The sequence below is a fragment of the Pseudoxanthomonas sp. SORGH_AS_0997 genome (assembly GCF_031453535.1).
Taxonomy (GTDB): Bacteria; Pseudomonadota; Gammaproteobacteria; order Xanthomonadales; family Xanthomonadaceae; genus Pseudoxanthomonas_A; species Pseudoxanthomonas_A winnipegensis.
This window is the reverse complement of record NZ_JAVIZI010000001.1, coordinates 1-57,671: the sequence shown is the minus strand read 5'-3', so window position 1 is coordinate 57,671 and position 57,671 is coordinate 1. Positions and strand designations below refer to the sequence as shown.

Annotated in this window: 44 protein-coding genes and 2 pseudogenes (1 of these 46 running past the window's edge); 19 read left to right on the top strand and 27 right to left on the bottom strand. The window is 70.5% G+C overall.

From position 1 onward, the window contains the following. The 4 genes from QE438_RS00230 to QE438_RS00215 form a co-directional block, all read left to right on the top strand. Positions 1-177, top strand: the 3' portion of a protein-coding gene (locus tag QE438_RS00230; RefSeq protein ID WP_130515732.1) for a hypothetical protein. The gene continues 99 nt to the left of window position 1, outside the view; the window shows 177 of its 276 coding nt (coding positions 100-276); its start codon lies off the left edge, out of view; the stop codon is at positions 175-177. A 58-nt stretch (positions 178-235) separates the two neighbouring features. After that, on the top strand, positions 236-943 hold the full coding sequence (locus QE438_RS00225) for a fumarylacetoacetate hydrolase family protein (RefSeq protein WP_306993345.1): 708 nt from the start codon (positions 236-238) through the stop codon (positions 941-943). Between the two features lie 67 nt (positions 944-1,010). Next, positions 1,011-1,415, top strand: coding sequence for a large-conductance mechanosensitive channel protein MscL (mscL, locus tag QE438_RS00220; RefSeq protein WP_306993347.1), 405 nt, complete (start codon positions 1,011-1,013; stop codon positions 1,413-1,415). A gap of 73 nt (positions 1,416-1,488) precedes the next feature. Then, positions 1,489-2,898 (top strand): M28 family peptidase, encoded by a 1,410-nt coding sequence (locus tag QE438_RS00215; RefSeq protein WP_306993349.1) that lies wholly within the window; start codon positions 1,489-1,491, stop codon positions 2,896-2,898. Between the two features lie 333 nt (positions 2,899-3,231). On the opposite strand, the gene QE438_RS00210 is transcribed toward QE438_RS00215, so the two are convergent. The 3 genes from QE438_RS00210 to cysD form a co-directional block, all read right to left on the bottom strand. Then, on the bottom strand, positions 3,232-4,086 hold the full coding sequence (locus QE438_RS00210) for a TrmH family RNA methyltransferase (RefSeq protein ID WP_286576735.1): 855 nt from the start codon (positions 4,084-4,086) through the stop codon (positions 3,232-3,234). 362 nt (positions 4,087-4,448) lie between these two features. Beyond that, on the bottom strand, positions 4,449-6,434 hold the full coding sequence (gene cysN / locus QE438_RS00205) for a sulfate adenylyltransferase subunit CysN (protein WP_306993352.1): 1,986 nt from the start codon (positions 6,432-6,434) through the stop codon (positions 4,449-4,451). Further along, positions 6,434-7,345: a sulfate adenylyltransferase subunit CysD gene (cysD, locus tag QE438_RS00200; protein ID WP_131660127.1), complete on the bottom strand. Its 912-nt coding sequence runs from the start codon at positions 7,343-7,345 to the stop codon at positions 6,434-6,436. The genes cysN and cysD overlap by 1 nt, the downstream gene beginning before the upstream one ends. A 191-nt stretch (positions 7,346-7,536) precedes the next feature. Between cysD and QE438_RS00195 the strand changes: the two genes are divergently transcribed. From QE438_RS00195 to QE438_RS00175, 5 genes are all read left to right on the top strand, one after another. Further along, positions 7,537-9,399, top strand: a complete 1,863-nt coding sequence (locus QE438_RS00195; protein ID WP_306993355.1) for an assimilatory sulfite reductase (NADPH) flavoprotein subunit — start codon at positions 7,537-7,539, stop codon at positions 9,397-9,399. Between the two features lie 93 nt (positions 9,400-9,492). Then, on the top strand, positions 9,493-11,205 hold the full coding sequence (cysI, locus tag QE438_RS00190) for an assimilatory sulfite reductase (NADPH) hemoprotein subunit (RefSeq protein ID WP_306993357.1): 1,713 nt from the start codon (positions 9,493-9,495) through the stop codon (positions 11,203-11,205). After that, positions 11,202-11,939, top strand: coding sequence for a phosphoadenylyl-sulfate reductase (locus tag QE438_RS00185; protein WP_131660130.1), 738 nt, complete (start codon positions 11,202-11,204; stop codon positions 11,937-11,939). Before cysI ends, QE438_RS00185 begins: the two co-directional genes overlap by 4 nt. A gap of 554 nt (positions 11,940-12,493) precedes the next feature. After that, positions 12,494-13,885, top strand: coding sequence for an APC family permease (locus tag QE438_RS00180; RefSeq protein ID WP_306993359.1), 1,392 nt, complete (start codon positions 12,494-12,496; stop codon positions 13,883-13,885). Positions 13,886-13,959: 74 nt separating this feature from the next. Beyond that, the gene (locus tag QE438_RS00175; RefSeq protein ID WP_306993361.1) at positions 13,960-15,579 is read left to right on the top strand and encodes an AMP-binding protein; all 1,620 of its coding nucleotides are present in this window, start codon (positions 13,960-13,962) and stop codon (positions 15,577-15,579) included. 164 nt (positions 15,580-15,743) lie between these two features. Here QE438_RS00175 and QE438_RS00170 read toward each other — a convergent pair whose 3' ends face one another. The 6 genes from QE438_RS00170 to QE438_RS00145 all read right to left on the bottom strand — a co-directional run bounded on the left by QE438_RS00170 (position 15,744) and on the right by QE438_RS00145 (position 22,936). Beyond that, positions 15,744-16,094, bottom strand: a complete 351-nt coding sequence (locus QE438_RS00170; RefSeq protein WP_130533551.1) for a hypothetical protein — start codon at positions 16,092-16,094, stop codon at positions 15,744-15,746. Positions 16,095-16,147: 53 nt separating this feature from the next. Continuing rightward, a complete protein-coding gene (locus tag QE438_RS00165) occupies positions 16,148-16,621 on the bottom strand; it encodes a copper chaperone PCu(A)C (protein WP_306993363.1) in 474 nt (157 codons plus the stop codon). 75 nt (positions 16,622-16,696) lie between these two features. Beyond that, on the bottom strand, positions 16,697-18,169 hold the full coding sequence (locus tag QE438_RS00160; protein ID WP_306993365.1) for a PepSY domain-containing protein: 1,473 nt from the start codon (positions 18,167-18,169) through the stop codon (positions 16,697-16,699). Continuing rightward, positions 18,169-20,091: a TonB-dependent receptor gene (locus QE438_RS00155; RefSeq protein ID WP_306996206.1), complete on the bottom strand. Its 1,923-nt coding sequence runs from the start codon at positions 20,089-20,091 to the stop codon at positions 18,169-18,171. Before QE438_RS00155 ends, QE438_RS00160 begins: the two co-directional genes overlap by 1 nt. A gap of 198 nt (positions 20,092-20,289) precedes the next feature. Then, on the bottom strand, positions 20,290-22,398 hold the full coding sequence (locus QE438_RS00150; protein WP_306993367.1) for a TonB-dependent copper receptor: 2,109 nt from the start codon (positions 22,396-22,398) through the stop codon (positions 20,290-20,292). A 67-nt stretch (positions 22,399-22,465) separates the two neighbouring features. Continuing rightward, the gene (locus QE438_RS00145; protein WP_306993369.1) at positions 22,466-22,936 is read right to left on the bottom strand and encodes a DUF2946 family protein; all 471 of its coding nucleotides are present in this window, start codon (positions 22,934-22,936) and stop codon (positions 22,466-22,468) included. Between the two features lie 168 nt (positions 22,937-23,104). Here QE438_RS00145 and QE438_RS00140 point away from each other — a divergent pair, with 168 nt between their 5' ends. Continuing rightward, on the top strand, positions 23,105-24,325 hold the full coding sequence (locus tag QE438_RS00140) for a GAF domain-containing sensor histidine kinase (protein WP_306993370.1): 1,221 nt from the start codon (positions 23,105-23,107) through the stop codon (positions 24,323-24,325). A gap of 64 nt (positions 24,326-24,389) precedes the next feature. Here QE438_RS00140 and QE438_RS00135 read toward each other — a convergent pair whose 3' ends face one another. Beyond that, positions 24,390-24,755 carry a DUF4242 domain-containing protein gene (locus tag QE438_RS00135; protein ID WP_306993372.1) on the bottom strand — a complete coding sequence of 122 codons (366 nt, stop codon included), beginning with the start codon at positions 24,753-24,755 and terminating at the stop codon, positions 24,390-24,392. Positions 24,756-24,856: 101 nt separating this feature from the next. Then, positions 24,857-25,840 carry a LysR family transcriptional regulator gene (locus tag QE438_RS00130; RefSeq protein WP_131660140.1) on the bottom strand — a complete coding sequence of 328 codons (984 nt, stop codon included), beginning with the start codon at positions 25,838-25,840 and terminating at the stop codon, positions 24,857-24,859. Positions 25,841-26,011: 171 nt separating this feature from the next. Here QE438_RS00130 and cysG point away from each other — a divergent pair, with 171 nt between their 5' ends. Both cysG and cysK read left to right on the top strand, forming a co-directional pair. Further along, positions 26,012-27,466 (top strand): siroheme synthase CysG, encoded by a 1,455-nt coding sequence (gene cysG, locus QE438_RS00125; RefSeq protein WP_306993374.1) that lies wholly within the window; start codon positions 26,012-26,014, stop codon positions 27,464-27,466. A 33-nt stretch (positions 27,467-27,499) separates the two neighbouring features. Then, positions 27,500-28,459 carry a cysteine synthase A gene (cysK, locus tag QE438_RS00120; protein ID WP_306993376.1) on the top strand — a complete coding sequence of 320 codons (960 nt, stop codon included), beginning with the start codon at positions 27,500-27,502 and terminating at the stop codon, positions 28,457-28,459. Between the two features lie 495 nt (positions 28,460-28,954). Here cysK and QE438_RS00115 read toward each other — a convergent pair whose 3' ends face one another. The 7 genes from QE438_RS00115 to QE438_RS00085 all read right to left on the bottom strand — a co-directional run bounded on the left by QE438_RS00115 (position 28,955) and on the right by QE438_RS00085 (position 39,235). Further along, positions 28,955-29,875, bottom strand: a complete 921-nt coding sequence (locus QE438_RS00115; RefSeq protein ID WP_306993379.1) for a glycerophosphodiester phosphodiesterase family protein — start codon at positions 29,873-29,875, stop codon at positions 28,955-28,957. After that, positions 29,809-30,900: a purine nucleoside permease gene (locus QE438_RS00110; protein ID WP_309731137.1), complete on the bottom strand. Its 1,092-nt coding sequence runs from the start codon at positions 30,898-30,900 to the stop codon at positions 29,809-29,811. The genes QE438_RS00115 and QE438_RS00110 overlap by 67 nt, the downstream gene beginning before the upstream one ends. Positions 30,901-31,161: 261 nt before the next feature. Beyond that, a complete protein-coding gene (locus QE438_RS00105; RefSeq protein ID WP_130530890.1) occupies positions 31,162-33,528 on the bottom strand; it encodes a TonB-dependent receptor in 2,367 nt (788 codons plus the stop codon). Positions 33,529-33,644: 116 nt separating this feature from the next. Continuing rightward, positions 33,645-34,784 (bottom strand): nucleoside hydrolase, encoded by a 1,140-nt coding sequence (locus QE438_RS00100; protein ID WP_306993383.1) that lies wholly within the window; start codon positions 34,782-34,784, stop codon positions 33,645-33,647. After that, positions 34,781-36,211, bottom strand: a complete 1,431-nt coding sequence (locus tag QE438_RS00095; RefSeq protein WP_306996208.1) for an adenosine deaminase — start codon at positions 36,209-36,211, stop codon at positions 34,781-34,783. Before QE438_RS00095 ends, QE438_RS00100 begins: the two co-directional genes overlap by 4 nt. 173 nt (positions 36,212-36,384) lie before the next feature. Then, positions 36,385-37,686, bottom strand: a complete 1,302-nt coding sequence (locus QE438_RS00090) for an NCS2 family permease (RefSeq protein WP_130515683.1) — start codon at positions 37,684-37,686, stop codon at positions 36,385-36,387. Positions 37,687-38,215: 529 nt separating this feature from the next. After that, a complete protein-coding gene (locus QE438_RS00085) occupies positions 38,216-39,235 on the bottom strand; it encodes a 3',5'-cyclic-nucleotide phosphodiesterase (RefSeq protein WP_306993386.1) in 1,020 nt (339 codons plus the stop codon). A 99-nt stretch (positions 39,236-39,334) separates the two neighbouring features. Between QE438_RS00085 and QE438_RS00080 the strand changes: the two genes are divergently transcribed. Both QE438_RS00080 and coaE read left to right on the top strand, forming a co-directional pair. Further along, complete coding sequence (locus QE438_RS00080; RefSeq protein ID WP_306996210.1) at positions 39,335-39,838, top strand: isoprenylcysteine carboxylmethyltransferase family protein; 504 nt, start codon at positions 39,335-39,337, stop codon at positions 39,836-39,838. A gap of 147 nt (positions 39,839-39,985) precedes the next feature. Continuing rightward, positions 39,986-40,597, top strand: coding sequence for a dephospho-CoA kinase (gene coaE / locus QE438_RS00075; RefSeq protein WP_306993388.1), 612 nt, complete (start codon positions 39,986-39,988; stop codon positions 40,595-40,597). 16 nt (positions 40,598-40,613) lie between these two features. Here coaE and QE438_RS00070 read toward each other — a convergent pair whose 3' ends face one another. Further along, on the bottom strand, positions 40,614-41,573 hold the full coding sequence (locus tag QE438_RS00070; protein ID WP_306993390.1) for a Nudix family hydrolase: 960 nt from the start codon (positions 41,571-41,573) through the stop codon (positions 40,614-40,616). A 366-nt stretch (positions 41,574-41,939) separates the two neighbouring features. After that, the gene (locus QE438_RS00065; protein WP_130523262.1) at positions 41,940-42,923 is read right to left on the bottom strand and encodes a YafY family protein; all 984 of its coding nucleotides are present in this window, start codon (positions 42,921-42,923) and stop codon (positions 41,940-41,942) included. Positions 42,924-43,044: 121 nt separating this feature from the next. On the opposite strand from QE438_RS00065, the gene QE438_RS00060 reads away from it, so the two are divergent. After that, entirely contained in the window at positions 43,045-43,659 is a 615-nt protein-coding gene (locus QE438_RS00060) for a hypothetical protein (protein ID WP_306993394.1), read from the top strand. Positions 43,660-43,820: 161 nt separating this feature from the next. After that, positions 43,821-44,573 carry a DUF481 domain-containing protein gene (locus tag QE438_RS00055; protein WP_130515669.1) on the top strand — a complete coding sequence of 251 codons (753 nt, stop codon included), beginning with the start codon at positions 43,821-43,823 and terminating at the stop codon, positions 44,571-44,573. A gap of 447 nt (positions 44,574-45,020) precedes the next feature. Here the strand turns inward: QE438_RS00055 and hemC are convergent, their stop codons facing one another. The 5 genes from hemC to QE438_RS00030 form a co-directional block, all read right to left on the bottom strand. Continuing rightward, on the bottom strand, positions 45,021-45,941 hold the full coding sequence (gene hemC, locus QE438_RS00050) for a hydroxymethylbilane synthase (protein WP_130523260.1): 921 nt from the start codon (positions 45,939-45,941) through the stop codon (positions 45,021-45,023). A gap of 264 nt (positions 45,942-46,205) precedes the next feature. Beyond that, entirely contained in the window at positions 46,206-46,946 is a 741-nt protein-coding gene (locus QE438_RS00045; protein WP_306993397.1) for a LytTR family DNA-binding domain-containing protein, read from the bottom strand. Between the two features lie 7 nt (positions 46,947-46,953). Next, the gene (locus tag QE438_RS00040) at positions 46,954-48,006 is read right to left on the bottom strand and encodes a histidine kinase (RefSeq protein WP_306993398.1); all 1,053 of its coding nucleotides are present in this window, start codon (positions 48,004-48,006) and stop codon (positions 46,954-46,956) included. Positions 48,007-48,009: 3 nt separating this feature from the next. Further along, positions 48,010-48,678 (bottom strand): alpha/beta hydrolase, encoded by a 669-nt coding sequence (locus QE438_RS00035; protein ID WP_306993401.1) that lies wholly within the window; start codon positions 48,676-48,678, stop codon positions 48,010-48,012. A 42-nt stretch (positions 48,679-48,720) separates the two neighbouring features. Next, the gene (locus QE438_RS00030; protein WP_130515663.1) at positions 48,721-48,912 is read right to left on the bottom strand and encodes a rubredoxin; all 192 of its coding nucleotides are present in this window, start codon (positions 48,910-48,912) and stop codon (positions 48,721-48,723) included. A 64-nt stretch (positions 48,913-48,976) separates the two neighbouring features. On the opposite strand from QE438_RS00030, the gene thiE reads away from it, so the two are divergent. Then, positions 48,977-49,606: a thiamine phosphate synthase gene (gene thiE / locus QE438_RS00025; protein ID WP_306993404.1), complete on the top strand. Its 630-nt coding sequence runs from the start codon at positions 48,977-48,979 to the stop codon at positions 49,604-49,606. A 23-nt stretch (positions 49,607-49,629) separates the two neighbouring features. On the opposite strand, the gene QE438_RS00020 is transcribed toward thiE, so the two are convergent. Further along, positions 49,630-50,895 (bottom strand): dipeptidase, encoded by a 1,266-nt coding sequence (locus QE438_RS00020; protein WP_235873149.1) that lies wholly within the window; start codon positions 50,893-50,895, stop codon positions 49,630-49,632. A gap of 117 nt (positions 50,896-51,012) precedes the next feature. After that, positions 51,013-54,189, bottom strand: coding sequence for a TonB-dependent receptor (locus QE438_RS00015; protein WP_306993406.1), 3,177 nt, complete (start codon positions 54,187-54,189; stop codon positions 51,013-51,015). Between the two features lie 312 nt (positions 54,190-54,501). Here QE438_RS00015 and hemL point away from each other — a divergent pair. Beyond that, positions 54,502-55,795 (top strand): annotated as a pseudogene (hemL, locus tag QE438_RS00010) (glutamate-1-semialdehyde 2,1-aminomutase). Between the two features lie 175 nt (positions 55,796-55,970). Continuing rightward, a pseudogene (locus QE438_RS00005) lies at positions 55,971-57,671 on the top strand (helix-turn-helix transcriptional regulator); the annotation flags it as partial.

Genomic DNA, 57,671 nt, shown 5'->3' with positions numbered 1-57,671 from the left:
GGGCTGGCGGTGCTGGCGGTACTGGTGTTCTTCGGCCTGTTCGTCGGCGCGGCCATGCTCGCCGCCGGCATGGCCTATCGCCTGCTGCGCCCCCGGGCGCGCGCCAACGCGCAGCAGCGCGTGGTGGAAGGCGAATACCAGGTCGTACGCAAGCAGGCCCTGCCCCTCTCGCACTGAAGGCGCGTCAAGCGCCTTACACTCGCGTTCCTCTTTAGCGTGATCGAGGAACGCCCAGATGTCCGATGTGATTCCCGCGCCCGAGCAGGCGCGCGTGCCGGTACGCGGCGGCGGCACCTTCCCGGTGCACCGCATCTACTGCGTCGGCCGCAACTTCGCCGACCATGCGCGCGAGATGGGCGCCACCGCGCCGGCCTCGAAGGCCGAACGCGGCCAGCCGGTCTTCTTCTCCAAGCCGGCCGATGCCATCGTCACCGGCGATCGCACCATCCCCTACCCGCCCGGCACGGCCGACCTGCACCATGAGGTCGAGCTGGTCGTCGCGCTGGGCCAGGACGCGCCGGCCGGCGTGCTCGAAGGCGAGGCCGGCAACGCGCTGATCTACGGCTATGCCGTGGGCCTGGATCTGACCCGCCGCGATCTGCAGGCCGCGGCCAAGAAGGCCGGCCTGCCCTGGGACACCGGCAAGGCCTTCGATCACTCCGCGCCGATCAGCCAGATCGTGCCCGCTGCGCAGGTCGGGGCGCTGCAGGACGCCGTGATCGCGCTGACCGTCAACGATCAGGTTCGCCAGCGCGGCACGCTGCACGACATGATCTGGAACGTGCCGGAGATCCTGCACGAGCTGTCCAGGCTCTATGCGCTCAAGGCGGGCGACCTGGTCTTCATGGGCACCCCCTCCGGCGTCGGCGCGCTGCAGCGTGGGGACACGTTCGTGGCCACGCTGGAGGGCGTGGGCGAACTGCGCGGCGCGATCGGCGTTTGACTCCGCGCGCACGTGGGGTCCGGTAACGTTGCCGGACCTTCCCCCGAGCCTTCAGGAGAGACGAGAGATGGGCATGCTCAGCGAATTCAAGACCTTCGCCATGCGCGGCAACGTGGTGGATCTGGCGGTCGGTGTGGTGATCGGTGCGGCCTTCGGCAAGATCGTCACCTCGCTGGTGGACAAGATCATCATGCCGCCCATCGGCCTGCTGATCGGCGGCATCGATTTCTCCAGGCTCGCCTGGGTGCTCAAGCCGGCCACCATCGGTGCCGACGGCAAGGAGATCCCCGCGGTGGTGATCGGCTACGGCGATTTCCTCAATACGCTGGTGCAGTTCATCATCGTGGCGTTCGCGATCTTCCTGGTGGTCAAGGCGATCAACCGCCTGGCGCCGAAGAAGGAAGCCGGGCCGGCCGCCACGCCGGAAGACGTGCTGCTGCTGCGCGAGATCCGCGACTCGCTCAAGAGGTAAGCCTCGGGCGGTGGCGAGCGAGGCAAACGGCGGCTGTTAAGCTCGCCGCTTCCCCACTCGCGAGCCTGCCTGCATGCGTCGTTCGATCCTGTCCTGCGCCCTCTTGCTGTGCGCCTCGTTTCCGCTGCAGGCCGCCGGCCCGACCACGATCCCCGAGGCGGCACTCAAGCGCGCCGACGCGCTGCGCCAGCAGGCGCTGGCCGACGATACCGGCTGGAAGGTCGTCGAATCGCTGACCACCGAGGTCGGCCCGCGTCTGGCCGGCAGCGAGGCCGATGCGCGTGCGGTGGCCTGGGCGCAGGCCAAGTTCAAGCAGCTCGGCTTCGACAAGGTGTGGACCGAGCCGGTGACCTTCCCCAAATGGGAGCGCCGCAGTGAGCATGCCCAGGTGCTGGGCGCCAACGCGCAGCCGCTGGTGGTGACCGCGCTGGGCGGCAGCGCCGGCGGCACGGTGGAAGGCGAGATCGTGCGCTTCGCCGACCTGGACGCGCTGCAGGCCGCGCCGGCCGGCTCGCTGGCCGGCAAGATCGCCTTCGTCGACTTCCAGATGCACAAGAAGCAGGACGGTGGCGATTACCGCTATGGCGGCGGGATCCGCGGACGCGGCCCGTCGGAGGCGATCAAGAAGGGCGCGATCGGCTTTCTGATGCGCTCGGCCGGCACCACGCCGCATCGCGTGGTCAACACCGGCATCACCCGCTACGAGGAAGGGCTGACACCGATCCCGGCGGCGGCGGTGTCGATTCCCGACGCCGACCAGTTGGCGCGCCTGGTCGCGCGCGGCCCGGTCAAAGTCCGCCTGGCGCTGGACTGCGGCTGGGACGGCCAGGCCACCAGCTACAACGTGATCGGCCAGATCACCGGGCGCAGCAAGCCCGGCGAGATCGTGCTGACCGGTGGGCATCTGGATTCGTGGGACCTGGGCACGGGCGCCATCGACGATGCGGCCGGCATCGGCATTTCCATGGCGGCCGCCAAACTCGCCGGCCAGCTGCGTCCGGCGCGCACGATCCGCGTGGTCGCCTTCGCCAACGAGGAGCAGGGCCTGTACGGCGGCCGCGCCTACGCGCAGGCGCACGCCAAGGAGATCGCCCAGCACGTCATCGCCGCCGAGAGCGACTTCGGCGCCGATCACATCTATGGCTTCAGCAGCAATGCCGACGCCCATGCCAAGGGCGCGATCGAGACGATCGCCGCCGCGCTCAAGCCGCTGGACGTGGCCTATCTGCCCGGCCAGGGCGATCCGGAGTCGGACATCGGCCCGATGGCCCAGCTCGGCATGCGCTGGGCGTGGCTGGGCCATGACGGCACCGACTACTTCGACCTGCACCACAACGCGGACGACACGCTGGACAAGATCGACCCGAAGGTCCTGGCGCAGAACGTCGCGGCCTATGCGGTGTTCCTGTACCTGGCGGCGGAAGCGAAGGGCGATTTCGGCAGCGCGCCGGTGTCGGCAGGGGCGAACAAGGAAGCGCAGTGAGTCGCGGGTTCGCTACTTGCCGTCGCGCTCGACTGCGCAGACCCAAAGCCGCCGATAGTTCCCTACCGTCGTTCCCGCGCACGCGGGAACCCAGGGACTTTCGCTTTTCGCGGTAAGCAGCGCTCGTCCCCGCGAACGCGAGGACGAGCGATAGACCCTGTGGGAGCCGCCATGGCGGCGATGAGGCTTTCCCGGTAAGGCCACTCGCCGCCATGGCGGCTCCCACCAGGCGTTATCTCGGCGGGCTTGCTGACCCGCCTCGTCAAGCGGGCCGAAGTCGATCCACACCAAGCAAGACTGACGGCATGCGTCCTATGACCGCCCGCCCGCGTATCAACCGCCTCGCGCGCGCCCGCTCGCCCATTGCGCCAGCAGCACGGCGGTGGCGGCGGCGACGTTGAGGCTCTCCACGCGGCCGGTGCCGGGGATGGACAGGGCCAGGTCGCAGGCCTTGGCCAGGCCGCGGTCCATGCCCTCGCCTTCGGCGCCCATTACATAGACCAGCCGCTGCGGCAGCCGCGCGGCGAACAGGTCGTCGCCGCCGTGCACCAGCGTGGCGGCCAGGCCGAAGCCGGCGGCGCGCAGCGGTGCGAACGCGTCCGCGGGGGCACCGGCCTGCACCAGGGTCACCGCCTCGGCACCGCCTTCGGCCACGCGCGCGGCGGCGCCGGACAGCGCCAGCGGCGAATCCTGCGGCAGCAGCACGCCGGCCACGCCGAAGTGCGCGGCCGACCGCAGGATCGCGCCGAAGTTGTGCGGATTGCCCACCCCGTCCAGCCACAGCGCGAGCGCCGGGCCAGCCGGCAGCGCCTCGAGCCAGGCGTCAAGCGACAGCGGCGCGCGCCGCAGCACGTCGGCCACGACGCCTTCGTGATGGCTGCTGGCGGCGAGCCGGTCCAGGTCGCCCTCTTCGACCACGCGATAGCCCACGCGGTTGGCCACGCACCAGGCCAGGATCGGCTTGAGCGCCGGCACGCGCGCCTGGGTCAGGTAGAGCTTGCGCAGCGCCTCGGGCCGCGCGTCGAACAGCGCGCGCACCGCGTTGAGGCCGTACAGGCGCACTTCCTCGCCGCGGCGGACGGGGCGTGCGGGCGCCTGCGGCGCCTCGGGCGGCGCGCGTTCGCCGTCGGGCGCCTTGCGGGCGACCGGCGGACGGCGCGGGGGGAGCTTCTGCCAGGGGCCGGTCATGCGTGCACCAGCGGGAAAGCGGAGAGGAAAGACTTCATGGGACGTCCGCCGGCGCGCGGCGGTGAGGGCAGATGGATGCGTACCTTACCCGAAGCGTCGGCACAGGCCGCTTCGCACAGCGGAGCGGCGACCCATGGGAGGGTTGGTCGATGCGCGTGCACGGGTCGGCGTGGCACCACCTGTAGAGCGGAGCTTGCTCCGCTGGAGCCTTCCCTACGAACCGAACGAAGAGCAGCGGAGCTTGCTCCGCTAAAGCCTTTCCCACAAACCGAACGGAGAGCAGCGGAGCAAGCTCCGCTCTACAGGGAGGCCGCGAATTGAGATGGGAGACAGTGGCCCCCACGCCCACAGAGGCAGTCCAGTCAGGCGAGGCCGAGGTGGGCCAGGACGCGCTCGGCCATCTGGTCGGTGGATTCCTCGGCGGCGTGCAGGTGCAGTTCCGGTGCCTCGGGGGCCTCGTAGGGCGAGTCGATGCCGGTGAAGTTGGGGATCTTGCCGGCGCGCGCCTTGGCGTACAGACCCTTGACGTCGCGCGCTTCGGCCACGGCCAGCGGCACATCGACGAAGACCTCGACGAACTCGCCCGGCGCGAAGCGTTCGCGCGCCATGCGCCGCTCGGCGCGGAACGGCGAGATGAAGCTCACCAGCACGATCAGCCCGGCGTCGGCCATCAGCCGCGCGACCTCGGCCACGCGCCGGATGTTCTCCACGCGGTCCTCGTCGGTGAAGCCCAGGTCGCGATTCAGGCCATGGCGCACGTTGTCGCCGTCGAGCAGGAAGGTGTGGTGGCCCGAGGCGTGCAGCCGCTTCTCCACGCGGTTGGCGATGGTGGACTTGCCGGCGCCGGACAGGCCGGTGAACCACAGCACGCGCGGGGTCTGGCCCTTGATCCGCGCCCGCGCGGCCTTGTCCACGTCCAGATGCTGCCAGTGCACGTTGCCGGCGCGGCGCAGGGCGAAGTCCAGCGTACCAGCGCCGACGGTGGCGTTGGTCTGGCGGTCGATCAGGATGAAGCCGCCCAGCGCGCGGTTGCGCGCATAGGGCTCGAAGGCGATCGGCGCGTCCAGCGACAGGTTGCACACACCGACTTCATTGAGTTCCAGGCGCTTGGCGGCCAGCGCCTCCTGGGTGTTCACGTCGATGCGGTGCTTGATCTCGCTGACGCTGGCCGGCACGGTGCGCGCGCCGATCTGCAGCCAATAAGGGCGGCCCGGCAGCAGCGGCGCATCGTCCATCCACAGCAGGTGGGCGGCGAACTGGTCGGACACCTCCGGCGGATCGCCCGCGGCGGCGATCACATCGCCGCGGCTAATGTCGATCTCGTCGGCAAGGGTCAGCGTCACCGCCTGGCCGGCGCGGGCGAACGGCACGTCGCCGTTGGCATCCAGCACCCTGGCCACGGTCGAACGGCGCGCCGAGGGCAGCACCACCACCGCATCTCCCGGGCGCACCTCGCCGGCGGCGAGGGTGCCGGCGAAGCCGCGGAAGTTCGCGTTCGGGCGGTTGACGTACTGCACCGGTAGGCGCAGGCCGAGCGTCTCCGTCGTGTCGTCCAGCGTCAGCGTGTCCAGGTGTTCCAACAGACTGGGACCGGCATACCACGGCGTGCGCGAGGAACGGCCGGAAAGGTTGTCGCCCTCCAGCGCCGAGAGCGGGATCGCCTGCACCTGCGCGATGCCGAGCTGCGCGGCCAGCGCGCGGTAGTCGCGCACGATGGCGTCGAACACGGCCTGGTCGAAGTCGACCAGATCCATCTTGTTCACCGCCAGCACCACGTGCCGCAGGCCCAGCAGCGAGACGATGTAGCTGTGCCGGCGCGTCTGGGTCTGCAGGCCCTTGCGCGCGTCGACCAGCACCACGGCCACGTCAGCGGTGGAGGCGCCGGTGGCCATGTTGCGCGTGTACTGTGCGTGGCCCGGGCAGTCGGCCACGATGTACTTGCGCCGCTCGGTATCGAAGTAGCGGTAGGCCACATCGATGGTGATGCCCTGCTCGCGCTCGGCAGCCAGGCCGTCGAGCAGCAAGGCGTAGTCGATGCGCGCGCCCTGCGTGCCGTGGCGGCGGCTGTCGCTTTCCAGCGCGGCCAGCTGATCGTCGAACAGCCGCTTGCTGTCGTGCAGCAGCCGCCCGATCAGCGTGCTCTTGCCATCGTCCACGCTGCCGCAGGTAATGAAGCGCAGCAGCGGCTTGGATTCGTGCTGCTGCAGGTAGGCTTTGACGGCTGCGCCGTCGGGATTGGGGATTGGGGATTCGGGATCGGCGACAGCGGCGCCTCCCGTTGCCGCATCCGCCAGCAGGCCCCGCTTCTGCGAATCCCCAATCCCCAATCCCGAATCCCTGCCTTCCATCAGAAATATCCTTCCAACTTCTTCTGCTCCATCGACGCGCCCGGATCCTGGTCGATCACGCGGCCCTGGCGCTCGGAACTGGTGGCCACCAGCATCTCGGCGATGATCTTCTCCAGGGTGTCGGCCTGCGACTCGATCGCGCCGGTCAGCGGGTAGCAGCCCAGCGTGCGGAAGCGCACCGACTTCAGCTGCGGCACCTCGCCCTCGCGCAGCGGCAGGCGTTCGTCGTCGACCATGATCAGCGCCCCGTCGCGTTCAACGACCGGGCGCTCGGCGGCGAAGTACAGCGGCACCACCGGGATGCGCTCGCGGTAGATGTAGAGCCAGATGTCCAGCTCGGTCCAGTTGCTCAGGGGAAAGGCGCGCACGCTCTCGCCGGGATGGATGCGGGCGTTATAGAGGTTCCACAGCTCGGGGCGCTGGTGCTTCGGGTCCCAACGGTGCTTGTCGTTGCGGAAGGAGAACACGCGTTCCTTGGCCCGTGCCTTCTCCTCGTCGCGCCGCGCGCCGCCGATGGCCGCGTCGAACTTGTACTGGTCCAGCGCCTGCTTCAGGCCCTGGGTCTTCATGATGTCGGTATGGACCGTGGCGCCGTGGCTGAAGGGACCGACGTTCTGCGCCACGCCATCCGGGTTGATGTGCACGCGCAGCTCGACGCCGGTTTCGGCGGCGCGACGGTCGCGGAAGGCGATCATCTCGCGGAATTTCCAGCGCGTGTCCACGTGCAGCAGCGGGATCGGTGGCACCGCCGGGGCGAAGGCCTTGAGCAGCAGGTGCAGCAGCACCGAGGAATCCTTGCCGACCGAATACAGCATCACCGGGTTGCGGAACGCGGCGGCCACCTCGCGCAGGATGTGGATGCTCTCGGCCTCCAGGCGGTCGAGATGGGACAGGGTCGGCACAGCGCTCATCGGCTCGGGTGGAGAGGAACGGGGCCCGGACGCAGCGGGGACCGGGCTCGGACGGTGGGCCGGCAGTATTGGCACCGCTTATTCCCGGACGAAATAAGCACGGAGCATAAGCCCATAACCCCGCATCCTTTCAGCCCTGTGACAGCGGCGCCTAGCATCGACGCTCCCACACGCCGCTCTACGGAATCGCGATGTCCGCTGTACCCCCCGCGCTGGCTGCCGGCCCCTTGCCCGACGACCGCAAGGCGCTGCTGGCACGGGTGGTCGAGGGCCTGGACAGCGCCTCGCTGTGGTGGCTGTCCGGATTCACCGCCGGCCTGGCCCAGGCCGCGCACCCTGCGCCGCACCTGGCCCTGCTGCAGGGCACGGCCGCTAGCGTCGCGGCGCCCGCCACGGGCAGCGGCGAACGGGCCACCGTGCTGTACGGCAGCCAGACCGGCAATGCCAAGCGCGCGGCCGAGGCCCTGGCCGCCACGCTGGAGGGCGCCGGCCTGGCCGTGCGCCTGGTGCGCACCGACGCCTATGCCACCCGCGAACTGGCCGGCGAGCGCCTGCTCTACCTGGTGATCAGCACCCAGGGCGAGGGCGACCCGCCGGACGATGCGATCGGATTCAGCGAATTCCTGCTCGGCCGCCGTGCGCCCAAGCTGCCAGAGCTGAAGTTCGCCGTGCTCGGCCTGGGCGACTCGAGCTATGCCGACTTCTGCGGCATCTCCCGGCGCCTGGACGCGCGCTTGGCCGAGCTGGGCGCTACCCGCCTGCTGCCGGCCGGCGAGGCCGACCTGGACATCGACACCGTCGCCCAGCCCTGGCGCGAGCAGGCCCTGGAGCAGGCCCGCAAGGTCCTCAAGAGCGCCCCGGCTGCGCCCAGCGCCAAGGTCACCCCGCTGCGCCCGGCGCCGGCGACGCAGGCGGTCTCGCACAGCGCACCTTTCCAGGCCGAGGTGCTGGCCAACCAGCCCATCGCCGGCCGCGATTTCAAGGGCCCGGCCTTCGGCCGCCACGGCGCGCCGGACAAGCAGGTGCGCCACATCGAGCTGTCGCTGGAAGGCAGCGGCCTGAGCTACGAGCCCGGCGATGCGCTGGGCATCGTCCACCGCAATCCCGACGCGCTGGTCGAGCCGCTGCTGGCGGCGCTCAAGCTGGACGGCGACGCTGCCCACCATGTCGATGGCACCCAGCGCAGCGTGCGCGAGTGGCTGGCGGGGCATCGTGAGCTGAGCAAGCTCTCGCGCCCGTTCCTGGCCGCGCATGCGCGCCTGGCCGGCGCGCGCGAACTGGAAGACCTGCTCGCCCCCGGCAACGCCGACCTGTCCGCCCTGCTCTCCAGCCACCAGGTGATCGACGTGCTGCGCCGCTGGCCGGTAGACTGGAACGTGGGCGAGCTGCTGGCCGCGCTGCGGCCGCTGGCGCCGCGCCTGTATTCCATCGCCTCCAGCCGCAAGCGCGTGGGCGAGGAGGTCCACCTGACCGTGGACGTGCTGGGCTACCACGCGCACGGCCACGCGCACAGCGGCTCGGCCAGCGGCTTCCTGGCCGGGCTGGCCGAGGGCGACCGCGCGCCGGTCTACATCGAAGCCAACGACCGCTTCCGCGTGCCGGCCGACAGTGCGCGCGACATCCTCATGGTCGGCCCCGGCACCGGCGTGGCGCCGTTCCGCGCCTTCGTGCAGGAGCGGGCCGAGACCGGTGCGAGCGGGCGCAACTGGCTGTTCTTCGGCGCGCAGCACTTCAACAGCGGCTTCCTCTACCAGAGCGAATGGCAGGACGCGCTCAAGCGCGGCGAGCTGGACCGGCTGGACCTGGCGTTCTCGCGCGACCAGGCCGACAAGCTGTACGTGCAGCACCGGCTGCGCGAGCGCGGCCGCGAGGTCTTCGACTGGCTGCAGTCCGGCGCGCACTTCTACGTGTGCGGTTCGATCGCCATGGGCAAGGACGTGCACGCCGCCCTGACCGACATCGTCGCCGAACACGGCGCCCTGGACGCCGATGCCGCGCACGACTACCTCACCACGCTGCAGACGGAGGGGCGATATGCGCGCGATGTCTATTGAGGCGGGGATTGGGGATTCGGGATTGGGAATGCGATGTCCGCAGCCCGCACGCCTTCGCCCTTGCCAATCCCCAATCCCGAATCCCGAATCCCCATGCATTCAGTAGAAGACATCAAGGCCGAGAGCCGCCGCCTGCGCGGCAGCCTGCTCGAGAGCCTGGCCGACCCGGTCACCGGCGCGCTGCGCGAGGACGACCAGACGCTGATCAAGTACCACGGCAGCTACCAGCAGGACGACCGCGACCTGCGCGACGAGCGCCGGCGGCAGAAGCTCGAGCCGGCCTACCAGTTCATGATCCGCACGCGCACGCCCGGCGGCGTGGTCACGCCCGCGCAGTGGCTGCAGCTGGACGCCATCGCGACCCGCTACGGCAACCACTCGCTGCGCGTGACCACGCGCCAGGCCTTCCAGTTCCATGGCGTCATCAAGCGCGAGCTGAAGGCCACGATGCAGGCCATCAACGCCGCGCTGATCGACACGCTGGCGGCCTGCGGCGACGTCAACCGCAACGTGCAGGTCGCGGCCAACCCGCTGCTGTCCGAGGCGCACGCCACGCTCTACGCCGATGCCGCGGCGACCTCCGAGCACCTGCTGCCCAACACCCGCGCCTATTACGAGATCTGGCTGGACGAGGAGAAGGTGGCCGGCGCCGGCGAGGAAGAAGAGCCGATCTACGGCGACAAGTACCTGCCGCGCAAGTTCAAGATCGGGTTCGCGCTGCCGCCGATCAACGATGTGGACGTGTTCGCCAACGATCTGGGCTTCATCGGTGTGACCGATGAAGCCGGCCGGATCGTCGGCTACAACGTCAGCCTGGGCGGCGGCATGGGCGCGACCCATGGCGATGCGCAGACCTGGCCGCGCGTGGCCGACGTGGCCGGCTACATCCCGCGCGAGCGGCTGCTGGAGGTGGCCACCGCCGTGGTCACCACCCAGCGTGACTACGGCAACCGCGCGGTGCGCAAGCGCGCGCGCTTCAAGTACACCATCGACGACCACGGGTTGGACTTCATCAAGGCGCAGATCGAGCAGCGCGCCGGGATCGCCTTCGCGCCGGCGCGACCGTTCGCGTTCGAGCACAACGGCGACCGCTACGGCTGGACCCAGGGCAGCGACGGCCGCTGGCATCTGACCCTGTCGCTGGGCGCCGGGCGCATCGCCGATGTCGGCACCGCCACCCAGCTCACCGGGCTGCGCGAGATCGCGCTGCGGCTGCAGGAGGCGGGCCTGGGCGAGTTCCGCATGACCTCCAACCAGAACCTGGTCATCTCCAACCTCGACGACGCGCTGAAGGCCACCGTCGATGCGCTGGTGTCGGCCCATGGCCTGGATGCCGGCAACGCGCTGCCGACTGCGCTGGCGCGCAAGGCCATGGCCTGTGTCGCCCTGCCCACCTGCGGCCTGGCCATGGCCGAGGCCGAGCGCTATCTGCCCGACTTCACCGGCAAGCTGCAGCCGCTGCTCGAGAAGCACGGCCTGGCCCAGGCGCCGATCGTGCTGCGCATCTCCGGCTGCCCCAACGGCTGCTCGCGGCCGTACCTGGCCGAGATCGCCCTGGTCGGCAAGGCGCCCGGCCGCTACAACCTGATGCTGGGCGGCGACCACCGCGGTCAGCGGCTCAACACGCTGTACCGCGAGAACATCACCGAGGAGGAGATCCTCGGCGCGCTCGACCCCTTGTTCGGCCGCTATGCCGCCGAACGCGACGACGCCGAAGGCTTCGGCGACTTCCTGCACCGCGCCGGCGAGATCGACCTGCCGCCCTATCCCACCCATCGTGCCATTCCCGTGGAGCTGCACGCATGACCGCCCTGCCCGCCAACGACGATCCGCACCTGGACGCCCGTCCGCCCGCCATCGACCTGGACGCGGCCAACGCCGCGCTCGAGGCGATGGACGCGCCGGCGCGCGTGGCCTGGGCGCTGGCGCATGGCCCGGCGCAGGCGGCCCTGTCCTCCAGCTTCGGCGCGCAGTCGGCCGTGGCCCTGCACCTGTTGACCCAGCAGCAGCCGGACATCCCGGTGATCCTGGTGGACACCGGCTATCTGTTCCCGGAGACCTACCGCTTCGCCGATGCGCTGATCGAGCGGCTCAAGCTCAACATCCAGATCTTCCGCCCGCTGGTCAGCCGCGCCTGGATGGAGGCGCGCCACGGCCGCCTGTGGGAACAGGGCGTGGTCGGCATCGAGCAGTACAACAACCTGCGCAAGGTCGAGCCGATGCGCCGGGCGCTGGACGAGCTTGACGTGGGCACCTGGTTCACCGGGCTGCGCCGCCAGCAGTCCACCAGCCGCGCCGCCACGCCGATCGTTCAGCTGCGCGGTGAGCGCTGGAAGGTCAGCCCGATCGCCGACTGGACCGACCGCGACGTGTGGCAGTACATGAAGCAGCACGACCTGCCCTATCACCCGCTGTGGGAAGAGGGCTATGTGTCCATCGGCGACTTCCACACCACCCGCCGCTGGGAGCCGGGCATGCGCGAGGAAGACACCCGCTTCTTCGGCCTCAAGCGCGAGTGCGGGATCCACGAGGACATCTGAGCGCCCTGCGCGCTTTCGCCCCCTCCCTTTGGCCGCAGGCCAAGGGGAGGGCTGGGGAGGGGTGCTCTTCGCGGGAAAGTCAAAGGCAAAAGCACCCCCTCCCAGCCTCCCCCTTCGCTGCGCGAAAGAGGAGGGGCTGATCCTGCCTTTGCAGGAACTACGGCTTCGTCGCCATTTCTGCGGCGCTGCGCTTCTGCCCCCTCCCTTTGGCCATAGGCCAAGGGGAGGGATGGGGAGGGGTGCTCTTCGCGGGAAAGTCAAAAGCAAAAGCACCCCCTCCCAGCCTCCCCCTTCGCTGCGCGAAAGGGGAGGGGCCGAGCGCTTAGTGGGAGCCGCCATGGCGGCGATGGGGCTTTACCGGTAGAGCCCATCGCCGCCATGGCGGCTCCCACAACAGCGTGGCGTGGTTCAGCGGCAGCGCTTGCTGCGCTGCATCCTGCGGGGCGCTGCTGTGCCACTGGCCTTAGACCGGGGCGATGCGCTAGAACTGTCGCACCGGCCCCGGAGGGAGGCTGGCCCCGCCACGCGCCCGCGCCCAACGCCTCCCGCCCGCCATGACCGACGCTGCCTCCGATTCCCCCGACCAGGAACTGGCCCGCCTGGGCTACCGACCCGAACTGCGCCGCAGGCTCGGCCTGGGCGATCTGCTGGTCTACGGCCTGGTCTGCATGGTGCCGACCGCGCCGTTCGCCATCTTCGGCGGGGTGTTCGACGTCAGCCATGGCATGGTGCCGCTGGTGTACCTGGTGGGCTTCGGCGCGATGCTGTTCACCGCGCTGAGCTACCAGCAGATGGCGCAGGCCTTCCCGGTCGCGGGATCGGTCTACGCCTATGTCGGCCGCGGCCTGCACGAGAGCGTCGGCTTCCTGGCCGGCTGGGCGATCCTGCTGGACTACCTGCTCATCCCCACCCTGCTCTACGTGATCGGCGCCAACGCCATGGCCAGCGTGTGGCCGGGCATCCCGCAGCATGCGTGGATCGTGTTCTTCGTCGTGCTCAACACGGCGGTGAACCTGCGTGGCGTGGAGACCACCGCGCGCGCCAACCTGGTGTTCCTGGGCGTGCAGCTGGTGGTGCTGGCGGTGTTCGCCGTGCTGGCGGCGCTGGCGATCCAGCGCGGCGCCTACGGGGCGCACTGGAGCCTGCGCCCGCTGTACGACCCGACCACCTTCTCGCTGCCGATGCTGTTCGGGGCGCTGTCGATGGCGGTGCTGTCCTTCCTCGGCTTCGATGCGATCTCCACCCTGACCGAGGAGAGCCGTGGCGGCGCGCGCGCCGTCGGCCGCGCGACCGTGGTGTCGCTGGCCATGGTGGCGGCGCTGTTCGTGCTGCAGACCTGGCTGGCGGCACTGCTGCTGCCCGAGCTGCGCCGCTTCCCCGACGAGGCGGCGTCCAACAACGCCTTCTTCGAGGTGGGCCGGCGCGTGGCCGGGCCGTGGATGCAGATCGTGATCGCGCTGACCGTGGCCGTCGGCGCGGCGCTGGCCAACGCGCTGGTCTCGCAGGCGGCGACCTCGCGGCTGCTGTTCGCGATGGCGCGCGACGGTCAGCTGCCGCGCTTCCTGCGCAAGGTGCATGCAGGCAGCGGCGTGCCGCGCCGGGCGATCCTGCTGGTGGCGGGCCTGAGCCTGGTGCTGGGGCTGCTGTTCCTGGGCAAGATCGCGCTGCTGGCCACGGTGTGCAACTTCGGCGCGCTGACGGCCTTCGCGCTGCTGCACGTGGCGGTGGCCTGGCATTTCCGCCGCTCCGGGCGCTGGCTGATGCATGGGGTGGTGCCGCTGGTCGGCGGGCTGATCCTGCTGTACGTGCTCTACAACGCCGATCGCCTGGCGCAGATCGGCGGCCTGGCCTGGCTGGCGGCCGGCGCGGTGGTGGCGCTGGTCCTGCGCCGGCGCGGGCGTTCGCTGCAGCTGGCCCTGGACCAGGCCTCGCCACCGGGGCCTTGAAGCGCTGCGCCGCAGCGTCGTGGCCGGGACCGACGCGCTAGAGTGGGTCCCCAACGCATGACATGACGTACCGCATGGACCGCCCGATCCGCGATTACTTCGAACACGTCCGCACGCTCGACTTCGTGCCGGCGCCCGGGCCGCGCAACGCCTGGCAGACCTGCATCGGCGCGCACCTGGGCGCGCAGCGCGAGGTGCTGTGCTGGATCGACACCCAGCGCGTAGCGCGGCGCTACACCTTCGAACAGCTCGACACCTGGTCGGCCCAGTTCGCCCAGCTGTTGCGCGCACGCGGAATCGGGCCGGGCGCGGTGGTGGCCGGGCTGCTGCCGCGGCGGCTGGAGCTGCTGATCGTGGTGCTGGGCACCTGGCGCGCGGGCGCGGTGTACCAGCCGCTGTTCACCGCCTTCGGTCCCAAAGCGCTGGAACACCGGCTGGCGGCCAGCGGCGCGGCGCTGGTGGTGTGCTCGGCCGAGCAGCGCCCCAAGCTGGACGAGGTCGCCGCCGCGCCGCCGATCCTGACCCTGGGCAGCGGCGATGGCGAGGACTTCTGGGCCGCGCTGGAAGGCCAGCCGCAGACCTTCGACCCCGTGCCGCGGCGGCGCGAGGACCCGTGCATGATCATATTCACCTCCGGCACCACCGGGGCGGCCAAGGCGCTGCGCGTGCCGCTGCATGCGCTCGATGCCATCGCCACCTACATGCGCGACGCGGTGGACCTGCGGCCGGACGACGTGCTGTGGAACATCGCCGACCCGGGCTGGGCCTACGGGTTGTACTACGGCATCGCCGGGCCGCTGGCGCTCGGGCATTCGGTGACCTTCCACGAAGGCCCGTTCACCGTGGACAGCTGCTACCGCACCATCGCCGAGCTGGGCGTGACCAATCTGATGGGGGCGCCCACCGCCTACCGCATGCTGATGGCCGCCGGCGACGCCGCGGCCGCGCCGATCAAGGGCCGGCTGCGCGTGGTCAGCAGCGCCGGCGAGCCGCTCAATCCCGAGGTGATCCGCTGGTTCGACCAGGCGCTGGGCACGGTCATCCACGACCATTACGGCCAGACCGAGACCGGCATGACCCTGTGCAACCACCACGCGCTGGCCCATCCGGTGCAGCCGGGCAGCGCCGGCTTTCCCTTGCCGGGGTATCGGCTGGACGTGCTGAGCGACGACGGTCAGCCGCAGCCGGTCGGGGTGCCGGGGATGCTGGCCGTGCATGTCGACGATTCGCCCGCGCTGTTCTTCCGCGGCTACGAGAACACCGAAACGCAGCCGTTCAAGGACGGCTGGTACCTCACCGGCGATACGGTCGAGCGCAACGCCGATGGCTCCATCGCCTTCGTCGGCCGCAGCGACGATGTGATCACCTCCAGCGGCTACCGCATCGGTCCCTTCGACGTGGAGAGCTGCCTGCTCGAACATCCCGACGTGGTCGAGGCCGCCGCGGTCGGCAAGCCGGATCCGGAGCGGTTCGAACGGGTCAAGGCCTATGTGGTGCTGCGCCCCGGCGTGGCCGGCGACGAGGCGCTGGCGGCGGCGCTGGCCCAGCACGTCAAGCTCCGACTGTCGGCGCACGCCTACCCGCGCGAGATCGCCTTCGTCGACGAACTGCCCAAGACCCCCAGCGGCAAGATCCAGCGCTTCCTGCTGCGCAACCAGGCCCGCGCCGAAGCCGAAACGGCACCGGCGGCCTAAGCCGCCCTCAAACGCCCGACGCCCCCTCTACCGTCGTTCCCGCGCACGCGGGAACCCATGGACGTCAACGCGCACAACCAAATGCAGACGTGGCCCTAGACCCCCGCGACAACACAGCGCCCCATCCGTCCGCAAACCTCGCAACAATCCCGAATCCCGAATCCCTAATCCCCCACCACCGGCACCGGCGTCAGCGGCACCTTCTCGCCGCAGGCCAGGCACTTGCGATAGTGCTGGCCGTGCTTGTGGCGCGGCCGCGAGAGCAGCCCGCCGCAGGGGCAGCGCCCCTGCTCCATCCCGCGCAGCCACAGGTACAGGCGCCAGCTGGCCAGCGACGCCCACACCAGCCCGAGCGCGACACCGGTGAGGGCCAACAGCGAGCCAACCCGTCGCGCCGCGGCGGCGCCGATCAGCGCCTCCTGGTGCTCGACCACGAACGACAGCACCCAGCCGGCGGCCACCAGCACCGGCGCCGGTGCGTACAGCCGCGCCACCATCCGCGAAAACCGCCTCATCCCAGCCCCCTGTCCGTGCGCCGCCAGCGGCGCTGCCGCCGCAATCTATCCGCTCACATGTGCATGCCGTGCATGTCGTCCGCAGGCCCCGCCGCGTCGATCGGGCGCACCTGCAACCTGACCGTCTGCGCGGGCGCGTGGGCGAAGCGCAGGACCAGCTCGATCGTCTGGCCGGCGACCAGCGGCTGCCTGGGCCCGATCAGCATCAGGTGCGTGCCCGAGGGCGCCAGCGCCACCGTCGCACCGGCCGGCAGGTCCAGCCCCTCGAGACGGCGCATGCGCATCACGCCGCCGTCCATGCGGCTCTCGTGGAGCTCCACCCGCGTCGCCGCCGGCGAGCTCACCGACACCAGCCGGTCGGCCTGCGCCCCGCTGTTGACCAGGGTCAGATAGCCCGCCGCGCTGGGCGCCTGCGGCGGGGTGGCGCGCGTCCAGGCCGCGCGCACCTGGATGCCTGAGCCCGGCGTGGCCGCCTGCGCCAGCGCGGACAGCAGCAGCATCGCCGCGGTGATGATGATCTTGCCCATAAGCCTTGCCCTCTCCTTCAAGGTTGAACGACGTCTTGCCCGTTGCCAACGCGCCGGCCGCCGCCGGCTGTTATCTCATGCGCGCCGCGCCCGTTGGCGAGGCTGCACCCATCCCAGGTCCACCGCGAGCATCACCAGCCACGAGGCGCCCACCAGCGGGAACAGCACCCCGCCCACCGCCAGCATGCCCGCCACGACCTTCAGCGTCCGCGGCTGCGCCGGCAGCGGCGGCACACCCAGCCCGCCGCGCGGACGCCGCTTCCACCACATCACCGCGGCACTGATGCACAGCACCAACGTGCAGGCGCAGGCCAGCACCAGCAGCACCCGGTTGGTGCTGCCGAACTCGTCGCCCATGTGCACGTTGATGCCCCATTCCAGCGCCTTGGCCGCCGGGCCGTAGTCGGCATAGCGCATGTCGAGCAGGGTTCGCCCGCTGTACTGGTCCAGGTGGATCACGCGCTGCTGGTCCAGCACGCCGTTGTAGAGCGAGGCGGTATAGACCCCGCGCGCCCCCTGCGGCATCGACACGCTGTAGCCGGCGCCGATGCCGCGCGCGTCGAACGCCGCCACGGCGCGATCCAGCCCGATCGCGCCTGGCTGCGCCGCACTCGCATGGCCCGCCCCATGCCCGGCGTGCTCCATGCCGGGCATGTCGGCCATGGCCGCATGCGCGGCCGACTGCGGCACGCGTGCCTGCTGCAGCGACCAGGCCTGGTCGGCCCTGTCGGCCACGCGCGCCTGCGACATCGGCAGCTGCACACGCAGGCCGGCGGGATAGCCGAAGTTGTGGCCGTTGACCAACTTGTTGACCTGCGCGCCCCACAGCCATGACCAGGGCATGCCCGACATGGCCAGGAACAGCACCGCCGCGCCCGCGCCGATGCCGACCACCGCATGCAGATCGCGCCAGAACAGGCGCTGCGACGGCCTGCCGCGCACGGTGACCACGCCGACCAGCGTGCGTCCCCGCTCAGGCGTGGGCGCGCGCTTGCTGGGGATGCGCACGGTGCCGCGTGGCCACCACAGGTAGACACCGGTCAGCACCAGCACGATGGCCCAGCCCGCGGCCAGCTCCACCAGCGCACGGGCCCCGTCGCCGAGCAGGTCCAGGCTGTGCAGGCGGCGCAGCGTCCAGCCGAATGTGCCGCGATCGGCCAGGCTGCCCAGCACGCGCGCGTGCACCGGATCCACATACACCACCCGACGCGCGCCGTCCGGGGCCACGATGCCGACCTCCGCCGAGGCATCGGCGGCCGCCGGCGTGGTGTAGCGGAACACCTGCCCCGGCTGCGCGGCCAGGGCCGCCTGCACGATGCGCTGCGGCGTGGCCGGGCGCTCGCCGGGCGCGGCGGGCGCGACAATGAGCAGCTGCTGATGCACCAGCCGGTCCAGCGGCCGGTGATAGACGAAGCCGGCCCCGGTCATGGCCAGCCAGGCCAGCAGCGGCAGCACCAGCAGCCCGGCGTAGAAGTGCCATCGCCAGATCGCGCGATACAGCGCGCCAGCATTCGTCGCGGGTGCCTGCGCGGCGGCGGTGCTGGCCATCAGAAGCTCCAGTTCCAGCTGGCGTACAGCCCGCGCCCGTCGCCGGGCGAGAACCCGTACAGGCCGCTGTCGTACCAGGCGTAGACGTAGAAGCGATCGGTGAGGTTCTTCAGCTGCAGCGAGACCTCGTTGCGCGCATCCAGCGTCCAGCTGGCGCCGAGGTTGGCCAGCGCGTAGCCGCCGTAGCGGCCGAGCGTGTTGGTGCGTTCGAGGTGATAGTCGCCCTGGCCGTTGCCCCAAGCGCTGAGCCTGAGCCGGTCGCTGACCTGCCAATCGACGCCGGCCGAGGCCAGCCAGTGCGGCACGTTCTCGATGTCGCGCCCCTCGGTCTGCAGCGCGCCGGGCGCGGCGCGCGCCACCGTCGCGCGTTGCCGCGAATAGGCCAGCCACGCGTTCCAGCGCGCGTCCGGCTGCAGATTGACCTGCGCATCCCCGCCGCGGCGGAATGTGCGCCCGACATTGACCACGTCGCTGCCGGTCCCGGTCGCGCCCAGCACCGTGGCGACTTCGCCGTCGGCGCGCTGCTCCCAATAGGCCACGCGTCCGCTCAGCCAAGTGGCCGGCACGAACTTCAGGCCCGCCTCCCAGCCGGTGTTGATGGACGGCCCCAGGTCGTGGACCGTGGTGCGGTAGGCGCCGTCGCCGGCCCCGATCTGGAAGCTGCGCCCCCAGTTGGCATAGGCGGTCCAGGCCGCGCCCAGCGCGTAGGAGGCGCTGAGCTTGGGCTGGCGGATTGTGCCGTAGCCATAGGCGTCGTAGCGCCGCCCGGTGAGGCGGTCGTCCAGATGTCCGTCGACCCGGTCGATGCGATAGGCCGGCACCAGCTGCAGGCCCTCCAGCGGCTGCAGCACGGCCTGCACGTAGGCGCCGTGGGTCTGCAGCGTGTAGTCCCAGTCGCGCGTGCGCGCCAGGCGCTGGCGCGCGGCGGTGCGCCAGCGCCGCGCGGTGTTGTCCTGCCACTGCGCGTCCACGCCGGTCTCCACGGCCAGCACGCGGCTCGGCGTCCAGGTGGCGGTGGCGATGGCGCCGCGCTGGGTCTCGTCGTTGTCGCGCTCCTGCTGGCTGCCGGCCTGGGAGAAGCGCACGTAGCGCGCATTGGTGTAGCGATTGACGTAGGCCTTGCCGCTCCAGGTCCAGTCGCTGCCGATCAGGCCGTCCAGATGCAGCGCGGTCTGCGTGGTCTGACGCTCGCCGGCGTCGGCCGCCGCATAGGCCACCGCGTCGCGCGGCGCGGCACGCGCCTGCAGGTAAGTGGGGAAATACCCGGGCTCCTGCGCCTGGTTGTGGTAGTAGCGCGTGCTCAGCAGCGCGCTCCAGTCGCCCTCGGGCGCGTTGAAGCCCCACTTGCCGGCGAAGTTGCGCTTGATCGCCTTGGCATGGTCGCGATATCCCTCCGAGTCGCGCCAGCCCAGGAAGTAGTTCTGCGTCCACGGCCCGGTCTCGAAGCCCTTGGACAGCTGCACCTCGCGGGTGCCGAAGCTGCCGGCTGTGACGCTCAGATGCCCTTCGTCGCCACCCACGCGCGTCACCAGATTCACGTCGCCAGCGATGGCGTTGAGCCCATAGCGCGCATCGTTGGTGCCGCGCACGACTTCGATGGCGGCGATGTCCCCCGACATCACCGAGTCCAGGTAAGGCATGGCGCCGGCGTTGTCGTTGCTGGGAATGCCGTCGATCAGCAGCTTGACCGCGTTGATGCGCCCTTCGCCGTTGAACCCGCGGAAAGAGAACCGGCCCGCCTCGGTGCCCATGCGGAACGGCGTCAGCTGCATGCCCGGCACCTTGGCGAACAGCTCCCAGCTGTTGTCCACGTGCTGGTCCTGGACCTGATCGGCGCCGATCACATCGACCGAACTCAGCACCTTGCGCGCGGGCAAGGCGCCGCGCTTGGCGCCCTGGGCGTGGACCTTGCCCAGGGTCAACACGGCATCGCGCTCATCGGCGCCGAAGGTCTGCGCGACGGCAACCGGCACGTACAACGCACAGGCCGTCAGCGCCCAGCCGACGGTCCTGATCAGAGGTGGAGAACAACACGTCATCTTCGATCCCTTTCGATTCATGCGGTGCGGGCGCGATGCCCGGCACCGGTGACGCGCGCCGCACGGGTGGCCGCGCGTTGCTCAGTACTTGAAGCCCAGCCGCACCCAGGCGGTGCGGCCGGGCTCGTGGATGCGCACCGGATCGGCGGGGAAGCCGAAGTCCGCGCTGCCGGACAGGTTCAGGTGCTCGGCGTAGTCGCGGTCGAACACGTTGTCCACGCCGGCGGTGAGCTGCCAGGCGTCGCTGAGCCGGTAACCGGCGTTGAGCGCGAAGGTGGCGAAGCCCGCGCTCGGCCCCAGGTCGCGGCCGACGACATTGCCCTGGCCCACGCTGACCCGGTCCTGGCGGGCGACCGCGCGCAGCAGCGCACCGACCGACCAGCGCCGGCCTTCCCAGGAGGCATTCACCCGCGCTTCGAGCGGTGGCATCTGCGGCAGCGCACGGCCGTCGCTGCGGTTCGCGCCCCAGGCCCAGGCCAGGCTGCCGCCGAGCTTCCAGCCATCGGCCGGGCGCAGTTCGAGGCCGGCCTCGGCGCCATGGATGTCGGCGTCGACGTTGCCCACCTGCGAGCTGGGACCCATCATCCCGCCCGCGGTATAGGTGAACAGCAGATAGTCATCGATGCGGCCCACATAGGCCGAGACCCAGGCATCCACGCGCGCGCTCTTGTACTGCGCGCCGATGTCCAGCTGCGTGGTCTTCTCCGGCCGCAGCGCGGCGAAGGCGTTGACCGCGCCCACCGGCCCGCGGTCGGCGGAGAACAGTTCCCAGTAGTCGGGCATGCGCTCGACATGGCCCAGCCCGGCATACCAGGTCAGCGGCAGATCGCCCGCATCGGCCTCGAAGCGGGCGAAGCCCGAGGTCAGCGTCTGCCGACGGATCTGGCCGAAGGTCGGGTTGGGCATCGCGGCGCCCATGCCCATCCCGGACCCCATGCCATCGTCCATCGCCATGCCGCTGGCCTGCGCGCGCAGATCCTTGACCGACGCCCGGTCCAGGCGCGCGCCGACGATCACCCGCTGCGTCTTGGCCAGATGCAGGGTCAGTTCGGAGAACACGCCCTGGTTGCCCAGATTGGCATCGCGCTGCCAGGGCTCATACGGCATGCGGTCCATCGCATTGCGGCTGCGGTGGCGGCTGGCCTGCCAGTCCACACCGGCCGTCAGTCCCGCATGGTCCCAGGCCCATTCCGAGGCGATCCGTCCGCCGCTGGTGCGGCGGTCGACGTTGGCCGCCATCGGCATCGGCATGGCCGAGTCGGGGTTGGGCGTGCGCAGGCTGTAGTTGTCCATGATGTGGTCGGCATCGTTGGCGTAGACGCTGGCCTTGATCGACTCCCAGGCGCCGGGCAGGCCGGTCTGCTCGAAGCGCGCGCCAACGCTGGTGCGGCGGAACTGGCGCCCGTCCATGCCGCGCCCGGCATAGCGCGCCAGGCCATCGCCGACGCCGGCGTTGACCTCCAGCACCGTGTCGGGATCGGGCGTCCAGCCGATGGCCGCATCGGTGTTCCACTTGCGCCACTTCGAGGGCACCACATCGCCGGCGCCGTCCTTGTAGTCGTCCGACGCCGAACGGCTGGCGGTCACCCGCGCATAGCCGTGCGCGTCGCCGCCGGTCACGGCCAGGTTCTGGTCGTTGCGGCTGCGCGAGCCGCCCAGCGCGCTGCCCTGCGCCTGCAGCGTGGGCCGTTCGAAATGCGGCGTGTCGCGCTCGAAGCGTACCGTGCCGGCCGAGGCGCCCGGCCCCCACAGCACGGTCTGCGGGCCCTTGACGATGGTCAGGCGGTCGTAGGTCTCCGGCGAGACATAGCTCAGCGGATTGTCCATGCGTGCCGGGCACGCGCCGGGCATGGCGCCGTCGTTGGTCAGCACGTTCAGGCGCGAACCGAACATCCCGCGCAGCACCGGGTCGCCATTGGTGCCGCCATTGCGGATGGCGGTGAAGCCGGGAATGGTCTTGAGGTAATCGGCGCCATCGCTGGCCGGCACCGGCTGGCGCGGCAGCCGCGGGTCGGTGGTCCAGGTCAGCGGCGTGGACGGCCGCACGGCGGTGACCACCAGCGGCGCGAAGGTGTGGGCGTCGTCGACCGGATCGACATCGGCGGCGAACACGCAAGGGGACGACAGGGCGCACGCGAGCGCGCACGCCAGGCGCGACGGCACGGCCGTCGCGGGGCGGAAAACAGACATCGGGACACTCCAGCACAGCACACGGGTCGACGCCCGCGCAGGCGAGCGCCCGCGCGGATCGGTGGGATCAGGCGACCAGGGTGTGCGGAGGTCCGCGTGCGGCGTGGGCCGGCCAGGGCAACGCCTGGCGCGGCGTGGCCCGGTGTTCGGGCAACAGCGAGGGCGCCGCCTGCAGCAGCGGCAGCAACAGCAGGATCAGGACGAAGGGCAGCAGCCGCGCGGCCAGCAGGCAGTAGTCGCAGGCCATGCCCTCGTGATGATCGACAGGCATGCCGTCGGGCGCGGCGTGGTCCATGCCGGCCATGTCCATCGCCAGGTTCGGCGCGTGGTCGCCGTGGCCCGCGGCCTGCGGCGCGGCGCCGCCCAGATCGACCAGGCGCATGCCGCCGCTGGTGCATAGCGCGGTCAGGACGCGCAGCGGCTCGGCCGGGCCATGCCACTGCAACCAGCGGCTGACCACCGGCGCCACGACCATCAGCAGCGCGCCCAGCAGGGCGAGCCGATGCATCAGTCCCAGGAAGCGGCGGTGGCGCAGCATGGCGCGCAGTCTAGAGCCTCCGGCCGGCAAGTGAGAAGCCGGCGGCGACCGGCCGGCACGGCTGTGTAAGAACCTTCACAGCCGGGGCCAAGCCGCGCCCTACTCTGTCCGCCCCCCGTTGCGGCGGTCCGCCGCGGCGCAGCGCCTCCGCCAGGAAGCCCCTTTCGCATGCCAGCCGTCAGCCCGCCCCCGCGCGCCACGCCGCCCCTGGAGTGCGCCGCGTCCACCGCGCCGCGCGCCGTCAACGAGACGCTGCGGCTGGAGACGCTGCACGCCTACGCGATCCTCGATACACCGCGCGAGGCCGCCTTCGACGACATCACCAACCTGGCCGCGCTGATCTGCAATGCGCCGATGGCGCTGATCAGCCTGGTCGATGCCGACCGCCAGTGGTTCAAGAGCGAAGTCGGCATGGGCGCGCAGCAGACCCCGCTGCACTCGTCCATCTGCGCCCACGCGATCCTGGAGGACGCGGTGCTGGTGGTCGAGGACACCCTGGCCGAGCCGCGCTTCGCCTGCAACCCGCTGGTCAGCGGCGAGCCGTACCTGCGCTTCTACGCCGGCGCGGTGCTGCGCAGCCCCGACGGCCTGCCGCTGGGCTCGCTGTGCGTGCTCGACACCTTGCCGCGCAGCATCACCCCGCAACAGCTCGACGCTCTGCAGGCCCTGGCGCGCCAGACCATGGCCCTGATGGAACTGCGCCGCACCCTGGCCATGGCGCAGGAAGCCAACCATTACCGCGCGCGGCTGATGGCCATCGCCGGCCACGACCTCAAGACGCCGCTGCGCAGCGCCGGCTATGCGCTGGAGAAGCTGCGCCGCACCCTGCCCAGCGACGCCCCCACCCTGCCGGCGCTGGACGACGCGCGCGTCTCGCTGGGGCAGATCAGCCGCGGCTTCGACCAGCTGGCCAGCCTGGCGATCGCCGGCGGCGACGAGGTGCGCCCCGACCTGATCGACCTGCCCCTGCAGGACGTGATCGACGACATCCTGGCCACCTGGCGCCGTCCGGCGCAGCAGCGCGGCCTGCGCCTGCGCAATGTCCCGACCTCCCTGCGCGTGCGCAGCCATCGCACGCTGCTGTCCACGCTGCTGGGTAACCTGCTCGGCAACGCGGTCAAGTACACCGAGAACGGCTCGGTGCTGATCGGCTGCCGCCGCCACGGCGACCAGGTGGCGATCGAGGTGCTCGACACCGGCGTGGGCATGGACGCGCAGGACGCGCGCGAGATCTTCAGCGCCTTCCGCCAGGCCAATCCGCACGGGGAAGGCCTGGGCCTGGGCCTGTGGATCGTCAGTCGCACCGCGCAGACGCTGGGCTATCCGGTGGAAGTGCACACGCGCAAGGGGCGCGGGAGTCGCTTTCGGGTGGTGGTACCGCTGGCCTGAGCCGGCCTGGCGGACGGCAACGCGCCGGATCAGCGTCGCGTTGGGGTCGATCCCTGAAGGGGCATCAGGCTTCGGCGGTGGTCGGATCGATCACCGTGCGCACCTGGGCGACCGAATTGGCCGGAAATCCTCCCTTGGCCGCGTGCTCCCGCACGCTGGCCTCGTCCGGCGCGATATAGACGCAATAGATCTTGTCGTCGGTGACATAGCTGTGCAGCCACTGGATCTGCGGCCCCATCCCGTGCAGCACGCTGCAGGATTGCTGGGAAATGCCGTTGAGCTCGGCGGGCGTCAGCTTCCCCGCGCCGGGGATGTCACGTTCGATCACGTACTTGGGCACGATGGCCTCCTCGAAAGACGTTGCATGGACGCGGGGGAGGCGGATCGTAGCGCGCACGGTTTTGCAGGGCGTGACGCGGCGCAACAGCAAGGGGACTTTCGCCTGGATCCCGCAGGCGCGGGAATGACGACTTCGAGATCGGTCTGGTCGCTCGCGCCTGCGCTCATCCTGGCGCTCGCTGACGCGGACCCTCAACTCGTGATGGTCTGGGTCAACGCTTCCCACGTCGGCGGCACCGGCCAGTCCGGCTCGCGGTTGCCATCCATCACCTGCCGCAGGTCGCGCTTGTCGATCTGCGGCGCCAGCACGTGCACCAGATCCAGCGCGTAGTCGCGCAGCACCCGCTCGCGCGGCAGCACCGCCCAGGCGATGCACTCGCTGATCTCCGCCGGCGCCGGCCAGGCGCGCAGGTCGGCGTCGCCGGCATTGACCGCCATCTCGGCCAGCAGGCCCACGCCCATGCCGGTGCGCACGTAGGTCTTGATCAGGTCCGCATCCAGTGCGGTGAGCGCGATGTTGGGTTCCAGGCCGGCGTGCACGAAGGCGCGCTGCAGCGAGGAGCCGGGCCGGGTTGAGGATTCGTAGCTGATCAGCGGCTGGCCCGCCAGGGCGGCCAGGTCCGGCGCTGCGCCCTTGCGGTCCAGCGCGTGCCCGCGCGGCACCACCACCAGGCGGCGCCAGCGGTACAGCGGCACGGCCAGGCCGGCCGCGGGCGTGTCGCCGGAGGTGCTGATCACCGCCATGTCGGCATCGCCCTGGCCCAGCAGATCCAGCGCATCGGCCTCGGCCGCCTGCTGCAGGTGCACGCTGACCTGCGGATAGGCGCGCTTGATCTGAGCCACCGCGTGCGGCAGCACGAAGCGCGACTGGGTGTGGGTGGTGGCCAGCACCAGCTGGCCCTGGCTCTCGCGGCGCTGGTTGGCCGCGTAGGTGCGGATGTTGTTGGCCTCGGACAGCACGGCGCGGGCGCGCTGGATGACTTCCACGCCGGCCGGGGTCACCGATTCAAGACTGCGGCCCTTGCGCACGAACAGCAGGAAGCCCAGCTCGTCCTCCAGCTGCTTGAGCTGCTTGGACAGACCGGGCTGGGTGGCGTGCACGCGCGCGGCCGCCAGGGTGATGTTGAAGTCGGCGTCGGCGATGGCGACCAGATAGCGGAGCTGGGTCAGGGTCATCTGCGGAAGGATCGCTGGCGAGGTGCGGCGCGGCCGCTTATGGGGAAAACGAATGTACGTGTTCCGGCCACCACTGCTTATAACGTAGGGTTATCTGAACGCAGCGGCAAGTCATTTCCGACCGTCATAAGCCGGGCGTAGCGTCGTGGCCCTCTCGACCCGGACCCACCCGTGAGCGCTGCCCTGTTTCCCCTGTTCGCCGACCTGCGTGGCCGTGCCGTCCGCGTGGTCGGCGGTGGCGCGGTGGCCGAGCGCAAGGTCGAGGCCCTGCTCCACGCCGGCGCCCTCCCCCACGTGGGCGCACCGACCCTGACCCCGCGCCTGGCGCAGTGGACCGAGCAGGGCCGCATCGCCTGGCAGCCGGGCAGCTTCACGCCCGACTGGCTGGACGGGGTATGGCTGGTGATCGCCGCCACCGACGAAGGCGAGGTCAATCGCGCGGTGGCCGATGCGGCCGCCGCGCGGCGCCTGCTGGCCAACGTGGTCGACGACGCCGAGCTGTCCAGCTTCCAGGTGCCGGCCCTGGTCGAGCGCGGCGCCCTGCAGATCGCCATCTCCAGCGGCGGCCATGCGCCGATGGTGGCGCGCCACATCCGCCGGCAGCTGGAGACGCTGCTGGACGAGTCCTGGGGGTCGCTGGTCGCCCTGCTCGGCCGGCAGCGCGCCCGCATCCGCGCGCGCTTCCCCGAGATGGGCGCTCGCCGCCGCTTCTTCGAGCAACTGCTCGCCGGCACCGTGCCGCGCCTGCTGCGCCAGCGCCAGGACGCGGCCGCCGAGACCGAGCTGCAGCGCGCGCTGTCCAGCGCCGCCCAGGCCCACGCCGGCACCGTCACGCTGGTCGGCGCCGGCCCGGGCGATGCCGGCCTGCTCACGCTCAACGCGCTGCGCGCGATGAACGAGGCCGACGTGATCCTGCACGACCGCCTGGTCAGCGCCGAGGTGCTGGCCATGGCCCGCCGCGACGCCACCCGCATCGAGGTGGGCAAGTCGGCCCAGGGCCACAGCACGCGCCAGGACGACATCCACGCGCTGATGCTCGAACACGCCCGCGCCGGCCGGCGCGTGGTGCGGCTCAAGGGCGGCGATCCGTTCGTGTTCGGCCGCGGCGGCGAGGAGCTGGAATTCCTCAAGGCCCACGACATCGCCTTCGAGGTGGTGCCCGGCATCACCGCGGCGCTGGCCTGCGCGGCGTATTCGGGCATCCCGCTGACCCACCGCGACCACGCGCAGGGCCTGCGCCTGGTGACCGCGCACTGCCGCGACTCCCTGGACACGCTGGACTGGCAGGCGCTGGCGCAGGAACGCCAGACCCTGGCGGTCTACATGGGCGTGGCCGGGCTGGAAACCTTCCGCGAGCGCCTCATCGCCCACGGCCGCGCCGCCGCTACGCCCTTCGCGCTGGTCGAGAACGGCTCGCGCCGCGCCCAGCGCGTGGTCACCGGCACTCTGGCCGACCTGGCTGAGACCGCGCGCCACCACCAGGTGCGCTCGCCGGCCCTGCTGATCCTGGGCGAGGTCGCCGCGCTGGCGCACACGCTGCACTGGCACGGCGATGCGCCCCTGGCCGCGCCGGCATCACAACATCCCGACAACATCGACGCGCCCACGCTGTCGCGCGCCGCCTGATCCCACCCTTCTAATCGGAAGAGACGTCTTCGCATGGCCATCTACGACAACATCCTGGACACCATCGGCCGCACCCCGGTGGTCAAGCTCCATCGCCTCGCGCCGGCGCACACCAAGGTGTATGCCAAGGTCGAGTCGTTCAATCCCGGCGGCTCGGTCAAGGACCGCCTGGCGCTGGCGATCATCCTCGACGCCGAGGCCCGCGGCCTGCTCAAGCCGGGCGACACGGTGGTCGAGGCCACCTCGGGCAATACCGGCGTGGCGCTGGCGATGGTGTGCGCGGCGCGCGGCTACAAGTTCGTGGCCACGATGGTGGAGACCTTCTCCATCGAGCGCCGCAAGCTGATGCGCGCCTATGGCGCCAAGGTCATCCTCACCCCGGCCGCCGAGCGCGGCAGCGGCATGGTGCGCAAGGCCAAGGAACTGGCCGAGCAGCACGGCTGGTTCCTGGCTAGCCAGTTCGCCAACCCGGCCAATCCGGCCTATCACCGCAACACCACCGGCCCGGAGATCCTGCGCGACTTCGCCGGCCAGCGCCTGGACTTCTTCGTCACCGGCTGGGGTACGGGGGGCACCCTGACCGGCGTGGGCGAAGTGCTTAAAGTCGCGCGCCCGGAGACCAGGATCATCGCCACCGAGCCGGCCGGCGCGGCGCTGCTGAAGGGCGATGAGTGGAAGCCGCACAAGATCCAGGGCTGGACCCCCGACTTCGTGCCCGAGGTGCTCAACCGCGAGGTCTACGACGAGCTCTATACCGTCACCGACGAGCGCGCGATCGAGACCTCGCGCCGGCTGGCGGCCGAGGAAGGCATCTTCGTCGGCATCTCCGCTGGCGCCACCCTGGCCACCGCGCTGGAAGTGGCCGAGAAGGCCGTGCCGGGCTCGGTGATCCTGGCGATGCTGCCCGATACGGGCGAGCGCTACTTCTCCACGCCGCTGTTCGCCGACATCAACGAAGGCAGCGACGACGACTGGCTGGCCGGGCTGCCCTGATTCGGGATCCCTCGCCGGTGCACGGGAATGTGGACGTATTGATGGCCTGAGGACCGGGCCGGTGGGCACGCCTCTTAAACCCGCCTCGACCCGACCCTGGATGGCGCCTCTGCTCGGTCCGCCCACCAGGCGGACCCACCTGTAGAGCGGAGCTCGCTCCGCTGGGGCCGTCCCCGCGAACCGAACGAAGAGCAGCGGAGCAAGCTCCGCTCTACAGGCATGCCACTGCGAGACAGCTGCTCCCACGATCCGGAGCCCTCCAACTCACCGCGCAAGGCAGAGGTGCGGTGGGCGGTGTCCGCGACGAGCGAGGCAGGAGGCAGAGCGCCTTACGGCAGGAGGCAGGATTCCCTGATCGAGGGATAAGCGGTTACAGCCCGCCTGACCGCAGCGCCTCCGAAGGAAGCAAGAACGCGAACGCCCCGCGATCCCTCGATCAGGAGAAGAACCTAACTCAAGACTCCCCACCAGCGTCGAAGAGGCAACGACGGCCGCTCAATGCGGCCCGTTGTCCGTGGTCGGCACGTAGGCCTTGAGGGTCTGCGCCGCGCACTTGGGGTGGTTGGTCACCAGCACATCGGTGTAGTGCGCATCGATGTAGTCGAGATAGGCCTTGCAGCCCTGCTTGGCGACCTTGGCGTTCAGCGCCGCGCTGTCCTCCCCCTCGCCGTCGATCACGTCCGTCACCAGCACCGCGCCGGCGGTCTTGGCGTAGCCGAAGACCTTGTTCTTCGAATCCTGCGGCACGTACATCGCCAGCGGCCGGCCGGCGGCGATGCGCTTGTAGTAGTTGGCGTCGGACTGGGTCTTGATCAGCACCGAGACCATGGCGCCATCGGCACTGGCCAGCGCCTCGGCCGCCGCGCCGCGCTCGAAGGTCAGCAGGATCACGCGGTCCTGCAGCTTGCGCTCGCGCAGCAGCGGCGCGAGCGTCGCCGCCTTGATGCCCTTCAGATCGATCATCAGGATCACGTCGGGCACGCCGGCGGCCCAGTCCAGGACCTTGGTCAGGCGCGGCAGGGCCTCGTCGGTCGGCTTGCCGTGGCCGTCCTTGAGCTTGACCGCGTCCAGCGCCTGGCTGGTCTGCGCCTTGATCGGGCCGGTGCCGGTGGTGGTGCGGTCGAGGGTGGCGTCGTGCAGCAGATAGAGCACGCCGTCCTGGCTGGCGGCCAGGTCCATTTCCACGCCGATCTGGTGGCTGGCCACCTGCTGCATCTGCACCAGGCTGTTCTCGGCGCCGTCGGGGGTGGCGCGGCCGCGGTGGGCCACGATCAGCGGCCGCTGGGACAGCCGCATCTGCGGCAGCTCGGCGCCCTGGCGGCGGCTCTGCGCCAGCGCAGGCGCGGCCATCAGCAGGGCCAGGGCCGCCAGCGACAGCGCGCGCAGTGGACGGGAGGAAGCGAGGTTGGCAGGCATGGGGTCATTCCTTCGGCACGCCGTGCGACCACGCCTCCCAGTGCGCCAGGATGGCCTCGGTCAACGCATGCCCGACTCGGTAGGCGTTGTGGGTGGATGGCAGGAAGCCACCGGACTTGGCCGACAGCGAGGCGCCCACGTCCTGTCCCGGCGCCTCGCGATCGAAATTGGAGGCCGTGCGCAGCAGGGCGACGCGGGCGAACTGCAGCCTGCCCGCCTCGGCTCCCCGCTGGAGCGCGGTCAGGGTGGCATTGTCCTCCATCTGCGTGATGCAGTAGTGGCCGCGCCCGTCGGTGGGTCAGCTGCACGTAAGCCTCCATCGCCGTGGCGATCAGGCTGCCGTGCCAGTAGGTGTCGCTGGTCAGGCTGTCGCAGATGCTCACCGCCGGCACGGCGCGCGCGGCCGGCTGCGGATACTGCAGGCGATAGGCCGCGGCCGCGTCGCTGTCCTCCAGCGGCACGCCCGCGCTCAGGGCATAGGCCTTCTGCAGCAGGGCCTCGTCGAGCTGGAACACCTCGGTCCCGGTGCGGTGCTCGACCTTCTGCCCCGGCGCGGTGGCGCCGAGCATCAGCAGGTTGGACGACCAGCCGGCCGGCTGCTGGCGCGGATCGACCGCGCGCATCAGGCCGCCATCGATGGCGTAACGTGCCCAGTGCGCCGAGCCCAGCGTGCCCTGCTCCGGCGCGACGCCGCCGATGCCGGCGATCAGGAAGTAGGTGCGGCGCAGGTCGAAGCGCGGCGAGGCCACCAGCGCGGCGACCGAGCTGGCCGCATTGGCCAGGCCCATGTCGGTGGTCATCAGGCACAGCCCGGCGCGCGTGCAGTCCACGGTCGGGTACTTGGGCGACAGGCCCGGCACGGGCACCTGCGTGTCGAAGCGCTCGGCCTCGCGCCAGGGCGCGGCCTCCGGCGCGAACATGGTGATCACCAGCACCTTGGGTGCCAGCGGCTTCTGCGCGAGCGCCGGCATGGCGCACAGGCCGAGCAACGCCGGCAGCAGGAGCTTGATCAGAGGACGGAACATAGGACCTCCGGTATGGAATAGGAGAAGGAGACGCACGGACCGGACAAGCGGCGCCGATCGTCGGGAAGCGCGGACGCAACGAGGTCGCGATCTCCGCACATCACGCGCTGGGAGCGGACCATCGAGCGCGTGGAAAGATCTCGCATCGCGTCCGCCGCCCTGCAGGCAGGGCGACAGACGCAGGGTCCGCGGGGACGAGGCCCCGCGGACGATGAAACGCGCAGCGCCGACCGTGGCCCGCGGCTGCGCGGCAGCCCGGCGTTACAGGTCGAACGAACCGCCCACCGTCACCATGAAGGTGCGGTCCTGCAGCAGCTGGTAGGTATCGGTACCGACCGAGCGATAGGTCGTCACGCTGGAGGCCCAGGTGAAGGCCTTGCGATTGGCCACGTTCCACAGGTTGACCTTGATGTAGGGCTTCTTCAGCCAGCCCGCATCGGCGAAGTTCCAGCCGCCATTGAGGTTGATCGTGGTGTAGCCGCCGGCGTGGGCGCGGTTCTCCCAGTCGGCGTAGATGCCGCCCAGGACATTGGCGTTGGCGCTGGCCCAGAACGGACCCTGGTCGTAGTTCACCGCGACGTAGCCCACGTTCTTGGGCGCGTTGATCATGGTCTTGCCGTCGGTGTCGTAGGTGACGCCGGCCACGGTCAGATCGCTCTTCATCTCCGACTTGTTGTAGGCGTAGGAGGCGTAGGTGGACCAGTTGTCGTTGAACTTGTAGCTGACCTCGCCGTTGATGCCGGTCACATCGACCTTGTCCAGCGTGGTGTAGACCGAGGCCTTGCTGACCGGGTCGGTGCCGCTGACCTGCTTGTCCTTGAACTTGCTGCTGTAGATGTCGACCATCGCGCTGATCTGATCGCCGTAGAAGCGCCAGCCCAGGTCGGCGGTCCAGGAGGACTCGGGCTTGGGCTTGATCGTGCCGCTGGGCTGGGCCAGCGCCGCGGCCGCGGCCTTGCTGTAGAAGTAGTTCAGCGCCGCGGTGTTGATCGGGGCGCGGTAGGCCTGGCCGATGCCGAAGTAGAACTGGTTGCGCTCGTCGAGCTGGAACTTGACGCCGCCGGTCGGGGTGAACTTGTTGTACTTGGCCTCGCCCTCGCCGGTCACCTCGCCCAGGCTGGTGCCGCGCGTCGCGATACCCGAATCCGGCAGGTTGGTGTACCAGCCCTTGCGGTTGACCCAGGTGTAGGCGCCGCCCAGCGTCACGGTCCACTGGTCGTTGGGCGTCCAGGTGTTGGTCGCGAACAGACGCTTGGTGTCGGTGATGGAGTAGGAGCGGTAGGTCTGCAGGGCGCTGCCGTTGGGATAGGTCAGCATGTCCTCGTTGTCCTGGCCCCACAGGTTGGACGGATCGCCGTCGATGCTGGTGGGCATCAGGTTGCGGCTCTGCTGGTTGCGGGGACGCTCGTAGAGCGCGCCGAATTCCAGGCTGTCGTTGAGGCCGAAGTCCTTCTTGAACTTGACGTGGATGCCGGGACGGTAGGTATCAGAGGTGTACATCTGATAGATCGGCACGTTCGCATCGCGCGTGTCGCCATCCTTGTTGGCGTCGATGCCGCCATAGGCCGATTCGTTCTGGGTGGTGCCGCTGCCGCCACCGCCGTAGCCGTAGACCATGTACGGCACCACGGACAGGTGCAGCGAGTCGGTCAGGGTGAACTCGCCGTCCAGGCTGGCGATCCAGCTGCGGAACGGGTTGGTCTGCATCCAGGCATAGGCGCTGGGCACGGCCGGGTTGTAGTTGCCGTCGTAGCCGAAGTGGTAGTTCTGGTGGGCCTGGGCCTTGGTGACGTTGCGGTAGTTGTTCTTGAACTCGCGGTTGTACTGCAGCGAGCCGGTGATCGAGTTGTCCTCGTCGATGGTCCACACCGACTTGGCGTCGACCTTGGTCACCAGCGACTTGCCGGTGCCGCGCCACAGGCTGGTCTCGTTGTTGGAGTAGGAGATCCACGAACGCAGCGGGCCGGTGTCGCCGGTGTTGTAGCGCAGGAAGGTGCGGTGGTAGCCGTTGCTGCCCGCGCTCTGGCTGAAGTCCAGACCCGCCTCGGCGGTGGGGTCGACGGTGACCCAGGCGATGTTGCCGCCGGCCGCGCCGATCACCGGCGAGGTCACGCTGGGATAGCCCTGCTCGACGGTGATGTCGCCCATGTTCTCGGTGTCGCCGTACTCGGTGGCGTACATCTTGTAGTTGCCCGAGTCGTTGATCGGCACGCCGTTGACGGTCACGCCCACCTCATCGGGCGGGTAGCCACGCACCGAGAACTGGCCGTCGTTGAGGCCGGTCACGTCGTTGGTGGCCGAGGTCGCGCCGGGGATGCTGGACAGCATCTGGGTGAAGTTGGCGCCGGGCGCGGCCTTGAGGATGGCTTCGCGGCCGATGGTGGACACGGCCTTGGGCGCGTCCTGGACCTGCATGTTGCCGCCGCCCAGCGACAGCGAGGTACCGGTGACCTTGACCGCGTCGAGCTGGCGCGCGCGCTGGGTGGCGTTGGAGTTGGTGGTGTTGGAGGTGGTGGTGACGCTGCTGCGCTGCCCGGCGTCGGTGCCGGTGGCGTCCTGGGCGAAGGCGGCGCCGGCGGTCGCGTACAACGCGGCCGTGACGGCAAGGGAAAGGAGCGCTTTGTTCATGTGGGGATTGCCTGTGTGGGTAAGGGTTCTAGCCAAGACACCGCCGCGTCGGCGCGCGCGGGCACCGATCAGCGTCCGGGCCGCGTCCGTGGCCCTGCCGCTTCCAACTCCGGGATTCAGGGCACCGCCGCGCCGACCGCGCGCGGCTGGGGCCGGGTCAGCAGGCGCGCCATCAGCGCCTCGAAACGCGGTACATCGACGCTGCGCACCACGGTCTGACGCCGCTCGCCCAGGCCCGGCGCGTACGGCGGGCTCCAGGACAGGATGTCGCCGTAGCCGGCGCCGCGGTCGAGGTTGGTATCGACCATCAACTCGTCGGACTGGGTGATCAGCGAGGGATCCAGCCACACCGCCACGGCCAGCTCGTCCCACAGCGGGAAGCCGGTCTGGCGCGAGGCCAGCGCGCGGGCGATCGGCGTGTCGGCCGCGCGCATGCGCGCCAGCAGCGCCGGGGTGACCTCGGTGGCGGTGGACGGATCGACCGGCACCATCACGATCTTCTTCCACGGCGCGCGCATGACGATGCTGGCGGCCTCGGGATCGAAGCGGATGTTGAACTCGCGCCGCGGCGTGTTGACGAACTCGCGCGCGAACTGCCGCGCCGCCTCGCTGTCGCGCGTCTGCCTGGGCTCCAGGCTGCCGCCCATGTAGACCAGTTCCTTGGCCAGGCTGGCGAACTGCGGATCCAGGCGCTGGGCCAGCGCCAGGTTGGTCAGCGGGCCGGTGGCGATGATGGTCACCTGGCCCGGATACGCGCGGACCATGCGCAGCAGGAACAGCGCCGCCGGCTCGTCGCTGGCCTTGACCACGCTGGGATTGCCCAGCTTCAGATCGCGCACCACCTCCGGGCCGTGGTAATCGGGGTCGGCCTGGAAGTTGTCCTCGACCCAGTGCCTCATCCACACGCCCTTCCACACCAGCTTGCCGTACAGCGCTTCCCAGCGCTCGGTCTGCGCTTCGGTGTTGACCAGCGGATCGATCGCGCCCTGCGCCACCGGTACCTCGGGATGACCGGTGATCTCCAGCATGCGCCGCGCATGCGCGGTGGCCTGGGTGGCCCAGGCGTTGCCGCTGACCGTGGTCAGGCCCAGCACCTGCACATCGGGCGCCTGCAGCGCCATCACCTGGGCCGGCGCGAAGCCGTCCAGGTCGTCGTCCAGGATCACCAGCTGCTTCTGCCCCGCCCACGCCGAGGCGCTCGCGGCCAGCGACAGCAGCAGCGCGCCATGCGCCAGGGCCCGTGCGAGGCGGCTCATCGGCCCGCCTCGGCCAGCTGCTGGGTCTCGAAGGCGACGAAGTCGCGCTCCAGCTGCCACTGCAGGCGCGCCTTCTCGCTGCCCTCGAGCAGCGCCTTGCAGCGCGCATCGGCGCTGCCGGAAATCAGCGAGCCGGCGCAGGCGGCCACGGGCGTGCGGCCGTCCGCGTCCCACAGGCTCTGGCCAGGCGCGAAGGAATAGGTCAGCCCATTGCGCGCGACCTGCTTGAGCGTGGCGTAGTCCAGGCCCTGCTCGGTCACCGCGCGCTGGTACTCGTGGGTCATGTCGCTGCGCGAGACGCCCTCGTCATCGGTGGACAGCACCACCGGCACGCCGGCGGCCAGGTACATCGGCAGCGGATGGTCGCTGCCCTTGACCCCGAGAATCACGTCGTTGCTGGTCAGGTTGATCTCCACCGCCACGTGCTGGGCCTTCATTTGTCGCAGCAGTCCGGCGGCATCGTCCTCGTAACCGATGTCCACGCCGTGACCGATGCGCCGGGCGCCGATGGCCACCGCATCGCGGATGTGGAAGCGCAGGTCCGCCGGCGGCACCAGGCCCAGGCTCAGTTCGCCCGCGTGCAGGGTCAGCGGCACCTGCGGGTAGCGCGCGGACAGCAGCTTGAACATCGCCATGTGCAGGCGGTAGTCGCGCAGCGCGACCGGGTTGTCCTCCGGCGCGACGATGTTGACCCCGGCGTAGCGCTGCGGATCGGCCTGCACCACCGCATAGCCCATCAGCATCTGCCCGAACACCACCGGCGCCGGCAGCGTGCGCAGTGCGTACGGCACATAGCGATAGCGCACGCCGCAGCCGATGCTGGCGTCTGCCTGGCCGCAGCGCAGCAGCTGGGCCACGCGCGCATCGAGCGCGGCGGTGTCGGCCTTGGCCGCCTCGACCAAGGCCGGCAGCTGGGCCTGCAGCGGCGCCAGGTTGGCGGCCAGGTCGGTGGCGTTCCAGTCCAGCGCGCCGGCGCGCTTGCCGAGCTCGGCCGACTGGGCGGGGTTGGCGATCAGCTCGACATAGCTGACGCGGTCACGCGCGGCCTGCTCCAGCGTCGCGGCGATCGCGTCGGGGCGACGCGCCTGCGAACTGCCGAAACGGGCGAAGGTGCTGAAGAACTGGTCGTGCCCCGAGGCGGCCGCATTGCCCTGCACGAAGTTGCGCATCGACAGCGCATCGACCGTGGCGGAGAAGAACGCCGCATCGCGCGCGGCCAGGCCGCGCGCCGGCACCGTGCCCTCGCCGCACGGCGGCGGCAGCAGCTGGTGGGTGTCGCGGGCGATGCAGCCCTGGTCCTCGTCGGCCCAGCGCAGGAAATCCTCGGCGTAATTGCTGCCACCCACATGGTTGTGCAGGTCCGCGCCCTTGGGCATGGCCTGCAGGAAGGCGCGCAGCTGCGGGCCGTTGCCCGCCACGCGCTGCATCAGCGCGGCCACCTTCGCCTCGCGCGCGCCGGCCGCGCCGCCGCCATCGGCCGCCCAGGCCTGGCCGGCCAGCGCCACACAGGCGATCACGCCCCAGATTGTTCTACTTCCCACCACGTGCACGACTCCCCTTGCCAAAACGTCTTGCGAAACCCTCACCGCCCCGCGTCGCGCTACAGCGCGTAACGCAGCACGAACAGCGCCGCCACCACCCAGGTCGCCACGTGCACGCCACGCCAGCGTCCGGTGCCGAGCTTGAGCAGCGCATAGCTGACGAAGCCCAGCGCCAGGCCGTTGGCGATGGAATAGGTGAACGGCATGCCCAGCGCCGCCAGGCTGGCCGGCATGGCCTCGGTGACATCGCTCCAGTCCAGGTGGACCAGCTCGCGCAGCATCAGCCCGGCCACGTAGATCAGCGCCGGCGCGGTCGCATAGGCTGGCACCATCGCGGCCAGCGGCGAGAACAGCAGCGCCAGCAGGAACAGCGCGGCCACCGTCAGCGCGGTCAGGCCGGTGCGGCCGCCGGCCTGCACGCCGGCCGCGCTTTCCACATAGGCAGTCGTGCTGGAGGTGCCCAGCAGCGAGCCGGCCAGGATCGCGGTGCTGTCGGCCACCAGCGCGCGATCGAAGCGCTGGCGCTGGTCCGGGCGATCCAGCAGCCCGGCGCGCTGGGCCACGCCGGCCAGCGTGCCGGTGGCGTCGAACATCTCCACCAGCAGGAAGACCAGCAGCACATGCAGCAGCGCGGCCACGCCGCCGTGCTGGGTCAGCGCGCCGGCGATATCGAGTTTGAGGAAGGTCGGCGCCAGGCTCGGCGGCCAGGCCAGCAGCCCGGCGTAGTGCACCTTGCCCAGCGCCAGGCCGGCGGCGGTCACCGCCAGGATGCCGATCAGGATCGCCCCGCGCACCCGCAGCGCATCCAGGATGCCGATCAGCACCAGCCCGGCCAGCGCCAGCAGCGGCTCGGCCTTGTGCAGATCGCCCAGGGTCACCAGCGTGGCCGGGCTGTCCACCACCAGGCCCGCGCCCTGCAGGCCGATGAAGGCCAGGAACAGGCCGATGCCCGCGGCGATGCCGCTGCGCAGCGACAGCGGGATGCCGTCGACCAGCCAGCGCCGCGCGCCGGTCAGGGTCAGCAGCACGAACAGGCAGCCGGACAGGAACACCAGCCCCAGCGCCTGCGGCCAGGGATAGCCCATCGTGCCGACCACGGTGAAGGCGAAGAAGGCGTTGAGCCCCATGCCCGGCGCCAGGCCGATCGGCCAGTTGGCCAGCAGCCCCATCAGCGCCGACCCCAGCGCCGCGGCCAGGCAGGTGGCGACGAACACCGCGCCCTTGTCCATGCCGGCCGCGCCCAGGATGTCCGGGTTGACGAAGACGATGTAGGCCATCGTCAGGAAGGTCGTCGCCCCTGCCAGCAGCTCGGTGCGCACCGAGCTGCCGTTGCCGGCCAGATCGAAGCCGCGGCCCCTCACCGGCGGGCGCTCCGTGCGGGCGCAGGCGACGAGGCAATGGCGGCGGGCTGCAATCGGGGCATGAGCGGTCCGGTGGCGAAGGGGTGCGGCTTGGGCGGCATCGCGGCGCGGGCGCTATACGGCGTGGGTCACGGCACGGGCGGATTCCCGCGCCGGACCCGGCGCGCGGCCGGCCAGGCGATGCTGCAGAGCAACACGATCTTTTCACACGGAACTTACGGATTTGCAAGCCGTCGAAAGTCACGGTGTGTGACCGATAGGCGACATTTCCGCCTTATTTGGAGCGGCGCGCGGGGTCGCCCTTGCCGCGAGGGGCGGAGGTCGGCACCTCTCGCCCCTCCAGCGAAAGTCCCTGGATTCCCGCGTTCGCGGGAATGACGGCAGGAGGATTCCCGCGGCACTGCTCCGACTGCATCCCGCCGCAGGATCCGCCCCCTCCCTTTCGCGCAGCGAAGGGGAGGGCTGGGGTGGGGTCGCTTTTGGGGCGCGCCCCGGTATCGCTCGGCGGCCGCTCCCGCTGCCCGCCCCCTCAAGGCAGCCGCAGCACCTGCCCCTGGACCGGCAGCACGAACGCGACCCCCTGGCGGTTGCCCGCCTCCAGCTCGATCTTCACCAGCGCGCGCGGATCGCGCCCCTGCACCAGGCTCGGCTTGATGTGGCCCACCAGCACCGGCAGGCCCTTCAGCGGCGCGGTGCCGCCGGTCGCGGCGGCCAGCGCGTCCAGCTCGCGCAGCAGCCAGGCGGGGGTGAGATGGCCGAACAGCTGCGCATCGGGCACATCGTCCGGGAACGAGGCCTCGATCAGCAGCCCCTTGAGCGCGTGCCGGCGCACCAGCGGCGCCAGCACCTGCCAGATGTCCGCCAGCCGATGCTGGCCGCCGGACAGCGCGTCGGGCCCGGTATCGCCGAAGTAGGCGAAGTACGCATCGCCGCTGCGCACCAGCAGCATCGTCGAGGTCAGCCGGTCGTGCCACAGCGGATAGGCGCAGGCCGACAGCGAGGTCCCGGGCACGTCGAACCACTGCCCCGGCACGACGTCGGTCAGCACATAGCGGCCCAGCGCCGGCGCCGGCCCGCGGTCGGCGAAGTTGGGCCAGGCCTGCCAGTTGAAGTAGTCGGCGCTGAGCGTCTCCAGCGTCGGCGCCAGCCCGTAGATCGGCTTGCGGCCGGCATCGTCGGTGGCCGCGACCAGCAGCCCGCCGACATGGTCCAGATGCGCATGGCTGATGAAGGTGCCGGCGATCAGGTTGCGCAGCACCTGTCCCTGCGGGGTGAGCCCGTCGGCGGGCCGCAGATCGGCGAACGCGCCTTGCCGCAGCGCCTGCGCGATGCCCGGCAGCACGGTGCCGGCATCCAGCGCCAGATAGCGCGTGTCGGCCTCGGCGCGGATCAGATAGGACGACAGGTTGCCCTCGTCCAGCCCGCCCTCAACCCCAAGCGCCACCAGCTCAAATCCCGCGTCCTTCGGCGCGGCCAGCGCGAGGCTGGCCGGCAGTACCAGCGCCAGCAGGCCAATGCGGAAGAGCGTACGAAAGCGGGCGATGGACATCGGCGAACCCTGGCAGGTGGGGCGGCCAGTCTACGGGCGCTTTCCCGCAGGCCGCGGGCTAAGATGTCGCCCCGGACCCAAGGACGATCACGCGGCGTGCTGGAAGAACACACCCTGGAAGGCGCTGCGCGCCTGTCGAACACCCCGCTGCTGGTCCGCCTGACCGCGCCGGTGCATTTCCTGCTCGCCTTCGGCCTCGCCGCGCTGGCCCAGCGCGTGCTGGCCCTGCCGCTGCCGCAGGGCGGCGCGCTGCTGGCGATGCAGTGGGCCGGCTCGCTGCTGGCCCTGGCCGCGCTGGCCCTGGCGCTGTGGTGCTTCGCGCTGTTCGCCACGCGCCGCACCACCATCCTGCCCTCCAGCCAGCCCTCGTCCCTGGTGGAGCGCGGCCCGTACCGCCTGACCCGCAACCCGATGTACGTCAGCCTGCTGGCCAGCTATATCGGCCTGGCCGGCTATCTGGTCGTGCCCTGGGCGCTGGTCCTGCTGCCGCTGCCGTGGCTGGCGCTGCGGCAGGTGGTGATCCCGTTCGAGGAAGCCCGCCTGCGCGCCGAGTTCGGCCCCGCCTACGCGCGCTACTGCGCCCGCGTGCGCCGCTGGCTGTAGAGCGGAGCTTGCTCCGCTGGGGCCTTGCTCACAGACCGAACGAAGCGCAGCGGAGCAAGCTCGGCTCGAGCCTTTCCCGCGAACCGAGCGAAGAGCAGCGGAGCAAGCTCCGCTCTACCGTGGCAGCGGCGCGTGGATAATGGGGTCATGAGCCAGACCTGCATCGGACTCACCGGCGGCATCGCCTCGGGCAAGAGCGCGCTGGAGCGCGCCTTTCTGGCGCGCGGCATCGTCGTGGCCGACGCCGACCGCATCGCGCGCGAGGTGGTCGAGCCCGGCACACCGGCGCTGGCCGCCATCGTGGCGCACTTCGGCGCGGAGGTGCTCGATGCGCAGGCCGGGCTGGATCGCGCGGCGATGCGCCGGCGCGTGTTCGAGGACGAAAACGCGCGCCAGGCGCTGGAGGCCATCGTCCATCCGGCCGTGCGCGCGGCGCTGGAGGCGCAGTGCCGCGCCGCCGCCAGCCCGTATGCGGTGGCGATGATCCCGCTACTGGCCGAAGGCGGCGGACGCGAGTGCTATCCGTGGCTGCAGCGCATCTGCGTGGTCACCGCGCCGCTGGAAGTGCGCATGGCGCGGCTGCTGGCGCGCGATGGCATCGACCAGGCGCTGGCCCAGCGCATGATCCAGGCCCAGGCCAGCGACGCCCAGCGCCTGGCCATCGCCGACGACATCGTGCGCAACGACGGCAGCCTGGAAGAGATCGACCAGGCCGTGGCCGAGCTGGACGCGCGTTACCGTCTGCTCGCCGGCGCCTGAGCGCCGCACAAGGACCTCAGCCCGAAGGCCACAGCCCGCGGAGCGCGGCGATGCCCTGCGCGCCGTGCTGGTGCGCCTGGGCCATGTCGTCCAACCCCAGCCCACCGGTGGCGTAGATCGGCAGCGACACAATCTCGCGCAGGGCGGCGAAGGCGTCCCAGCCCAGCGTGGGCTGGGTGTCGGTGCCGCGCACCGGGCCCAGGGTGACGAAGTCGCAGCCCAGCGCCTCGGCCCGGCGCAGGTGCTCGGCCGACCGGCACGAGGCGGCCAGGCCTACGCCGGCCGCGACCGGGCGCGCCTCGATGCGCATCAGCTGCTCGGTGCGCAGGTGCAGGCCCACGCCCAGATCGCGCGCCAGCTTGGCGGCGCCCTCCAGCAGCACCTCGGCGCCGGCCTCGCGGCACAGCGCCACCGCGGCGGCGGCCAGCGGCGGCCAGCCCGCATCGCCCTCCAGGCCGCGCGCGCGCAACCGCACGCGACGCACGCCGCCAGCCAGCGCGGCCTCCAGGCCGGCCAGCCAGGCCGCGGAGTCCGCGCCCGGTTCGGGCGTGATCAGGTACCGGTCGGGCTGCTGCAGCACCGCCACCACGGGCTTGTCGGCCGCCGGCATCGGATAGCGCTGCAGCTTGTCCTGCGCCACCCAGGCCAGCGCCTGGCCCTCCATGCCGCGCGGCACGCCCTTCCAGGTGGTCACCCGGCGCACGTCCAGCAGCAGGCGCTTGTCCGGATACAGGTGCGGCACCCGCATGATCGGCGCGCCGACCTGCACGGTGATGCCCAGCTCCTCCTGCAGCTCGCGCACCAGCGTCTCCTCGGTGGATTCGCCCGGCTCGCGCTTGCCGCCGGGGAACTCCCACAGCCCGGCCAGATCGCGGCCGTCGCCCCGCCGGGCCAGCAGCAGGCGGCCGCGCGCATCGGTGATGGCGGCGGCCACGACATGGATGAAGCGCAGCGGTGCGGGCTCGGTGGTGGACACGGGCGGTGCGGGATCGTCAGAGGGGAAGGTGCGCACTCGGACCCGGCAGCCGCCAACCGCGCGGCCACCGCACCGATCATGCGGGAACGCCACCATGGTACCGGACGAGCACCCGTGGGAGCCGCCATGGCGGCGATGGGGTTCTCCCGGTAAAGCCCTCGCCGCCGTTGCCCGACAGCCACAAGGTCGGCCCCACCTGTAGAGCGGAGCTTGCTCCGCTGGGGCTCTCCGCCGATCCGGCCGAAACGCGGCGGACCAAGCTCAGCTGCTCTTCGTTCGGTTGGTGGGGAAGGCCCCAGCGGAGCAAGCTCCGCTCTACAGGGAGTCCGCGATTGGATTGGAGGGGACAGTTGTTCCCACAACGGCTCAGTGCTTGTCCGGCACGCGCTCGTAGTTGGACAGGGCCAGTTCGAGCAGGGCCTTGGCCTGCTCGCGCAGCACCGGCGGGGCGACGATCTCCGCGTCCGAGCCGTAGTGCAGCACGTCCATCAGCAGCTCGCGCGAGGCGCTGTAGGGCACCTTCAACTCGTAGCGGCCGTCGGGCAGGAAGCGGCCCTCCTGGCGCGCATGCCACTGCTCGTCGGCGACCCAGCGCGCCGCCTTGGGGCTGAACACGATCGTCGCCCAGCCCTTGGGCTCGCCGGAGAAAATCCCGTAGCTGGAGGCCAGGTGCTGGCTCAGCTCGTCCTTGCCCATCTCCACCGCCGCCTCGTCCAGCGCACGAGCGTTGCTGATGCGGTCCACCGCGAAGCTGCGCAGCGCCTCGCGGCCGTGGTCCCAGGCGTCCAGGTACCAGTTGTCGCGGTAGTGGGTGATGCGCTGGGGCGAAACCACGCGGCGGGTGCGCTCGTCGGTGGAGCGGGCGCGGTATTCGAAGCTCAGCTGGCGCCGCTCCAGCACGGTGCTGGCCACGCAGCGGAACGCGGCCTCGTCCAGGCGCCGGCCGCGATGCGGGATCACCCGCACGCGTTCGACCGGCCAGCGCTGGGCGCCGGCGTGGTCGGCCAGCAGGCCCTCCAGGCGCTTCTGCAGCGGCGCCAGCGCGCCGGCCAGCACGCCGCCGCCGGTGCGCAGCAGCAGCTGCTGCGAGGCGACCAGCGCGTAGAGCTCGTCCGAGCTGAGCCACAGGCCCGGCAGCTCGAAGCGGTCGCTCTGCCCGGCCGCATAGCGGAAGCCGGCCTCGCCGTCGCCCTCCACCGGCGCCATCAGCGCATCGCGCAGATAGGCCAGGTCGCGGTAGACGGTGGCGCGCGAGCACCCCAGCTCGTCCTGCAGGCGCTTGACGGTGACCGGGTAGCGCGCGCCCTTGAGGATGCGATGCAGCGCGGTGATGCGTTCGATCTTGTCCATGCGCCCGATTATGGCCGAGCATGGCATCAAGAAGACGCAGGTGCGCTTCAGCCGCCCGCGCGCAGTCTTGCGCCCGCGGGACGGGTTCCCGCCCTGCCCGCCGCCGGAGTCCGTTCGCCCCATGCACCGCCCCGCCGTCCCCGCCCTGGCCTGCCTGCTGCTGGCCGCCTGCAGCCCCTCCTCGCCACCGGCCAGCCCCCCGCCCGCCACGGCGGCCGGCACGCCGCTCGAACGGGTCACCGCGTCGATGCAGGCCTTCCAGGACGCGCGCAGCTTTCATGCCGAGATGCACCTGCAGGGCGCGCGCGAGACCCGCGACACGCTGGATTTCGTCGCCCCCGACCGCTACCGCCTGCAGATGCCCATCGGCACCCAGGTGATCGTCGGCAACGTGCTTTACCTGCAGTCGCAGGGCCGCACCGAGAAGCTGCAGCTGCCCGAAGGCACCGTGGCGCAGTGGCGCGACCCCATGCGCGTGCACGAGAGCCGCGGCCAGCTGCGCGTGCGCGAAGCCGGCGTCAGCCGGATCGACGGCGTGCAGGCGCGGCAGTACGAGGTGACCAATGGCCCGGCGCAGGCGCCGGTGCAGTTCACCTACTGGATCGGACCGGAGGGCCTGCCGCTGCAGCTGCGCCACAGCGGCCTGTCCCAGCAGCAGCCCTATACCATGACCGTGCGCTACAGCCGCTTCAACGACCCGACCATCGTCATCGACACGCCCGTCTCCACGCCCTGAGGGCGTCGCCATATCGAACTCGCCTAGCGTCTGGAGACGACGACGGCAAGCGGGCGCATTACGTTGACATTCAACGTTGCGAAAAGACACTTTCGCGCCGAAGGCCGGGGATCACCGGCCTTTTTGCTATCCCCGCGTCCCCCACCCCACGGAGATTCCTCATGTTCCGACGCCTTCCCTGCGCCCTGTTGCTCGCCGTGGCAGCGCCGCTGCCCGCCCTGGCCGGTAATCTGGTCGACACGCCCAGCCTGGCCAAGATCGACAACAACACCGGCTGGACCGGCAACGGCGAACTGGGCCTGGCCATCTCGAAGGGCAACACCGACAACGAGACCTTCGTCGGCAAGGCCAACCTCGCCTACAGCGACGACACCTGGAAGCACGCCTTCGGCGTGGCCGGCCAGTACGCCAAGGACGACGGCGAGGAGACCGCGCGCCGCTACGAACTGTTCGGCACCAGCGGCCGCCGCCTGAGCGAGCGCAGCTATATCTGGGGCTCGGTGCGCAACGAGCGCGACCACTACACCAGCTACGAGTACCAGTGGACCACCGCCGTCGGTTACGGCTACGAGGCGATCAAGAACGACACCCAGCACCTGACCTTCGAGATCGGTCCGGGTTACCGCTGGTCCAAGGACCAGGGCGTGCAGGTGCACCACAACGAGACCATCGGCCGCGGCATGATCGACTACGGCTACAAGCTGACCTCGACCACCTCGCTGGTGGACACCCTGCTGGTCGAATCGGGCAGCGACAACACCTTCATCAAGAACCTGTTCGGCCTGCAGGTGGCCATGTCCGAACGCCTGGCGCTCAAGGCCGGGCTGGAGACGCGCCACAACACCGAGGTCGATCCGGACACCAAGAAGACCGACAACCTGACCACGGTCAACATCGTCTACAACTTCAAGTAAGCCGCGCTGTCGCGCAAAGAGGCCCTCGCCGTGGCGACACGGCGGGGGCTTTTTACATTGAAGCCCGAGTGCATCGAAGACGCGGGACACCCCTCCCGTCATTCCCGCGAACGCGGGAGGTGCTTCTTGGCAGACGCATGTCTGACCATCCAGCGCCTTCGGCCCTCGCAGCAAAGCCGCTGGGACCCCGCGTTCGCGGGAACGACGCTTGGTGGTTTGCCCGCGGCCTAGCGCTGCCACCTCAAAGCTCGCCATCCCCGCGAACGCGGGGATCCATGGACTCCCATGCAGGTCCCGCAACGTCCTTGGGTTCCCGCCTTCGCGGGAACGACGATGCGTGTTGGGCATGCTGAAGGGACGACGCAGCCCGTCGTTCTCGAACAATGATGCTGCCGGTCGTCGACGCAGCGCAGGGTTCGACCTGCCACCGGCAAGCGATCTGGTGCCTCAGACTTCCAGCTCGGCCAGCAGCGCATCGGCGCCATTGGCCAGCAGCGCCTGGGCGACCTGATGGCCCAGGTTCTCCGGCGTCAGATCGGGCGAGGAGGCCTCCGCGTGCACCAGCGTGCCGGCCTGCGCCGAGCCCACCAGGCCACGCAGGCGCATGCCGCTGGCGGTTTCCTCGGCGAATGCGCCGACCGGCACGTGGCAGCTGCCGTGCAGGGCGCGGTTCATGGCGCGCTCGGCTTCCACGCAGCGGCGCGTGGGCAGGTGGTCCAGGGCGGCGAACAGCGCCAGCACCTGCGGCGCATCGCTGCGGCATTCCACCGCGATGGCGCCCTGCGCCGGCGCCGGCAGCCACTGCGGTGCGGCCAGGCGCGCGGCGATGCGCGCGTCGAAACCCAACCGCTGCAGGCCGGCGCAGGCCAGGATGATGGCGTCGTAGCTGCCCGCGTCGAGCCGGGCCAGACGGGTGTTGACGTTGCCGCGCAGGTCGACCAGCTCCAGATCCGGCCGCAGCGCGCGCAGCTGCGCCTGGCGCCGCAGCGAGGAAGTGCCCACGCGCGCGCCGTGCGGCAGCGCATCCAGCCGCCGATAGGCATTGGAGACGAAGGCATCGGCCGGGTCGGCGCGCTCCAGGATGGCCGGCAGCACGAACGGTCCCTCCAGCTCCATCGGCACGTCCTTGAGCGAATGCACCGCGCAGTCGGCGCGGCCATCGAGCATGGCCAACTCCAGTTCCTTGAGGAACAGGCCCTTGCCGCCGATCGCCGCCAGCGAGCGGTCCAGCACCTCGTCGCCGCGCGTGCTCATCGGCACCAGCTCGACCTCCAGGCCCGGATGGGCCAGGCGCAGCTGGTGGGCGACATACTCGCTCTGCCATAGGGCGAGCGCGCTCTTGCGGGTGGCGATGCGCAGCGATCTCATGCGGGCATTATCGCCGCAAGTGGGGATTGGGGATTGGGGATTGGGGATTGGGGATTGGGGATTGGGGATTGGGGATTGGGGATTGGGGATTGGGGATTGGGGATTGGGGATTGGGGATTGGGGATTGGGGATTGGGGATTGGGGATTGGGGATTGGGGATTGGGGATTGGGGAGCTTAGGTTGACTTTCGTACCGTCATTTCCGCGACCCCAGGAATGACGAGCACAAGCGGATTACTTTTCCCTGCCCCGCCGATCCCAGCCCCTAGAGTGTCTTGACCGTCTCGCGCAGGGCGGGCACGCAGCGGCGGCTGACTTCCAGCGGCGCGGGCGCATGACGCAGCACGGCCTGCACCTTGCCGTCGTCGACCCGGCGCAGTTCCATCAGCTCGTGGCGGGCGACCAGGCAGTTGCGGTGGATGCGCACGAAACGGCTGGCGAACTCCTCCTCCAGCGACTTGAGCGATTCCTCGATCAGGTCCTCGCCGCGCGCGTGGTGCACCACCACGTACTTCTCCTCGGCCTGGAGGTAGTGGATGTCGTCCAGCGGGATCAGCCGCAGGCTGCCGCGCAGGCGCGCGCACAGGTGCGTGCGCGCCTGGCGCTGGGCGGCGCTGGGCGCCGGCTCGCTGCTGCGGCCGGCGGCGAAGGTGCGCGCGCGTTCCAGCGCCGAGGCCAGGCGCTCGGCGCGCACCGGCTTCATCAGATAATCGATCGCCGCGGCCTCGAACGCCGACAGCGCATGCGCGTCGTAGGCGGTGCAGAACACCACGGCCGGCCGCGGATCGAACGCTGCCAGATGACGCGCCGCTTCCAGCCCATCGACCCCGGGCATGGAGATGTCCAGCAGCACCAGATCGGGGCGCAGTTCGGCCACCGCCTGCAGCGCGGCCAGCCCATCGCCGACCTCGGCCACCACTTCGGTGCCGGGCTGCTCGGCCAACAGCGTGCGCAGGCGCTCGCGGGCCAGCGGTTCGTCGTCTGCGATCACCACCGTCAGGGGCATGCGCACCTCAGGCCAGGGGAAGGGCGAGTTCACAGGCATAGTAGCCTTGCGCCCAGAAGCCCGTCACCCGCGCCCCGGCGCCGAAGCGATACGCCAGCCGGTGGGCGATATTGCGCTGGGCGTGGCCGGCGCCGCGTCCCACCGCCGGTACCGGCACGCTGCCCGGCTCGGGCGCCGGGTTGCGCACGACGATGCGCAGCGTCTTGTGCTCCACCGCCAGGGCGATGTCGATGGTGCCGCCCTGCGGCAGGCGCGAGATGCCGTGCAGCACCGCGTTCTCCACCATCGGCTGCAGCACCAGGCGCGGCAGCACCAGGTCCCAGGGCAGCGGCTCGGTACGCTCCCAGCGCACCGTCAGGCGCTCGCCGAGGCGCAGCGATTCGATCGACAGATACTGCTCGGCCAGTTCCACTTCCTGGGCCAGGGTGGAGTTGTCCTCGCCCGCGCCCAAGGCCGCGCGGAACAGGTCGGACAGATCCAGCACCGCGCGCTCGGCCACCTGCGGCGCGCTGTGCAGCAGGCCGGCGATGAGATTCATGCTGTTGAAGAGGAAGTGCGGGCGGATCCGCGCCTGCAGCGCATCGGCCTCGGCACGCGCGCTGGCCTGCACCTGCGCCGCCCAGCGATCGCTGACATAGAAGTAGCGCAACGCCAGCGCGCCGATCAGCATCACCATCGCCGCGCTGCTCAGGCTGAAGCGCCAGAAGCCCACCGCCGGCGCGCCCTCGGGCAGGCCGATGGTGGAATACAGCAAGAACAACGCGCTGGCCGACAGCAGTCCCACCGCGCCGGCCAGCGCCAGCGCCGCCATGGCGCCCAGGCGCGGCGGCAGGCGGCTCAGCTGCGGGCGCAGCAGGCACAGCAGGGCGGTCGCCGCGATCGCCTGCCACAGCGCGAAGGCGCTGATCGAGGCGAAGTGCTCCACGCTCCACTTGCCCGTGCGATCCGGCGCCAGCGCCAGCACCACGACCACCAGCTCGGCCAGGCCCAGGATGATCGTCAGCCGCGGCAGCGTGCACAGTTCGGGCAACCACCCCTGCGCGGCGGGCGTGGTGGTCATGCGTCAGGCGAAGCGCCGCGACATCCAGTCGCCGAGGTCGCGCACTTCCTCGGCACTGACCGAATGCGCCATCGGATAGTCGTGCCAGTCCACCTGAAAGCCGGCGGCTTTGAGCGCCTGCGCGCTGCGCTGGCCGAAGGCCGGCAGCACCACCGGGTCGGAGGTGCCATGGCCCATGAAGATCGGCTGGGCCTTGGCGGCCTCGCTGGCGAAGTCGGCCAGCTGGTCCGCGCCGGGCAGATAGGTGGACAGCGCGATCAGGCCCGCCAGCGGCACGCGGCGGCGTACGCCGGCGGCCAGGGTGATCGCCCCGCCCTGCGAGAACCCGGCCAGCAGCACGTTGGACGGCGCGATGCCACGTTCGCCCTCGCGCGCCAGCAGCGCCTCGACCTGGCCGATGGACTGTTCCACGCCGGCGGCGTCGGCCCGCGTGGCGAAATCCATGCCGGCGATGTCGTACCAGGCGCGCATGCGCAGGCCGTTGTTGATCGTGACCGGCCGCACCGGCGCATGCGGGAACACGAAGCGCAGCGCCGGCCAGCCCGGACGCACCAGCTCGGGCACGATCGGCGCGAAATCATTGCCATCGGCGCCCAGGCCATGCAGCCACAGCACGCTCCAGGTCGGCTGCGGGCCGGTCTGCAGTTCGACGGCGTCGAGGAGTTCGGTCATGGGGATTCTCGTGTCAGGGGCGACGACGCGGGCGCCGGAGGCTCAGTCCAGCTCGACCATTTCGAAGTCGTCCTTGGTCACCCCGCAGTCGGGGCAGGTCCAGGTGTCCGGCACGTCCTCCCAGCGCGTGCCCGGCGCGATGCCTTCCTCGGGCAGGCCGTCGGCTTCGCGGTAGATGAATCCACAGACCACGCACATCCAGTTGCGGTAGGTGGTGGCATCGGGCTCGGGCATCGGATAATCGCAGGTCCTAGGGGTGCCCCATTGTCACACAGCCCCCCTGCACACCGGAGTCGCCATGCCTGCTTCCCTGCCCCGTGGCCTGTACCTGCTCACGCCCGATCTCGACGATGACGCGCAGCTGCTGGCGCGCGTGCGACCGCTGCTGGACAGCGGCGCGGTCACCTGGCTGCAGTACCGCAACAAGTCGGTGGACGATGCCCAGCGCGCGCGCCAGGCCGCCGCCCTGCTGCCGCTGTGCCGGGCCGCAGGCGTGCCGCTGATCATCAACGACGATGCCGCGCTGGCGGTGGAACTCGGCGCGGCCGGCCTGCACCGCGAGGACGCCACCACGCCGCTGGCCGAACTGCGCGCCGCCCTGGGCCCCGATGCGCTGCTCGGCGCCTCGTGCTACGACCAGCCGGCGCTGGCCTACGAGGCTGTGGAGGAAGGCGCCAGCTACGTCAGCTTCGGCGCCTTCTTCGCCAGCCGCAGCAAGCCCGGCCCGCACCGGGCGACCACCGCGGTGTTCGACGCCACCGCTGGCCTCGGCGTGCCGCGCGTGGCGATCGGCGGGCTGACGCCCGCCAACGCCGGGCCGATCATCGCCGCCGGGGCCGACCTGGTGGCGGCGATCGGCGGTGTGTTCGATGCGCCCGATCCGGTGGCCACGGCCCGCGCGCTGCGGGCCTTGTTCGACCAGGACTAACGCGGACGCCGCGGCCCGCTCGTCTAATCGAGCGCGGCCTTGACCGCGGCCGGGTCGGCCAGCGACTGCACGGTCTCGATCAGGCGCACGGTGTTGCCGCCGAGGATGGCGCGGACCTGGTCGTCCTTGTAGCCGGCGTCCAGCAGCGCCTGCACCACCTTGGGCAGGGCGGTGATGTCCTCGTAGCCGGCCACGCCACCGCCGCCATCCCAGTCCGCGCCCAGGCCGACGTGCTGCCAGCCGGCCACCTCGATGATGTGCAGCAGGTGGCGCATGTAATCGTCGAAGTTGGCCTTCTTGATGTTGTACTTGGCGTCCAGCGCGGCGATCTGCGCCATCGCCTGCTTGCGCGCGTCCGCATCGAGCCCGCGCCGACCGCCGAAGGACTGGTAGATCTTGCCGAGCTCGGCGCGGTACTCCGGCGTGGCGCCGGTGTCGATGAGGTAGCCGCCCAGCGAATTCACCTGGATCACGCCGCCATGCGCGGCCAGCACCTTCAGGCGCTTGTCGTCCAGGTTGCGCGGATGCGGGTAGACGTCCCACGCGCCGCTGTGGGACAGGATGATCGGCGCCTTGGACAGGGCGATCATCTGGTCGAACACCTCCGGCGAGGCGTGCGAGTGGTCCAGGATGATGCCGAGCTTGTTGGCCTCGACGATCATCTGCCGGCCCTTGTCGGTCAGGCCCTCGCGCGCGGTCACCGCGCCCGGCGCGGTGCCGGCCGAGTCGGCGAAGTCGTTGTGGCTGCCGTGCACCAGCGAGAGCATGCGCAGGCCGGCCTTGTAGTAGTAGCTCAGCAGCGTGGGATCGTGCGAGAGCGGATAGGCGTTCTCCATGCTGATGTAGACCGACTTCTTGCCCTCGGCCTTGATCCGCGCCGCATCGCCAGCCACGGTGGCCAGCGCGAACTTGTCGGGGTTGGCCGCGACCATCTCGCGGATCTCGCCCAGCCGCTTGAGGCCGAAATCGCGCGCCTTGCGCTTGCTCATCTCATCCAGCGGACCCTGGCCGGTGTAGACCACCCAGAAGCCGCCGTCCAGCCCGCCTTCGACCATGCGCGGATAGTCGATCTGGCTGCCGTCGCCCTGGAAGGAATGCCGGTCGGTGATCTTCCAGCCCGGCTGGCCGAACAGCGCCGGCGTGTCCAGATGCGTATCCAGATTGATCGCGCTGGCCTGCAGCGCGCGCGCCTTCTCCGACACCACCACATCCTTGGCCAGCGCCTGGCCGGACAGGCCCGTGCACGCCAGCAGCGCGGCGACCAGCAACTTCTTCTTCATGACACCCATGACCCACTCCTCATTGTGCTTTCGAACAAGACGACGCCGCGGACGTGCCGCGGCGCCGTGATCCACTCGATGTCCCCAGGCGTCCGCCCCGAGGGTCGGGGCGGACGCGACAGCGGCTTACCAATCGTAGCTGGCGGTCAGACGGGCGTAGCGCGGGGTCTGGTAGACCACGTTCTGGCCGTACAGCGGGTTGACCGAACCATCGGGCAGCTGCGAGAACGGATAGACCGTGATCGCCTTCTGCGCGTTGAGCAGGTTGAACACGTTCAGGCTCACGGCCAGCTTGCCGTCGGCGAACACCGGCTTCCAGGTCAGGCCCAGGTCGAACTGGTTGACCCACGGCAGGCGCCCGTGCGAGCCGGGAGGCGAAGGCTCGCCCTTGCCGGTCGCGGGGTTGTAGCAGTAGTGGTAGGGACCACCGGTGACAGAGCTGCCGCCGTAACCGGCCGGATCGGTGCCGGTGTAGGCCGTGCCGTAGTAGTTGCCCAGGCAGTGCTTCGGCGCGCCGGAGATCATGCTCAGATTGCCCGAGACACCCCATTCTTCGGTCAGCTGGTAATAGCCGTACATCTTGATCTGGTGGCGGTGATCGTTGGACTGATCGCCGTTGACGTGCTCCATCAGCGCCGCGTGGTCCCAGCTCTGCGTCGTGGAGACCGCCGCCTGGCCCTGGTAGCTGCCCAGCGCGCCGCCGGAACGGAACAGATCCGAACGCAGCTGACCCTCGGTGGTGCCATAGCTGTGGGACCAGACGTAGTTCATCTTGGTGTACCACTTGCCGTCGAACGGACGCTCCAGGTTGAACTCCAGCGCACCGTAGTCGCGCTTGAGCTCGGGGAAGCCGGCAGCCTCACGCGTCACCGTCACCTGGCGCAGGTTGCCGCTGGTGTCGTAGACGTTCCAGACATTGGTCTTGCCCGGGTTGATCAGCTCGGCACCGGCGGTGCGGGTCCAGTCGACCGCGACGCCCTGGGCGGCGGCGGACTGCACCAGGCCGCGGTTGTCGGTATCGAAGTTCTGGTCGTCGATGGCGTCGTTGAGGCGGCGGTAGATGGCGCGTACGCCATAGGTCCAGCCGATGCTCAGATCCTGGCTGAAGCCCAGGATGACCTCGTCCTGGTTCTCGCCCTTGATGTCCTTGACCACCGCGGCACTCGGGTCCGAGGCGCGGCCGAAGCGCGAGTTGGCCGACACCGCCGGACCCAGCGACCTGGACACGATCGGCGTGCCGTCGGGGTTGATGCCGCTGTAGGTGAAGTACTCGCTCTTGGAGACGTTGGCGGTGAACAGGCCCACGGCCGACAGCGGCAGGCCCAGGTAGTAGCGGCCGACGTTACCGAAGATCTTCAGGCTGGAATCGCCGTGCACGTCCCAGCTGAAGCCCACGCGCGGCGACCAGGCGTCCACGCTGATGTAGGGCACGTGGCTGATCGGCACGTAGTTGGTGAACTCGTCCTTGCGCAGGCCCAGGCTCAGCAGCACGTTGTCGGTGACCTGCCACTTGTCTTCCAGGTAGTAGGCCTTCTGGTCGGCGTCGTAGGAGTTCAGGCCGGTGGTGGTGTCCTTGGTCACGTAGTAACCCGACGCGCCATAGGTCGGATCGACCAGGCCCGGGCTCGGCGCGCCCTTGCCACCCGCCTCGTTGGCGGACTGGCTGATCAAACCGCCGGTCTGCAGGCCATAGGGATCGTTGGTCCGGCCGTAGGTCCAGGCATAGCCGGGGCCGGAGGCGTAGGTACCGATATTGGTGGCCTGCAGCTTCTGGTTGTCGACGCCGGCGGTGATCGCGTGATCGCCGATGCGCCATTCCACGCTCAGGCGCAGGTTGCGCTTCTCGTACTCACGGTCCGGCGCGGTGATCGAGGTCTGCTTCTGCGCGCCGACGATCGGGGTGCCGCCGTTGTAGGCCGGATTCTGCAGCGCGACGCTGTTGATCACCGGACCCTTGCCCGGATCGTAGTTGTAGTAGCTGATCTCGTCGGGCGTGTTCATCTGGCCGTACAGCGCGCTGACGGTGACGTTGTCACCGAAATAGCCCGTGTACTTGGCCAGGTACAGGCGCGGACCGGCCTCGTTGGTGTTTTCCTTGTTGTAGAACGCGCCCTTGGTGCGGGTGATGTAGTTGTAGCGATAGATGTCGCCGTTGGTCTTGTACTTGTCGCTGGCGCCGGTCAGTTCCAGCAGGTGGTTGTCGGTGATGTACCAGTTCACCTTGCCGTACAGGCGGTTCTGCTGGTACTCGTACTCGGTCAGGCCGCCGACATTGCCGTTGTCGGCGTCGCGGTTGCTGAGGATGCGGGTGCCGTGCGAGTTGACGCGCTCGCCGGCGAGGAAGAAGAACAGCTTGTCCTGGATGATCGGGCCGCCGACGTAGGCGCTGTAGGTCTCCGAGGTCGCCTTGGTCTCGCTCAGCGGCTGGTACAGGCCATTGGCCGCACGCGCATAGCGGTAGGCGGTGTTGTTGACCGTGGAGCTCTGGCTGTCAGGACGCCAGTAGATGTCCTTCTGGCTGGCCTTGAAGGCCTCGGGCTCGAACACCGCCGAGGCGCCGAACTTCCATTCGTTGGTGCCACTCTTGCCGATCTGGCTGATCACGCCGCCGTTGGAGCGGCCGTACTGGGCGCCGTAGCCACCGACGATGACTTCCTGCTGGTCGATCGCGCCGTACGGCAGCGTCAGGCCGCCCAGGTTGTTGGCGGTCGAGGTGGTGTTGAAGCCGTTGAGGTAGTACGCGTTCTCCGACGCGGCCGAACCGCCGAAGCTCGGCAGCGAGCCGCCCAGCGGGCCGTTGTCGAAGCCGCCGCTGTTGACCACCACGCCCGGCGCCAGCAGCGCGATGGCCTCGGCGTTGCGGCCCAGCGGCAGCTGCTGCAGCTGCTCGGCGGTGACCACCGTGCGCGTGTCGACGCTGGACACGTCGATCGGCGACAGGCTCATCGCCGAGACCTTGACCGCGCCCAGCGTGGTGGCCGAGCCGCCGCCACCGGCCGACAGGCCGACTTCGGTGCCCGCGCCGACCAGGATGCTGACGTTCTCGCGCGTGTCGACCGTCTGGCCGGCGTGCTTGAGGGTGACGGTGTAGCTGCCCAGCGGCAGGCTGCCCAGCGCGTAGCGGCCGCCTTCGACCGGCACTTCGCGCGAGAAGCCGCTGCCGCTCTGGACCAGGACCGTGTCGCCGGTCTCTGCGCCCTGGACGGTACCGAAGATGCGGCCGGTGGTGGACTGGGCATAGGTGCTGCCTGCAGCCAGCGTCAATGCGAGCGCCAGGGCGCTGCGGCGGAGGATGCGCTTCATATGTTGGTGTTTTCCCCGAGTGGAACTGTGGTCGATACACAGCGCCACCCCCATGTGGCGCTGCGTCTTACACAGTGGGAGCTGCATGCCGCAGATGGCGAATGATGCTTCGCCATGACCTTATGCCGGCCACTGTGTGTCGGCCGATGCTATGCGCCGACACGACCTGGCGCCCCATCAGCGGCGGGTAGGGCCCACCCGGCCGGGTAGTTCGGGTCGGGTTGGCCCCGGCAGGGCGCTGCCACGACAATAGGGCGCTGCGTTTCGTCGCTTTCCGATGAAACGACCCCCGCCCTGCCAGGACTTGCCTCGATGAACCACGACCGCTCCCACGCCCTCTTCGCCCGCGCCCGGCAGCTGATCCCCGGGGGCGTGAACTCGCCGGTGCGGGCGTTCAAGTCGGTCGGCGGCGAGCCGTTCTTCGTCCAGCGCGCCGACGGCGCGTATCTGTACGACGTCGACGGCAACCGCTACATCGATTACGTCGGCTCGTGGGGTCCGATGATCGTCGGCCACAACCATCCGCACGTGCGCGAGGCGGTGGCCCGGGCGATCGCCGACGGCCTGTCCTTCGGCGCGCCCTGCCCGGCCGAGGTGACCATGGCCGAGACGATCACCCGCCTGGTGCCGGCCTGCGAGATGGTGCGTATGGTCAATTCCGGGACCGAGGCCACCCTGTCGGCGATCCGCCTGGCGCGCGGCGCCACCGGGCGCAGCCGCATCGTCAAGTTCGAGGGCAACTACCACGGCCACGGCGACTCGTTCCTGGTCAAGGCCGGCAGCGGCATGCTGACCCTGGGCGTACCGACCTCGCCGGGCGTGCCGGCCGCGCTGAGCGAGCTCACCAGCACGCTGAGCTACAACGACTTCGACGAGGCCAGCGCGCTGTTCGATGCCTGCGGGGGGGAGATCGCCGCGGTGATCATCGAGCCGGTGGTGGGCAACGCCAACTGCATCCCGCCGCGCCCGGGCTATCTGCAGCACCTGCGCGCGCTGTGCACCCGCCACGGCGCGCTGCTGATCTTCGACGAGGTGATGACCGGCTTCCGCGTCGCCCTGGGCGGCGCGCAGGCGCTGTACGGCATCACCCCGGACCTGACCACCTTCGGCAAGATCATCGGCGGCGGCATGCCGGTGGGCGCCTACGGCGGCCGCGCCGACCTGATGCAGCAGATCGCGCCGGCCGGGCCGATCTACCAGGCCGGCACGCTCTCCGGTAATCCGGTGGCCATGGCCGCCGGCCTGGCGATGCTGGAGCTGATCCAGGCGCCCGGCTTCCACGAGCGGCTGACCGCCACCACCGCGCGCCTGTGCGAAGGCCTGCGCGCGGCCGCGCACGAGGCGGGCGTGGCCGTGACCACCAACCAGGTCGGGGCGATGTTCGGCCTGTTCTTCACCGATGCCCAGGTGGACACCTATGCCCAGGCCACGGCCTGCGACATCGGCGCGTTCAACCGCTTCTTCCAGGCGATGCTCGAGCGGCGGCGTGTTCCTGGCGCCCTCGGCCTACGAGGCCGGCTTCGTCTCCAGCGCGCATGACGATTCTGTCATCCAGGCCACACTGGAGGCGGCGCGCGGCGCCTTCAGGGCGATCTCCGCACACTGAACCGGCGCAGCCGACGCCCGGCGCTTGGCAAGCGCCTCACGAAACTTTAATGTCTGGAACAGGATGTCCAGTGGATGGGCATGGGCGGGGGCCCACGCGCAGCCGGGTCTGAACCGCCGGGCTGCCACACCACGCGGGATGGCCTTGGACGAGGCCGCCGCTGCGGAGACTCGTCGTGCCCATCGCCAAACCCGTTGCTCTGGTCGGACGCCGTCCACCCGCTGCCCGTGAGCCCGGCTCCACCGGGGACTGGGTGCTGCCGGACAAGCTCGAGCCGCCTCGCCTGCATCTGGACGCCGTGCGCCGTGACCGTCTGCTGACGCACCTGGACGCCGGTATCGGCGTGCCGCTGACCCTGCTGCTGGCGCCGCCGGGGTTCGGCAAGACCACCCTGCTGGCGCAGTGGCATGCGCATCTGCTCGAGCGCGGCACCGTCGATGCGGCCTGGCTGTCCCTGGACGAGGACGATGCCGAGCCCGGCCGCCTGCTGGCCTATCTGGGCCTGGCCTTGGGCGTCACCGCCGGCGAGGCCGGCGCCACGCCGCTGGGCGGGCTGCACTGGCGCGAACTGGACCTGGCCGCGCTGCGCACCGCGCTGCTGCGCGCCATCCGCTGCACGCAGCGCCCGCTGGTGCTGGTGCTGGACGATTACGACCGCGCCGCCTGCCCGCGCAACGACGAACTGATCACCCTGCTGGTCGAACACGGCGGCCCGCATCTGCATGTGCTGCTGGCGACCCGGCGCGCGCCCGCGCTGCCGCTGGCGCGGCTGTCGGTGCGCGGCGCCCTGCAGCGCATCGACGCCGCGCAGCTGGCCATGAACGGCGGCGAGACCCGCGCCCTGCTCGGCACGCAGGCCAGCGACGAGGATGCCAAGCGTCTGCGCGGCAAGACCGAAGGCTGGCCGGTGGCCGTGCGCCTGGCTGCCGCCTGGCTCGCCGGCGGCCAGACCCGCGGCGATGACATCGCGCGTTTCAGCGGCCGCTCGGCCGGACTGGCGGCCTACCTGGCCGAACAGGTGGTCAGCGACCTGGACGAGGAGCTGCGGGACTTCCTGCTGGAGACCTCGGGCCTGGCGCGCTTCAACGCGCCCCTGGCCGATGCGGTGCGCCAGCGCCAGGACAGCGGCCGGCTGCTGGACCGGCTGGGCCACTTCCACGGTCTGCTGGTCCCACTGGACGACGACCACGCCTGGTTCCGGTATCACCCGCTGTTCGCCGAGTTCCTGCATCTGCAGCTGGAGCGCCGGTCGCCGGCGCTGGGCCAGACCCTGCATCGCCGCGCCGCGCTATGGTGCGCCGCGCACGGGCAGCTGGCCGAAGCGGTGCGCCATGCGCTGGGCGCGCACGATGTGGCCCTGGCCGCCGATTGCATCGCGCGCGCCGGCACCTGGCAGCTGCTGCTCTCCCAGGGCATCGCCGCCACACGCGCACTGCTGCGCCAGTTCGATCCGCGCACGGTGCGCGATACCCCGGCGCTCAATCTCACCCAGGCCTATCTGCACCTGCGCGTGGGCGAATTCGGCCACGCCCAGACGCTGCTGGAGCGGTTCCGCAGCTTCCCCGACGAGGTGCGCGCGCCGCTGGAGCGGGACTACACCGTGGTCGTGGCGCTGCTGCGCGACCTGATGGATCAGATCTGCTCGCAGCCGCGCGGCGTGGCGCAGCTGGCCGCACAGGCGCAGGCGCTGGACCAGGAGGACCACCTCGGCCGCGGCACCCTGCTGTGCATCTGCGCGACCACCGCGCTGGGGCGCGGTCAGTTCGCCCAGGCCGAGCAACTGGCGCGCGAGGGCGCGCTGGCCTTCGAACAGGACCGCACCCAGATCGCGGTCGGCTACGCGCTGACGCACCTGGGCCAGAGCTATTTCTACCGC

Coding starts and splice junctions, on each gene's coding strand:
- mscL (WP_306993347.1), top strand. CDS start 1,011: ATGGGCATGCTCAGCGAATTCAAGACCTTCGCCATGCGCGGCAACGTG.
- QE438_RS00065 (WP_130523262.1), bottom strand. CDS start 42,923: ATGGACAAGATCGAACGCATCACCGCGCTGCATCGCATCCTCAAGGGC.
- QE438_RS00030 (WP_130515663.1), bottom strand. CDS start 48,912: ATGCCCGAGCCCGATGCCACCACCTACCGCAACTGGATGTGCGTGGTC.
- QE438_RS00015 (WP_306993406.1), bottom strand. CDS start 54,189: ATGAAGCGCATCCTCCGCCGCAGCGCCCTGGCGCTCGCATTGACGCTG.
- QE438_RS00020 (WP_235873149.1), bottom strand. CDS start 50,895: ATGGGTGTCATGAAGAAGAAGTTGCTGGTCGCCGCGCTGCTGGCGTGC.
- QE438_RS00185 (WP_131660130.1), top strand. CDS start 11,202: ATGACCGCCCTGCCCGCCAACGACGATCCGCACCTGGACGCCCGTCCG.
- QE438_RS00110 (WP_309731137.1), bottom strand. CDS start 30,900: ATGTTCCGTCCTCTGATCAAGCTCCTGCTGCCGGCGTTGCTCGGCCTG.
- QE438_RS00085 (WP_306993386.1), bottom strand. CDS start 39,235: ATGTCCATCGCCCGCTTTCGTACGCTCTTCCGCATTGGCCTGCTGGCG.
- QE438_RS00225 (WP_306993345.1), top strand. CDS start 236: ATGTCCGATGTGATTCCCGCGCCCGAGCAGGCGCGCGTGCCGGTACGC.
- QE438_RS00105 (WP_130530890.1), bottom strand. CDS start 33,528: ATGAACAAAGCGCTCCTTTCCCTTGCCGTCACGGCCGCGTTGTACGCG.
- QE438_RS00150 (WP_306993367.1), bottom strand. CDS start 22,398: ATGTCTGTTTTCCGCCCCGCGACGGCCGTGCCGTCGCGCCTGGCGTGC.
- QE438_RS00100 (WP_306993383.1), bottom strand. CDS start 34,784: ATGAGCCGCCTCGCACGGGCCCTGGCGCATGGCGCGCTGCTGCTGTCG.
- QE438_RS00215 (WP_306993349.1), top strand. CDS start 1,489: ATGCGTCGTTCGATCCTGTCCTGCGCCCTCTTGCTGTGCGCCTCGTTT.
- QE438_RS00045 (WP_306993397.1), bottom strand. CDS start 46,946: ATGCCCCTGACGGTGGTGATCGCAGACGACGAACCGCTGGCCCGCGAG.
- cysI (WP_306993357.1), top strand. CDS start 9,493: ATGCATTCAGTAGAAGACATCAAGGCCGAGAGCCGCCGCCTGCGCGGC.
- QE438_RS00210 (WP_286576735.1), bottom strand. CDS start 4,086: ATGACCGGCCCCTGGCAGAAGCTCCCCCCGCGCCGTCCGCCGGTCGCC.
- QE438_RS00165 (WP_306993363.1), bottom strand. CDS start 16,621: ATGGGCAAGATCATCATCACCGCGGCGATGCTGCTGCTGTCCGCGCTG.
- QE438_RS00175 (WP_306993361.1), top strand. CDS start 13,960: ATGGACCGCCCGATCCGCGATTACTTCGAACACGTCCGCACGCTCGAC.
- coaE (WP_306993388.1), top strand. CDS start 39,986: ATGAGCCAGACCTGCATCGGACTCACCGGCGGCATCGCCTCGGGCAAG.
- QE438_RS00170 (WP_130533551.1), bottom strand. CDS start 16,094: ATGAGGCGGTTTTCGCGGATGGTGGCGCGGCTGTACGCACCGGCGCCG.
- QE438_RS00040 (WP_306993398.1), bottom strand. CDS start 48,006: ATGACCACCACGCCCGCCGCGCAGGGGTGGTTGCCCGAACTGTGCACG.
- QE438_RS00140 (WP_306993370.1), top strand. CDS start 23,105: ATGCCAGCCGTCAGCCCGCCCCCGCGCGCCACGCCGCCCCTGGAGTGC.
- QE438_RS00180 (WP_306993359.1), top strand. CDS start 12,494: ATGACCGACGCTGCCTCCGATTCCCCCGACCAGGAACTGGCCCGCCTG.
- QE438_RS00160 (WP_306993365.1), bottom strand. CDS start 18,169: ATGGCCAGCACCGCCGCCGCGCAGGCACCCGCGACGAATGCTGGCGCG.
- QE438_RS00035 (WP_306993401.1), bottom strand. CDS start 48,678: ATGACCGAACTCCTCGACGCCGTCGAACTGCAGACCGGCCCGCAGCCG.
- QE438_RS00130 (WP_131660140.1), bottom strand. CDS start 25,840: ATGACCCTGACCCAGCTCCGCTATCTGGTCGCCATCGCCGACGCCGAC.
- cysN (WP_306993352.1), bottom strand. CDS start 6,434: ATGGAAGGCAGGGATTCGGGATTGGGGATTGGGGATTCGCAGAAGCGG.
- QE438_RS00115 (WP_306993379.1), bottom strand. CDS start 29,875: ATGCCTGCCAACCTCGCTTCCTCCCGTCCACTGCGCGCGCTGTCGCTG.
- cysK (WP_306993376.1), top strand. CDS start 27,500: ATGGCCATCTACGACAACATCCTGGACACCATCGGCCGCACCCCGGTG.
- thiE (WP_306993404.1), top strand. CDS start 48,977: ATGCCTGCTTCCCTGCCCCGTGGCCTGTACCTGCTCACGCCCGATCTC.
- QE438_RS00055 (WP_130515669.1), top strand. CDS start 43,821: ATGTTCCGACGCCTTCCCTGCGCCCTGTTGCTCGCCGTGGCAGCGCCG.
- QE438_RS00095 (WP_306996208.1), bottom strand. CDS start 36,211: ATGCAGCGCGTGGCGGGCAACGGCCCGCAGCTGCGCGCCTTCCTGCAG.
- QE438_RS00145 (WP_306993369.1), bottom strand. CDS start 22,936: ATGCTGCGCCACCGCCGCTTCCTGGGACTGATGCATCGGCTCGCCCTG.
- QE438_RS00060 (WP_306993394.1), top strand. CDS start 43,045: ATGCACCGCCCCGCCGTCCCCGCCCTGGCCTGCCTGCTGCTGGCCGCC.
- QE438_RS00195 (WP_306993355.1), top strand. CDS start 7,537: ATGTCCGCTGTACCCCCCGCGCTGGCTGCCGGCCCCTTGCCCGACGAC.
- hemC (WP_130523260.1), bottom strand. CDS start 45,941: ATGAGATCGCTGCGCATCGCCACCCGCAAGAGCGCGCTCGCCCTATGG.
- cysD (WP_131660127.1), bottom strand. CDS start 7,345: ATGAGCGCTGTGCCGACCCTGTCCCATCTCGACCGCCTGGAGGCCGAG.